Origin of the sequence: Vibrio sp. Vb1018, assembly GCF_033338775.1 — a bacterium.
GTDB classification, from domain to species: domain Bacteria; phylum Pseudomonadota; class Gammaproteobacteria; order Enterobacterales; family Vibrionaceae; genus Vibrio; species Vibrio alginolyticus.
On record NZ_JAWOTI010000020.1, the window covers coordinates 1 to 56,756 of the forward strand.

A 56,756-nucleotide genomic window follows, 5' to 3' on the forward strand; every position below is an offset into this window, starting at 1 on the left:
ATACGGGAAATCAAAGCAAACCAACAATTAGAAGACGCCTTATTGAACCACCTTCAATGAGCATTTCCATTTTTATCCGAAAAGTTATCAAGTTAAGCTTCCCCCCTCTGGCAGAATAAATGTCACACGAGATGCTCCGATTTCATAGGAAGTTAAACATTTTCAATGATAACGGACATATCGATTTTTGAACACAGTATAAGTTAATCATCGGCTGTAGTTTTTGTATTTAGAATTGGCCCCATTAAGTATTCTAAAATGGTCCTCTTTCCGGTTATTATGTCAACTGATGTTGTCATTCCTGGAATGATTGGTAGATCTTTATCACCGAGATTAGTTTTATCAGTACGTATACGTACTACATAAAAGTCGTTACCTTCTTCATCCTGGATTGTGTCTGCACTAATGTGTTCTAACTCCCCTTTTAAACCACCGTACTTACTAAAATCATAAGCGGTAAGCTTGACAATAACAGGTAACTCAGGACGTAAAAATGCAATATCTTTTGGTGCTATTTTTGCCTCTATCAGTAGAGCGTCTTCGGTTGGCACAATTTCAACGATATCCATACCTGGTTGAATAACTCCACCAACTGTATTTATGCTCAACGTTTTAATTTTTCCCGTTACTGGTGAGTAAACCACGGTTCTATTGACTTTATCTTCTAAGTTAACTGTAGACTTTACCAAAGAAGATAGTTGATCTTGGGTGCTATTAAGTTTTTCTTGTTGTTCAGATCGGAATTGTAGCGCGACCTCTATTCGTTTAAGCATGAACTCTTGAATTAATGACTCTAATACGGGAATTTTAAGCTTGCTAGATGTCATTTCACGCCTGCTATCATTGGCTTGTCGTTGTAATTTAAGTAATTCAATGCGTGGAACTATACCTTCGTCAGCTAGAGGTTTGGTAATATCCAGTTCCTTTTTTGCATATTGATAACTCCTACGTAAGTTTTCTACTCGTGCTTTTATTTCAATCAAATCCTGTTGTTTCTGTATGACTTGCTGATCAATCACTGATAGCTGGTTGCGTATATTATTTAAGTTTTCTAGATACTCAGCTTTTTGACGTAGGATTAGTTCAGGTTGAGTTTCTTCTAAAAATGATGGGAACATTAGCTGGTCATAGTTTAGTGTGACATTTTGTCGCCAATCTTTAATGTCAAAGTCATTGTTAACTTGAACGCTATTTATCGAGGCTGTCAATTGTAATACAGATGCACTCAAGTTAGCGACTTGTTGTTCATGCTCACGAAAATCTGAAAGAAAGAGCGTGTCATCGATGAGAATTAATGGTTGACCTTTTTCGACTAATTGACCTTCTTTTACTAAAATTTCTTTAATTAACCCGCCTTCCAAGTTTTGTATAACTTGAACCTGTGAGGAAGGAATGACTTTCCCTAAACCGACAATGACTTTATCTATCTCAGAAAAAGATGCCCAACCAACCATCACAATTGAAAGACTCACCATTATCCAGAGCAACAAACGAGCACTCCTAGGACTTGTTAGGAGTAAGGCTGCGACCTTGTCATTAACAAACTCTAACTCTTCATCGTTAAGTTTGTTGTAGTTCTTTTGTTTCATGTTTGCGCTCATTTATAATAATTTAGTTTTAGTATACCAACTTTAACACCTTGAAGACTGAAACGACCTAATATGAAAAAATCAGTACGATAGACCGAGTACAGAAAACGGCTTTTTAACTCATATAGGTTGCTCTATGATTATAGTAGGATGATAAGGAACAATGCTCCTCTTGGGTGTCAAAATGTTGCTTAAAGCATTCTATAGCGGCTCATATGGCGCGCTTTCGGGGTCTGTAACGTGCATTATTAGTATAAAAATAGAAAATAAAGCTATCTTTAATTTTTGAAACGTGTATAGTTGATTTTGCTCTGACGAAGAGTTGTTTGAAGATAAAAAATATAAAGTAAGTTTTCCAGTGTCATCCCTAGCAAGTTTTTCTCTGTATCTCCCTTAATTCTATATCCTTAAAATAATACTTATGTTCAGTGCACCTTAATTTTAATTTATATAAGGGGCATAATATGTCTAATCAAGTAATTGGTACAGTAAAGTGGTTTAATGAAGCTAAAGGCTTCGGTTTCATTTCTCAAAATAACGGCGACGACCTATTCGTTCACTTCCGCAACATCGTTGGGGATGGATTTAAAAAACTTATTGAAGGCGACAAGGTTTCTTTTACCGTAGGTAAAGGTCCTAAAGGGCTTCAAGCAGAAAATGTAACGACGTTGTAATAGTCTTACAAAACTTAGCTTCCTTATCGCTTGTAATCCAGTGGTAAGGAAGTAGTAGCTCTGATCAATAGTTGTTTCAGATAAAAAAGTATAAAGTCAGTTTTCCCAGCGTCATCCTTAATAAGTTTCTCTGTAAGCTCCCTTCATTCTATATCATAAAATAACGCATGTTCAGTACACCCTAATCATTAAGTAAGGGGCATTGTATGTCTAATAAAATCATTGATTTAATAAATGTATCTAATAATAAAAAAATCAGTAAAAAGAAAAAATCAAATAGTCAAAAATCAAAGCTTGACCTACTTCAAAGAATAACAAGTGGCCAAAGTGGTGTGGTTTTGGAGGTTTTATTTTGAAGAATAATGGTAGAAAGAAAATTTGGTTTAAATTAAGAAATAAAAATAAAATTTTTGAAAGCCAAACTCATAATTAATTTTTCTTAACGTATTTTATCTTATCAATAGTAACTATTGACTCTGGAGTGGTACGTTAACGAACATCGCCAGTTTTTGAGCCATTTGCTCATCAACAAGACCATTCTAATAGCTCAATCCAAACACCATTGAAAGGCGAAATAGCTCGGTGAAGTAGTCTGCTACCTCACTACATTAACCAAATGTCAGGTAACGGATTAAGCTTTACCCGTAGTGCCTTGTGGACACCGGTAAAGAACACAGTAAAACGTTGATAACTGACTCATTATCCGACTAATCCTAATCTTCTTGAGCAGTTTATTCCATTTCTTGGACGAGACTGAACTTGTCCATTACTTTCTCTAAACGCTCTGTCGAAAACCTTGCTCAGATCATCAATCTTGTCGCGCCGTTTTTTCTTGTAGGCGATGTCGCAGCCGGTAATTGGCGGGTTAGTTTCTGTTCTGTAAGAAGTGAAACTAAATTGACTAGATTCCTGACGGGGCACTATTTCAGTAACTCGGCCCAACCGAACTACTGGAATAAGTTATTTAATGTTGATACCTAATCGAACTGATATGCCTAGAACGTTGGCCAGCCCGATAAGTGACGATAAAGAAGGGTTGTCGCGCGGGTGTAAGGTGTTGTCCATACCCTTAACTTGTGAAACAACTGCTAAGGCATCGGCGATTATCGCTGGTTCACCAGTGCTTGCTGCTTCATCAATATAGGCTTGGATAGTCTGTTGATCGGTTAAGTAATCGGATGGGTTAAACTCTTTGATCGCATTAGATGGCTTGCAAAGCGAGTCTGCATTCATGTTGTCTTGAAACTTAGCCACTATTGAAAAATCATAGTCTTTCAATTATTGATCCTCCTTTTAAGCAATTACGATACGCATAAAGAAGCTACCAGCTATACGCTGATGGCAGCTGAGACTTTATGACTTTATGGGAATTATTAGGTTAGTTTGGATATTGATGAATAGGTTTGCGTACTTATCGCTATTCTTCATCAATCTGGTCTCTAGATGATGGTTAATTACATCCATCAGACGAGCGCGTTCTACTAGCTCCATTGCTACCTTGTTTTTTTTGTATAGCCAATCTGCTATGTCGCTAAGTCTCCAAAGAGGGTCTTTCTTTGAAGCCTTTCGTACTGGCACAGGGAAGCCTCCGCCGCCAAATGTACCCTTTTTGTATTTTGCTAGTGTGCTCTTCTTAACCCCGGTGAACTCCGCAGCTTCGCCCAAACTCACAAGGTCGCCCTCAATCGAGATAACTTGTAAATCGTAGCCCTCGACCGATTCTACGTCCTTAATTGCTTGTGTAACCGCTTGAACGAACGTTCCGGCCTCTCGTTCAAATTCGATATACAGCATTTCATCAACAGACATTACCACAGCGTCAGAACAAGCGCCCTCGTATAGTTTGCGTGACACATCAAGTAGATCGTTGTCGTTCGTGATATTGATGTTGCCGATGTTTAAGGTGAACTCATAAATGCTCATTGAACTCTCTCTGCACTCCATTTATGTGTACAATTGTGCCTATACTATCAATTAGGCACAAAAAAGCCACTGTGCTGGTGGCTTAATGGTTAACTGTTCTCTCTCTTCTCAACGCAGCGATAAACGGCCATAGTAATTTCCCAACCGTTTGTAATCGCACTTTCATTGACGTAATCCTTGTCTTACTTGGCGCAATGCGTGGTAAATTCGCTTAGCATGGCCTTGTAATTGGTCATTGGCGAATCATAGTTAACCTGTACATAGTCCTCATTTGCAATATCGATGTTATAAGATTGTCCCTAAACAGCGACACAACCAGACAGTAACAACAGTAGTAGACAAACAATTTTCCGCATTTCTTTTGGTACCTATTATTTTGATGTTTCTATTTTTGATGTTTGGATTGCCTAATAATGATAGCGGCATGAAATAATGGTTATCGCCTGATTATCCACGGCATAGACCAACCTGTTCGTATCATCAATACGGTGCGACCAAAATCCTGACAGGTTCTCCTTTAGTGACTCAGGCTTCCCTATCCCCTCAAAAGAGGAACGTTTAACGTCATTAATCAACTTATTGATGCGCTTTAGGGTCTTTTTGTCTTGCTTTTGCCAGTGCAAAGCACATCAGTCCAAGTAAAGCGCTTAGGTCACTTCGTAAGATCAACATTAGGTGGCGAACGTCACGAATGTCTCGAGCCAATTTTCAGTATTTTTCCTACTCTTGGACCTGGCCAGAAGCAACACCATCATCGCTTCCAAATGTGATTTTAAACGTCACGTAATACTGTGAGAGAGTAATAAAGATTCATACTAGACAGTGGCAGCGATCACATAGGTATGCTGCTATTTCTAAAATGTTTATGCCCAAGGTGTGCTGACGGGATGTGTAACACAGAAATGCCCCATTCCTTGTTAACCCAGTACTCGAATAAATGAGAATAATTTGGGAAAAATTAACTCCCCAAATTTTTCAATAACTTTCATTCATCCAAATAATGTACGCTTTCTATGCCAAAGCTTATTAGAAATGTACTTAACTCAACAAGCGCAACTGTCTGTTGAAATCTCTTCTATCCAGTAATAAGTTAAAACATTTTGGGGGTCACAATGCAGTTGGGCTACTGATTCGCACCATTTGTCAGGATCTTGATTAGGTTCTGCTTAACTTCACTTTTGAATTTCCCAAAATTACCCAAGTCTGTCAGCCAGCCAAACAATACAGCGATTGGGCCATAAACAAGAAATGCGGTAAGAACACAAACGATGAACATAATGCCAGATAGGACAATCCATCCAATTACACCTGGACCTTTAGCAAATTCATCAAACATATATGCAATGGCAGTTAACAGCCCCGCACCAAAGGCAAACGTGTATTGAAGTTTATCTTTGTTAGGTCTTAAACAAGAAGCGTATCGCTCTTTAGTAGACAAGTCTGTATATTCGTTGGAGTTATGATTCGCAATGCCCACTAGCCGTGTGTTCGCTTTACTATTGATGAATAGTAGGCTAACTCGCTGGCCTTTCAATAGGTCAATTTCAGAATTGATTGTGTACTTGAGTTCACGTCCACTATCAAAGCGTACCCAAAAAACCGTTTTAGCAGATGAGCTACTGGTAATTTCGGCAATCTCAGGCCCGTTACTGGTCATCACTCGGTTTGTGTGGATGTGAGTTTGAGTCAATACATCTGAGTCGATGACTTCGCCGCTGCTTACTGAATATTCACCTTTATATGCGCCTTTGCTGGCTGCAGACATTTTAATTGCTAGTTCCATTTTATTCTTTTCTAAGACAGTTAGATGGCGAATATTCAAACACTATTGTCAATAAAGTCAAGACGTTGGCTAAAATTTTAGAGACTGACATATAAGAGAACGATCACATTAGAAAAAATAAAACTAATTGCAGGACAAATCATTACGCATGTTGAAAAACTTAAATAGTGCATCCGCCTGTTAAAACACACCATCAATCAGGCTAAATCACACCGTGGCATAGCTACAAGATGAGCAGCAGTAAGGAGTCACTTTGTGGCAGAGAAGCAACGTTGTAAATAGACTTAGCAGGTTGTTCTGTATTGGCTCTGTCCATCTTCGAGTCAGCTTGATCTGAGCTGACTCATTTGTGCCCCATTCCTTCTCAGCGCGAAAGTTCACTCACAACCAGTGATTGTATGTTTGCCTTACCTGTAGTTATCCGAGGGAGTCTCAAAAATTATGCGTCATTTTGCAATCTAATACCCAATACCTCTCATTAACCTATTGATTATCAATTGAACTGTGATTGGAAAGGCTGCATGATAGGAGTATGAAAAGCGTCTAAAAAGGGTTATACGTTTAAACGTGAGGAATTCATGGATAAAAGATATCAAGTTTTTGTTAGCTCGACATATGTTGATCTTAAAGAAGAGCGTCAAAGTGTTTTGCAGACTTTAATGGAAATGGACTGTATACCAGCTGGTATGGAGCTATTCCCGGCTGCGGATGAAGAGCAATGGGAGTTCATCAAAAAAGTAATAGATGATTGCGACTATTACCTACTAATAATTGGTGGACGCTATGGCTCGACTGCTGAGGATGGGCTTAGCTATACCGAAAAAGAATTTGATTATGCAGTAAGTAAAGGTCTAAAAGTTATAGCCTTATTGCATAAAGAACCGGAGCAACTTCCACGAGCGAAAAGTGAAGTATCTGAGGAAATGTTTCAAAAGCTTCAAGCATTTCGTGAGAAAGTTAGTACTGGACGATTAATTCGTTTTTGGACCGATGCTGGTCAATTACCGGGAGAGGTCGCATTAAGTTTAAATAAAACGATTAAAACTTATCCCGCTACAGGTTGGGTACGTGCTAACTCAGCGGCATCTCCTGAAATACTCAACGAAATTAATGAACTGCGCAAGTATAATGAGTTACTTAAACAAGAGTTAGACGAGCTCAAAGTAAATACTCCATTGTTTCCTCTTGATGAGTTGGCTGATTGGGATAGTGAGCTGGAGTTTAAAGGGACCTATAAGATGTATGCTCGCTCGATGGGTATGGATACTCAATATAAGAACTGGTCAGCAAAAGTTACGTGGTCTCAGCTTTTTTCTACGATAGCTCCCTTTCTTGCTGACCAAGCATTTGATGCCGAAGTTAACCATTTTATAGCACAACAATTCAGTGGGGTTCGCACTGAAACACCACATGTATCCGGTTTATCTGTTGATCAGCAAGATCTTTATACTATTCGAATTCAAATGGTTGCTCTTGGGCTTGTGGCTATTAACAATGACAATCCTCAAGCTAAATGGTTGTTAACTGATTTAGGCATGCAAACCATGATAAAAATGAGAGTAGTTGAGAAATAAACGTATAACAAACTGTTTAAGAGTGATTCGCAACGCGTCGTTACTTTCCCATACGTCAGCTAATCCGTTATGTTCTAATTTAGTAATACCACTGGCACAGTTTTGTCCAAAAGTGATTTACAATCATTCTTCGTATCTAGCTTTGTGAAATAACATCTAAACAAGGTGCTTTGCTTTCATCCACTTAAATCGCGCCATAACTGCTTGATAGCGAACAGGCCACTCCATAGCCACTTGGAGATTGAGGGCGTAGAAAGTGCGTAAATCTCTAGGGGTGATAAGCTCAAACAAAGTCATATTTATTTAACTTGATCTCTTCTTTTGATATTTCTATCACCGTTGGCGTTCATCTTTAATACAACGTCGTGTATCCTGGCAAACTACGAATTAATTCGGAAATTTTCCTTAATAAATTCGTCCAATGGGTAGATCGTCAGCATCGTTAAAACTGTTCTGCATACTGCTTTGTCATCTTCAAAAGGTGGCTGATATTGCGTAGCTGTTGGTCGTGAGTTGCTTGCGTTTGATCATCATCCAAAACCAATGACTGATTGGTGACATCACAATCAATGCCCTCTTTCTCGATCAAGTAAACCGTATCAGCTAGATAAGTTAAAAATTGATATTGGGAATCAATATCTGTGTAGCTTTCTTTGGCTTTGTAAGTAATCTCATCAAAATAAGCACAGAGTGAACCCCAAAACTTAACACTGCTACTTGCTGTCGCTTTCATCTCACAAATATGACCAACACGTAGCTTGATGTCAGTGAAAAATCGCTTTATCTGGTGGGCGTATGTGCCTCTCTGCATTAGCACTATACCAGGGTTAATTAATGGGTTTACCGAAAAATTCATGAATTAAATTCATTTCTTAAACGGCTCCGATTGAGCGTAATCTAATCCCACCCCAGGATTATGGCAATCCTTTTTATTCCGAACATAAAAATTTATATCAATGTATATTTTTTGATATTAAGGGCTAAATTAGTTATTGCATATATTATTTTTGATATGGTAGTCTCACCAACCCATTCCGAACACACTTAATTCTTTGTAGAAAATGACCGTAAAAACGTTCAATGCCAGCAAAGGCACTATTGTCCTGTCTAACCACGGAGCAACGGTGTCGATGGCCATTAACCGCGCCGCTGTCGCGGTAGCGAACGTGTGTGTGAGTTAGGTGTTAGGGAGTGTAGATGAGGAGAAAGCCTTTATTGAGGACGCAGACGAAAAAGCGATACGAAATGAAATGCCTCGCTTTTCCATGTGTGCAGATGTGGTTAGACAACTAGACAAGGCACTGACCAATGGCAATTCCAAAAACCAATTGAGCCTAATCATAGAGCTAATGGAAGCGCTACCACTAGATGGAACGGTCTACGAAATGCCACTACAAGTAGAGTTTATCCCGCACGATGAAATCTACATCGGCTATTTCGATACGACCGTCATTGACCGCATGCAAGGGCTAGGAATTATCACGTTACTTGGGGTGCATGATGATGAGCGACAAGCTATCAAACTCAATGAGCGTGACGATTTTCTAGCAAGCTGGTCGGCGGGAGTGAGTGAGGCTCGCAACGGCTCAGATCTGCATTATGCAGACTACAACAACAACCAATATGCGTTTACTGCCGGATACGAGCACTGGCACAACCGCAACAAAAAGGCGTTAAAGGGAAGACTTACGCATTACTCAACAAGTAGAGAGTATCTATGTCATGGATTTATTGACGAGGATACGGGTGAAATTTGGCATCAATAACAAAAGGTAACTAACTATGACTTTAGGTAATCTACTTCTAGCAATTCTTGAACAGAGAACACAAACAGGCTATGACCTAACAAACCGAACAATGCCTGAATCTGGCGCATGGCAAGCTAGCCACCAGCAAGTTTACCGCGAACTCGGTCGCATGACCGAAAAGGGTTTAGTGTCACACGAAATTGAAGCGCAAGACGGTAAACCAGACCGCAAGAATTACAGCTTAACTCAAGATGGCGAGCGTGTTCTTAACCTTTTACGCAACGAATCTACATGCGATGACCTGTCTATCATTCGTAGTCCTGCATCGGTGATGCTGGAAATCGGCAGCGAGACTTACTTCAAGTCATACATTGAAAAACTCAATCAAGAAATCACTCAACTTAAAGAGAAGCTGAACGCGCACCAGAAAGAGAAAGGCGTGTTCTGTGACAACTTCACACTGCATGTAGAGCGCGATATTGATATGCGCAAAGCAGAGCTTAAGTTTGCCGAACGTTCACTGTCTATGATCACTTCCTCAAACATTGCTACGGAGAATGCTGCGTGAAACCTCGCAAAGCCGTTTATCTTTTAGTTGACTCGCCAGCGCTTAAACGAGCCAAAGAGTGTTTAACTCGAAATCAGCCTTGGGACTACGAGGGTAAGCTCATGAAGATCGTCAGCTGGGGTAACGGATGCGTAACGATGAAGGCAAGCCATGCCATCGGGTTTTGATTGAGATTTACTTTTGATAGGTACAAAAAAACCGCGAATAAACGCGGTTTTTTTGCGGCTGGCCTTAGCAAACAGTTCGAATCAGCAAATTCGAGTTACCAGCCTTTTCATGTTCCACCAGCAAATGTGAAACAAGAGCAAGCAAATAGTAGGTGTTTTTAATGGCTTTGACAATAGCAGAGAAACTTCAAAGACAACGAGAGAAGCAAAAACAATCAATGGAACGTCGCATGCGTATGTATTATCCTTGTGTTATTATTACCACGATATTCCGAGCATTAATTAATATAAATACTATTAATAGGGCTAAAAAGCTTGGTTGATGGTGTTAAAATGACCAAGACTCCTCATCTTAAAAAGCGCACTTAGAGGTCACAACATGGCACGAATGCGCATAGCTGTACTTACTCTATCATCTGGCCAGCCACGACTTATGCTTGCTGGTGTGAATGATGGTCAACTCCATATCATCGAATGCCAGCAATTAGAGCGTTCATTGATGAGTCTTAAGCTGACTTTGCCCGAGAAGTTAGAAAAGCTCAAAAAAAACGGTTTTATTGTGCTGGTGGACGAGGTTACTCCCTACTTTTCGAAGTATGGGCGCGCCGTTCGCTTGTTCGAACTGGACGCAAAAGGCAGACCGATCATTGTGTCGGCAATGGAAGCCTATAACTATCTCACATCCCTAAATGCTATCACCTACCCTCCTAACGCTGGTGGTCGCTTCGAAGTGTCGCCGTCCATCGTAGAAGAAGTGCGGGGAACGGATGGTAAACCCACGTACAACATTGACTGGTCAGAACTACGTCCTGATACCTACGCGCTCATGTTTGTGGTCTATGCAGCTACACAAGACAGTATTGGCGACACGGTAACACTTAAGAGCTTGTTTGGCTTGTTACGCAAGCCTAAGAAAGAGTCAGAAATGGCCTCGCGCGCAATGGGATTATTCAAGGCCAAAACGGGGCTAATCGCAGACGGTAATTATCGAATGGGAGGTGATAATGAGTAAGTTATCCCGCCTCTCAGCAGAGAACATCGAGGACGACATTCTACGGGCGCATTTCTTTGCGAAAGTCATGGAATACGTCAACCGTTCGGGCAATACCGAGCTGTTTGAGTACACCATTCGACTTGATGAAACCTACCGTGCCGATCTGGCCTCTTATCGTGCCTATGGCACGGTTGAGCTTGATTGGCTAGTGAGTCTGGTTTGTGACGTAGATGACCCAATGAATCCGCTACCCGTTGGCCAAACTATCAAGCTGCCACCAGCAGCGTGGGTACGCCGCTCTATGCGTCAATTCATGGACGAAATGGGGCTGTAACCTATGCCGAAGAAGTTTGTAGCGGAAAAACGGGATAACGGCTCATTTGCCAGCCTTGGCCTCAATGAAAAGCAGTTCAACCAGCTATTCAACAAAATTGAACAGGCGCAAAAGAGGAACCGCCGCAATGCTAAGCGAACACTGACCGCCTCAACGCTAGCCAAGCCAACTAATACAGCATTAAAGGCGCTAGGCGAAAAGGCTAAAGGGCAACGGTTTACCAAAGAAGACCTAATCAAGTTCGACAAGGCTCGCCGGCGACACAAAAAGGTCTATGACAGCAAGACAGCGGGTATTACCTATGCCTTTTTGGTGAAGAACTCGCGTCAAATGGACGTAGACCGTGCTAACAACCGTGTCGATGACGGTACGGGCATTCACAAGGCCACGTTGATCGGTATTAAGAACAATGTCGCGCTTATTCGTGTCCGAGCCTCAAGCGTGTCTAGGCATGAAGAACACCGAGTAAAGGTGCGTTTTGAGCAGTGGGATGAACTACTACACGAATCGCCTAATGGGGATTACAACCAAGCGGTGCAACTGGCGTGTGCTGGCCGTATTTCCTTTGATTGCGACTGCGGACGTCACCAGTATTGGTATCGATACTTGGCCACTATGGGTAACTACTGTATAGCACCGCCTAAAGAGTTTGCATTCCCGAAAATCCGAAACCCTGAATTGTCTGGTGTGGCATGTAAACACGTCCTTAAGGCAACAACCATGCTGCAATCACTGGCATGGCAACGCATCTTGGCCAACCAAATGAAACAGCAAGCGCGCCGTGTTGGTTTTGGCTCAGATAACAAAACGTACTTGCTCAACGAGAAAGAGAAGAAAGCCGCCGCTCGCAACCGTAAAACAATGGTGGATAAAGCCGCAGCTACGCGCGAACACGCGAAATATCTACGTGCTCAGAACGCAATGGAAAAACAGATCGCCAAACAGAAACGGGAAAGCGAAACTATTAAGCGCCAAGCGCGCAAACTGCGTAAGGAGTCCAACGAGAAGAAAGGTTATATCGATATGATTAAGGTCGGCTTCCAGAACTTCCATGACGGCTACAAGCTGCAAGGAAAGACTAAGAGTGAAGCTCTGACCAACTTCGCAAAATTGATGAACGTAACACCAAGCAGATTAGAGAGAATCATCAAATGAGTGACGCAGTTAAACCTGTAGTAAGAAAGGCTCGATACCAAGGCCATGTGCCCTTTAACCGTGTTTTAAGGGATGATTGGATTAAGGCCATCAAACTATCACCTGATCACTTTGAAGCGTCCCTGTATCGTCCTATTGAGCCAGAACTGGAACCAACGGATGATAATTACCAAAGCGAGTCAGTGCTAGAGCTAGAAACCAACCAAGACACGCTTACTTATCGTGAGCCAGAGCTGGTGGCTTTATTAGCTTGTCCAGATGAGCAAGAGAACTTTTTCATGATGGACGATGGCGACGAAAACCTTGGCGAGTCCTTAGAGCCGCTAATGCTGCGTATTGCTTCGCACCATGTTCCTGTTGGTAGTGTACTGGAATGGGATGAAGAAAACGCCGAGGGATTACGAACCGTGTGGTGGTACGTACATAAAGCCGTTGGCTATGGCACAGCGAATGTGGGCGTGATTTATATCTGCATACCAATGCGTGATTTTAACAAATTACTTAAGTAGAAAATTCACCACATAATGCAGCACCATCTTTAATGGCTAGGGTGCTCCCTGCGAAAGAGCAGAGAGGGGAATACAACATCTTAATACATAACATTTGCGATGTTATTTAATTTTCTATCCAATAAAGCAATGGGGATTGGACGACTTAAATAGAACCCTTGAACTAGCTCACAATCTAACTCTTCTAGAACACACAACTGTTCAAGGGTCTCTACCCCTTCAGCAACGACTTGAATACCAAATCCCTTTGCGATGTTGACTATGCCGGAAGTGATCGCTCTTGAGCGATAATCAATAGCGATGTTTTTAATGAAGCTTCGATCTATTTTTATTTCATCGACATCCAACTTATTGAATATTGCAAATGAGGTATAGCCAACACCGAAGTCATCAATAGAGAACCTCACACCAGATTTCTTGAGTTCCTTGACTAAACTTGCGCATTGTTCAACATCGTTTAACGTTGCTGTCTCTGTTATTTCTAAGCAGAGGTATTGTGCAAAATCAAGGTCTTTTTTTAAGTAATTTTCGATACGATGCATATCTTCAATGCTATTTAGCTCAGTAGCAGAAAGGTTCACTGATACCTCTTGAATGGCTCGTCCTAGAAGCTGCGTTTCTCTAAGTTGCTTTGATGCTTGCTTGAGGACTAGTTCTGTTAGAGCACTGCAGAGATTGTTCTCTTCTGCCAGTGTGATAAATACTGCAGGAGATATATCTCCATATTCGGGGTGTTTCCATCGAGAGAGCACTTCAACTCCAGCGACTCTCTTATCTTTAAGGCAATACTTTGGTTGAAATACAATCTGTATTTGGCCTTCTCGTATTGCGTTACGTAAGTCTGAAGTCATCTGTTGTCTCTGGAGCTCATGTTTAGCGAGCTCTTTGTCGTGGTAGCGGATAGTGTTTTTCGTGATCTTTGCTTGAGCAAGTGCATATTTAGCTGACGACATGAGCTGCTTTACACTTTCCCCATCAAATGGATAAAGCGCAACACCGATGGAGCATGTCAAATCAATACCATGACGTTTTGAGTTCTGCTTAAACTGCCTTTGAATAAGTGCTAAGTGCATATCAACTTGACTTTCGCTTTCCATACGAATCAAACAAGCAAATCCATCAGAATGCACCCTTGAAGAGAAAAGTGGAGAAACGGTAGAAGAGTTAATCGATTGTGCGATATCTTTTAGAAACAGATTACTCTTTACAAAACCGATTCGGTCGGAAACGGGCTTAAAATTGTCTATATCGAGAAGAAATAAAACATAATGTTCATCCTTTTTTGTATTACGAAACTTTTGTTCCAAATAGCGAAAAAAGACGTAGGGGCTATGTAAACCGGTTACATAGTCAATGTCATTGGCTCGTTCAATATACCTGTTGTTCTTTTTTATCAGTCCCCATAGCAAGAAAGAGGTGATCACAACAAATAGCATTCCTTTTAGTGACTGAACCGAGGTGTATACTTGTTGATTGTTAGATAGGAGCTCTACCGCTTTGTCTGAGAACAATACCCACATTGACGCGAATGCAAAGTAGGACAAAACGAGCTTAGCGGAGCTGAGAAAGTTTTTTTTCATATAAACCACAAAATACTCGTGTACTGCCCAAGGTTAAGAGCATACTTAAATAAGTAAACTATCACCACATTGCATATCAAGCTAGCAATATATCAATTAGATTTTCAAAACAACATATTAAACACATGCTTTTACGGATTAAGTTGACGTTTCGTCGTAACAAGAACCTCTAATTGCCCCCATCCTAATATTGTTCAGGTCTAGAGCTTAGTTGCTGTATGTTTACCATCTATGTTGCTTATATGAGTTTCAAGAAATATATAAGCTAATAAGGAAGTTGCATATCAAACATGGCTGAACTGTCAAATCTGTTCAAACTGGATTTAATCGATTTACAGTTACGAGTAGAATCACTTTTAATAGACCAATGGATGACTTAATTTATGGAATACCTGGGTGAATCAAAGCGGCTGAGAGATAAGTTAAATTTAAGACAACTGATACTATTTTTAAGCATCTTTAGTATGATGGTCACCCTTCTAAACGCTTTTTACTCCATATATCATGTTCAACGTGAACTAACTATCACTAACACCATTGAATCCAATCGTGTTTATGCTGAAAAAATGGCCAGAATGACGGACACTTTCATTGAATCAGCACTATCACAATTGGAGTACAGCGCACTTATGCTTAGAAGCAAGGTGCGAGATACAGATGAGTTGCAACAAGAAGTGGATCGGTTGAGGCTCCAAACCAATGCCTTTAACTCTGTAGTCATCGTCAATGCGAAGGGAATTATTGTTGCCGTTTCACCTGAAGCAATACAAGTGAAAGGTGTCCAATTAACAAGTGAAAGTTCGCTACAATCATTGAAAGCTAAGTCTCCAATCGTGACTGATCCCTTCGTATCTCCTGCAGGTAATTATCTGATAAGTATTTCCCACCCTATTTTCTCCGAACAAAAAGAGTATTTAGGATATGTCAGTGGCTCTATTTATCTCGATAAGAAGAACATGTTAATGAGCATACTTGGGCAACATAGCTATAGAGATGGGTCATACCTCTACGTTGTGGATAAGAATCAGACATTGATCTATCACCCTGATCGGCAAAGAGTGGGAGAAGTCATTGTTAATAATGACGCGATAAATGATGTTATTCAGGGAAATAAAGGTGGTAAAGCCATCATTAACTCCAAGGGTATTGATATGCTTACTGGGTACGCACCAGTTAATGCTTCAGGTTGGGGGATAGTTGCACAGAAATCAGAAGGCTTAACTTTTTCTGTACTTAACGACCAAATGTGGGATGTGCTTGTAGAAACTTTTCCAATTGGAGCCATCACGCTTTTAGTTATTTGGATATCTGCGGCTTTTATCTCAAAACCGTTGTGGCAGCTAGCTAATGTAGTCAAAAGCTTTGAAAACCGTACTTCTGCTATACGAGACTTAAATGAAGTTAAACCTTGGTATTTTGAAGCCTCACATCTAAAGTGTTCATTTCTCAGCGCATTCAACATTGTATCCAACACCATTGACCAACTGCATATCGATACTTTAACGGATTCAATGACTGGGCTGTTAAACCGTCGAGGTTTAGATAAAGCCATTGATAACTTGCGTATACAAAACACTCCATTTTCTGTGCTCGCTCTGGATGTTGACTATTTCAAAAAAGTCAATGATACCTTTGGCCATGATGCCGGTGATGCCTTACTTGTCAGTGTGGCAAATATTATCAAGGCTCAGGCGAGAGAGATGGATATTGTCTGCCGCTCTGGCGGAGAGGAGTTTATGGTCTTTTTAGTTAAAACTGACATACGTCAAGCTGAATACGTTGCTGAGAGAATCCGAAAAGCCATTGATTCAAACGAGTTTGATGTTGTAGGTCACGTGACTATTTCTATCGGCATGTCTCAATGGTTTGCAGAAAGAGAACCGATCAACGCTACTCTTAAAGGTGCTGATGATGCGCTTTACCAGGCAAAACATAACGGTAGAAATAGAACTGAGGTGCATAAGGTCAACTGACTCGATCAATTTAATGTGTCATTTACTTTAGGTTCGTTGTAACTTAATTCAGACTTAGCGAACATATAAAGTTCACAACTTCAAGATACCTTTACTCTTAAAATTCAAGTGTATTAGGTTGAGCTGTCTCATAATAATTTTTTTGTCAAGTCAAGCAAGCGAAACTTGTTACCAAGCTTCGTCTATCTCGTAATCCAGCATGTAAGTAGTCTCGATGTAAAAAACATAATCTTTTACAGGTTAGCTCATTTCTTGTTCCTCAAGTTGCGAGTAGTAAGAAATGCTATCTGCTTCTAAAGCTTTATTTTACTGGATTGAGCTCGAACCCAATTTTAAGAGTAAGTAACGTAATATTGCAGCACCTTAATTATAAACACCAAACGCATAATGAAATTGCCGCGTGAGCCGAATCATTCTTGAGCGATTGATTTTACGAATAAAACAAACCTTAGCAATATGATTTATATGAATTTATCTCGCTCATCCAAACATTCATCTGAAGCCATTTCAAACTCGCGACATATCCAAGGACGATTTTCATAAATTTTGCACATTAAACTGTCTCTATCTAAAGCAGCACACCAACCATCACTTAGACGCAGCATTGACTCACTACCATACTGATCACGTTTTATATACTGTTCTGGGACTCCCGTATCAGAAATGATCATTACCTCCAGTCGGCAACAGCATGCTTTACAGTTAGAGCAAGATATTTTTGAGGGATAAGTCGGTGTAGAAAAGGTGGGTATGTTCATAAGTAGCTACATTTTGGTTAATTACACATAATACCGTAATTTAGTACAAACTACTTACTTCTGATGTTCGCTATCTTGTGGATCATAATGCCCTGTTAAGGTATCAACGACGCTAATACCTTAGTTAAACAATTGTGCCATAAACACTAAACTGGCTTGGGGTGAAAGCGCCAAGCGTTACGAAGCCATCTCGAACAGTTTGTTAGCAGACTTGGATTCAAGTACGAAGTGCGACACCTCTGAACATAAAAACAGTGAGATGCGATAATCATGAAGTTTGCTCCCGCCAAGAAGTAAAAAACATGAAATACACGCACCTCACTGAGAACGAAAGGTATATGATTTCTGCGCTCAGAAAGCAAGGAATTAGTACCGCTAAAATAGCTAAACAACTGGGGCGTCACAAAGCCACTATCTATCGAGAAATTGAACGCAACTCCCGATACAACAGACACTTTAAAAGGTACTCCTATCAGGCATGGAGAGCCCAACAGATGGCTCGCAGCCGGCTAAGCCGATCGCGCAGAAATAAGCGCTACAGCGAAATCGACTTCAGGTTACCTGAAGCCTTGCTGCGACTGGATTGGAGTCCTGACCAAATCGTCGGATACCTGAGGGTAAGAGGCTATCCAACAATGAGCCACGAGCTCATTTATCAGCATATTTGGAACGACAAAACTCTCGGTGGAACCCTATGGAAACATCTACGCCAATCCACTAAGAAAAGGCGTAAAAGGTATAACTCAAAAGACAGCCGAGGTCGGCTGGCAGCAAAGCGTCATATTACCGAAAGACCTGCAAAAGCTGAGCACCGAAAAGAGCCTGGTCACTGGGAAATTGATACCGTCGTTGGCCGCGGAACCAAGCACTGTATCGTGACTTTAGTCGACAGAATGACTGGCTACACTTTTATTGGGCAAATGGACGATAGAACAAGCGAGTCGCTAAACGTAAGAATGAGCAAAATCATGACCCGCTCTGACTTACCTTTTAAGACGATAACTGCGGATAACGGCACTGAATTTCATGGTTATGCACAATTAGAAAAACATCATAACTGCCTGTTTTACTTTGCAAATCCATACCATTCATGGGAGCGAGGCACTAATGAAAACACCAATGGCTTGATACGACAATACTTACCAAAACGAACTTCTATGTCACACGTGACACAGAAGCTCTGCAATGAAATTGCACACAAATTAAATACGCGCCCACGCAAAAGGCTTGGGTATAGAGCACCAACGGAGTATATTCATGCGCATCTGTAGAAAGTGTCGCACTTCAAACTTGATACTAAGAGATTTATCAAAGCGATCCTATTTATTGTTTCCACCTTGCTTACCAAAAGCAGGCTTCAAATCATATGATATTGCATCTTCAATGAGCTGAAGGATCTCTATTGGAACATCATATTCAAGAATTCGAACCTCATAATTACCATCGAACCATTTATACATGTGTAATGAGTACGTTTTGTCAGGACAATAAATCAGATGTTGTCTTAACCTTTTTCGTAAACCAGTAGTTGAGGAACCGACATATAGAACATGTGATGGGGTATTTACTTTGCTACATGCTTTAAGCTTTTTCCGCTTAAAATCTACGAATGATTCAAACGTACTATCTGCGCATCCGCCAACCTCTTTGATGATATAAATCCCTTTATCAAGGTCTGGAATTTCATTAAAGCTAGAAACCTTAAAATCAGATTTAGGTTTGGCTGCTTTAGCAGTTTCACAGGTTCTAATTAATCTATCCAAGTATTCCATTACTGTCGTTTCTATCCTATTCTGCTAACGCCCTGTTGAGATGCACGTACACCACCTTAAACACTAATTGCAACGCCACGCGTTGCGAATTTCTCTTAAATAGTTGTTATGTGCGTACTGTTTGTAGCAATTGCTCTGATAGTTCAGAAAATTGTTCAATTAACCAAGTTGAGCCATCATTCATATTGCACTCAAACTCATCTATAAGTGTTAACTCTCGGGAATTTAGGTCTTGCTTAGCTACATTTTCAATTGGGTAATGCTCTATATCCCAGCCCCTTTTTTGAGCATTAGCTAACACAAGGTGAACGTATCGGTATTTCAAGTTACCTTGTGATTGAAGAGAGCCATCTCTTTTTAACACTGGTCGTCGAGACTTTCCTTCGAGAATCTTTACCACGTTAGATTTGTACTCATTCAGTCTCGCTTTATTCGAAGCTTTACCAATATAACGAAACTCCTTTTGTTCAGCAGAGATCTTAATGAAATACAGATATGGTTGAGTGAGATCGATTTGCTTAGGATTTGTCCAATTAAACATTAAATCAGTCCTTGATAGTTTATTGTTGCCGACACCAAGATTAACAGACATGCTCATCTAAAGTTTGAGACTTTCGCCAAAACACATAACGCCTTGTTAAGGTGTGAGGCACGCAATACCTAAGCTTCCCATACCACCTTAACCACTGAAACAAACGCATAGTTAAAATGCCATGCGTTGCGAATCCCTCTTGAGCAGTTAGCCGCTCATTCCCAAAGGTTATTGCTTGCTCAATAGGAACTTACGTAAGTCTCTCTCAGCACGCATAACAAACAGAATAAATACTTTATCGCCGTCTTGTTTATAGAAAATACGGCATGGATTAACTACAACTTCACGATAACTTAGATGTGCTAGTTCAGGCGGAATGCGACCCGATTCAGGGAAAGCTTCTAAGCGCTCGACTTTAGAAAAGATCGCTTGAACCAATTGTTTTGCAGCTACGATATTTTCAAGTGCGATATATTCAGCGATATCATTGAGGTCGGATAACGCTGGCTCAGTCCAGATTATTTCAGCCATTTTGACATTTTGTCCTTGGCGTCATCGTGACTCACCACTTTACCGTCAGCTAATGCACGTTCACCTCGTGCAATCCCCTCCAGAATCGCCAAGCGATTTTGCATAAACTCGTAATCATCAACATCAACCAGATATGCCGATGGCTTACCATGTTCAGTAATTAACACTGGTTCTTTGGTGTCGTGGAGATCGGCGAGGATTTTAGTTGCTTGACGTTTAAGTGATGTAACTAGTTCTACTTTCATGAGAGCGGCTCCAAAGGAATACTAAAGTGATACTATTCTATCACTTTTAGTATAGCAAGCTCCATGACGGCTAACGCCGCGTTAAGTAGTGAGCAACGTAATACCGAAGCTTCCGCAAGCCACCTTAATCACTAAACTCAACGCATAGTGAAAATGCCACGCGTGCCGAATCACTCTTAAATGTTTGTTAGATGCCAGATCGCTAAACCTGATTTAGTAGTGGTAACGACACGAAATTATCGTTATCGCTTGATCATCGACTGCGTAAACAAGCCTATTAGTGTCATCAATACGGCGAGACCAAAAACCAGATAAGTTCTCTTTTAACGGCTCTGGTTTGCCGATGCCCTCAAATGGAGAGCGTTTAACATCATTGATGAGTTTATTGATGCGCTTGAGTGTTTTCTTGTCTTGAGTTTGCCAATACAGGTAGTCATCCCAAGCGTCATCAGTCCACGACAGTAAACGTTGACTACTACTCATCAATTAACTCTTGTGCTGTTGTTTTACCGGCACGGTACTGTGCAATCGAACGATTTAGGTGTTCAGCGTTTTGAGGAGAGCGTAGTAAGTGAACTGTCTCCATAAGGCTATTGTAGTAGTCTAAAGACATAACCACTGCATCTTCAGAATCACGGCGTGTAATAACTGTTGTATCAGCATCATTAACTACACCGTCTAAAACAGCTTTAAGACTATTTCTAGCTTCAGTAAAAGATACGATTCTCATAAGAACCTCCACATGTACGTTTTATGGAACAAGTATAGTCTTCACCACTCTACTTGTACAGTAAATTGAACATGCGATATTGATAAGGAAACTAACGCCGCATTAAGGTGTGAGCGGCGCTTGGTTATACTTGAGCGAAGCGAAACTGGCAAGCGTTGCGAATCACTCTTGAATGCTTTGTTATGTGAATTTTTACTCGTACGTCTTACCTTTGTGCTTTAACCAACCGTGCGGGTGTCTATTGTTTGGGTCATGGTGTGTCCAGTGCATAACACCACCTTTTTTATTCCATTCATATTCACCGTAAAACTGAACTCGATCGCCCACTTTTAGGTTTGGAATTCTAGGAGCCAAATCAATATTGTGAGCAACAAGTAAGGTCTGTTTACTGTCCAACTTTAAAATAAACTTTTGATGCCTACTTCCTTCGTTGTCATCACGTAGCAAGCGACTTACTGTGCCTGAGCCTTGAACTTGAACATCACTTTGATGATTATCATATGCTGTTTTTAACTGATGATCATTAGCTTGAGCACCAATCGAGGCTAGACAAAAGAGAGTTATAAATATAGCGATAAACTTCTTCATATAGTCAATTTCTCCAATTCACATAACGCCCTGTTAAGGTGTGAGCAACGCAATACCGATGCTACCGCATAACATCTTAAACACTAAAACCAACGCATAGTAAAAATGCCACGCGTTGCGAATCACTCTTAAATGCTTGTTAGCACGCTGCCTCTAAATCCTTTGGCACACGCCAAGATATTGAAATATAGCACGAAACTGATGGCTTAAACACTGAAACCAAACGGACAACTGCCAAACTGAAAACTAACTTTAAGCGCAAGTTGGCAAGAAGAAAAACATGCGAAAATACACTATTTTCGCAGTAATAAAATTTGCAGAGGATTCTTTCTTCGGACTTGAACAACCACGACAAAGATCTAAATTTAAGGCAAAAAATCAACCGCATCCAAGAAACCGCGCCCCAGAAATAGCTCGAAAGTTAAAAACCGTAAACGGTGAAATCAAAGCGAAAACTTTACATCTAGTGCCACCGGAAAGAACGTGAGAGGCAAATTTGAACAGGTGTAAATCTGGGAAAAGAAACCAATAAACACAGAAACTTTTGACCTTTGATGCCAACCCAGTGCTAACGCCGCATTAAGGTGTGAGCGGCGCTTGGCTATACTTGAGCGAAGCGAAAACGCCAAGCGTTGCGAATCACTCTTAAATGCTTTGTTATAGCGCATTTACCAGCTTTCGTTGAACCCTTTCATCAATAAACGAGCAGAAAGGTCTTGCTTTGATAAGTTCAACTCAATTGTTTTCAGCAGTGCTCTACTAACAATGAGTCTCAATTCATGTACGTCAGTGATAGTAATCGTGCTTACATCCCCGGTATGTACAAGTTTCGAACGTTTACCATAAAAGTCCTTCACTTGCTTAAAGAGTTTCTGCGCGTCTGTTTCATTGTCAGTCAGCAATACTGCACAACCTCTTGAGACTCTTAAGGTCAACTCTGACTTTGCGTCATTAAATATAGCCTCAAGCGCCATCATAAGAGCTAAAAAATCAAACTCACTATGATTTGTAAAATATGATTTTTCAAAGTTACTTAAGGCAAATTTAAGGTATTTTGGTAGCGAGTCTATAGGGTGCTCACGAAGAAAAGTATTTATACCATTGTAGTCATAGTGGAACAGACTAAACGTCATATCACGACTCGAATCACCACACTCTCGCCCGCTCATCGGTTCAATCTCACCATCATGTACTTGATAGTAAGACTCAAATACACACTTTATATCTCCGTCATTAAAAAGGCGCAAAAGGTTTAACTTGTGATTTATATAATCCGAAACTGATTTTTCGAACGCAGATTCTTTTGAAAAATTATTGACCCTTTCATTCAGGTCTCCCCAACAGCCATCATAAGTAGGGTAATTTTCGAAGTGCTTCCTAATTACAAATACTTTAGTTGATTGGCGTTCTGAATAATCTGGCAAGCAACTCCATGGGTAACGAATTTTATTTTCGACATCACTGAAAAGAAAGTTTTCCTCACAAAATTGAATAAACTCATCAACATTGATGGATGCAACTCGAAAACCTTCGCCGAAATCGATCTTTAAGATAGAGCGATCAACGTTTCCTAATAAAGCCATGTATTCCAATAATGTATCCTCTTGCTCTTGCGCTATAACGCCTTGTTAAGGTGTGAGGCACGCAATACTTAAGCTTCCGCATGCCACCTTAACCACTAAAACCAACGCATAGTAAAAATGCCACGCGTGCCGAATCACTCTTGAACAATTTGTTATAGCTCTTGGATTCAAGTACGAAGTGCGACACCTCTGAACATAAAAACAGTGAGATGCGATAATCATGAAGTTTGCTCCCGCCAAGAAGTAAAAAACATGAAATACACGCACCTCACTGAGAACGAAAGGTATATGATTTCTGCGCTCAGAAAGCAAGGAATTAGTACCGCTAAAATAGCTAAACAACTGGGGCGTCACAAAGCCACTATCTATCGAGAAATTGAACGCAACTCCCGATACAACAGACACTTTAAAAGGTACTCCTATCAGGCATGGAGAGCCCAACAGATGGCTCGCAGCCGGCTAAGCCGATCGCGCAGAAATAAGCGCTACAGCGAAATCGACTTCAGGTTACCTGAAGCCTTGCTGCGACTGGATTGGAGTCCTGACCAAATCGTCGGATACCTGAGGGTAAGAGGCTATCCAACAATGAGCCACGAGCTCATTTATCAGCATATTTGGAACGACAAAACTCTCGGTGGAACCCTATGGAAACATCTACGCCAATCCACTAAGAAAAGGCGTAAAAGGTATAACTCAAAAGACAGCCGAGGTCGGCTGGCAGCAAAGCGTCATATTACCGAAAGACCTGCAAAAGCTGAGCACCGAAAAGAGCCTGGTCACTGGGAAATTGATACCGTCGTTGGCCGCGGAACCAAGCACTGTATCGTGACTTTAGTCGACAGAATGACTGGCTACACTTTTATTGGGCAAATGGACGATAGAACAAGCGAGTCGCTAAACGTAAGAATGAGCAAAATCATGACCCGCTCTGACTTACCTTTTAAGACGATAACTGCGGATAACGGCACTGAATTTCATGGTTATGCACAATTAGAAAAACATCATAACTGCCTGTTTTACTTTGCAAATCCATACCATTCATGGGAGCGAGGCACTAATGAAAACACCAATGGCTTGATACGACAATACTTACCAAAACGAACTTCTATGTCACACGTGACACAGAAGCTCTGCAATGAAATTGCACACAAATTAAATACGCGCCCACGCAAAAGGCTTGGGTATAGAGCACCAACGGAGTATATTCATGCGCATCTGTAGAAAGTGTCGCACTTCAAACTTGATACTAAGGCTTTTCTAACTTGGCAAATGAACTTGCAAGCAACTTAATCTCTCCGGTTTCATGAAGCCAAATATAAACTTCGGGCTTGAATTGGTTTGACTCTTTTAATAAAACCATTTGATCACCAAGACCATTACTAGCAATTGCCAATGCATGATGAGGAAAGTTGCCAAAACCGAAACACAACTTGGTCTCTGTAATAATATGATTACAAGTACGAGCTAACCTTTTTCGATCAGAGTTGTCCTTGATTGGGTAAAGTTCCCAATCAGCTTCTTCGGTCGTTGCTTCACCACCATTGGAAATTTTCATTGATTCACGGTAATCATGAGGGAGCCTTGCACCAAGCTCCATCTCAGTATTAACTAATTGTTCTTCTGTTAAGTTGAATGCCACTTTTTACTCCAAAGCTATAACGCTTTCTATACGGGTTTTAGCTGTCTTTCATACTCCTATCATGCAATCTTTCCAATTACAGTTCAATTGTTAATCAATAGGTTAATGAGAGGCGCTGGGTATTAGATTGCAAAATAACGGATAGCTATATAGGTAAGGAAAACTCTTATCTAAATGAAGTTAATTAGCTCTAGTGCTAACCAACAATAGAGCATAAATGTTTTGGAAAAGGCAGCGTATCGACATGAACGCTGCCTTTTTGGTGTGATATTCTAATCGTTATGAGTCCTTATTACTTAGTAACGAAACTTTATTCTACTCACACCATTGGTAACTCAAGAAACTCTGCAAGCTCTTGGGCCATCTTGCTATCAATCAAGTCGTTCCAGTAAGTCAGCTCGTTATATTCCATAGAAAAGCGATGCAGTTCGCCAAAATGACTCCTTACCTCAAAGTTAACCATAGCTTCCTCTGGAATGGTGATCGTGCCATTGCCGTACAGATTAAATAGCCAAGCTTGCGTCATAGAGTTTGGCTTAGCCAGTAGGGCAGTTTGACCACCAACAAAGAACAACGTGATGCGCTCGATACCAGATTCTTTTGCCTGTTCGTCGGCTTCCTTGGCGGCTGCTCTCGCCTTAACCAGTTCAAAATCTTCAAAGGTTTTCTCTAGCTTTTCCGGGCTCATTCTCTTCATGGTATTTAAGATTCGGTCTAAGTCGATGCCTTTATTCATGATATGTCCTTGCTGGTGGTGTTCTGCTAAATAAACATATGCTTTGGTACGCCGAAACGTTCCGATAGCGCTTTAATGTGTCCAACGGTTAGTTGGCGTTTACCGCTTAGGATTAGCGATACTAGCGACTTGCCACCAATCTCAGGTAAATCACTTAGAGTTAGGCGGTATTGGTCGATGAGAACGCGAAGAGTGGCGATACCAGTATCTAGGCTATCAATGTGCGCGTTAAACTCTTGGAAGTGTTCTGATTCTTCCTCGTAGCGTTCAAGTACAGGGAATAGCAAGTCAATCAAGACATGGTTTTCCTCGTAGTCTTCTACTAGCGTATCCATGAGTTCCATAAGCTCTAGATATTGCTCATGGTCACGGATGCCTTGTAACCAAGGCATCGCTGTGTGAATTTCATTTGATAGGTTTTTTAGAGCTTGAATGTTCATGCTTACCCCTTTACCCCTTTGTTCTGTGTTGGTCTGCTATCTTGTCGTATTCTGCGTGGGTAACGATGTATTTAACGAAGCATTTCCCACCTGTAAATTCGATAAAGGCGATTAACCTTAATGAACCTCCGCCAATGTCGATGACATACCACTTGTCTACGTATTTAAAGTTATCCAATGACGGAAAAAGTTGTTTTAGTTGTTCTGGTGTTTTTGCTTTTGTTGCTTTTAGCGTTTTGAAAGTTGAGTCTAGTGCCTCGGCACATTGCGGATATAGTCGCTTTGCCGTTTCAAAAGGCTCTCGTTTAATTACGTGCATTTCCTAACTCTTGTTTACATCATGTAAACACTATAGGATACTCACACCAAGTTTACAATATGTAAACGAAAAGGTCTGATTAATTGGGCCTTTATGGAGTGAGCAGTCCGAAATGCTTGTTATATGCTTGTGTGTGCGCCTATAATTTATGCGCACACACAATACGCACAGGTTACTATTATGAGAAATGCATATAGTACGCAAGCACCAAAGAAAGCTACAAACTTAAGCTTAAACAGTGAGTTACTTGCGGAGGCTAAACGGTTAAATATAAACCTTTCGGCAACAATGGAAAAGGCACTTGAAAAAGAAGTACGTCAACGCCTTAAGACTGAATGGTTAAAGCAAAATGCTGAGGGCATTAATGCTTGTAACGAGCTAACTGAAAATCATGGACTATTTTCTGATTCTTACCGAGTATTCTAATGTCACAATTCTCGCTATACAAAAACAACGATAAAAACACAGCAACCGCATACCCATACTTTGTTGACGTTCAAAGTGGATTGCTGGATACATTGAACACTCGGTTAGTTATTCCGTTGACGCCTACTGAGTTGTTAGAGAAAAAAGCACCTAGTCATCTATGTCCCGTAATCCATATTGATGAAGGTGACTTCGTAATTCTGACGCATCAAATGGCAAGTGTACCAACCAAAATTCTAAGAGAGCCTGTAAGCAATCTAAGCACTTTTAGAGACGAGATCATCTCTGCTATCGATTTTCTTATTACGGGCATATAACGCCGCGCTAAGTGGTGAGCCACGCAACCACGACACTTAACTTGGACGCAGTAAACACTAAACTTGATCCAAACTAAAAATGCCAAGCGTTGGGAATCACTCATAAATGCTTTGTTAAAACGCAGTTTTACACATCATATTCCGACAGCATTTGACGACAATTACGAACTGTTAGTACGCGGATTTCATGACTTAAGCTGTGGATAATACGATAGTGACCAAAGATAATTTCACGATAATTCGTATGAGACATTTCAGGAACAAAGCGCCCCACTTCAGGCATACTGCCAAGTAGTTCACTTTTATCAAAACTTCGTTGACCCACTTTTCTGCTGCAGATGGGTTATCCAAAGAAATGAACTCCGCTGTATCGCCTAACTTTTGAAGCGCTAATGGAGACCAAATTACTTTCATTTTTTAATGCGCCCCAAAACTTGAGCACGCGCATCATCATTGGAAACGCCAAGACCTGAAGCTAACTGAGCTTCCGCTGTACGCATTTCTTCCAGCAATTCGATTTTCTCTTGCATTGCTTCATACTCTGCAACATCAAGAACAACAGCAACACCTTTGCCACGTTGTGTAATTACCAATGGACGGCGAGTCTCATTGATTTGTTTGATGTAAGAAGCTACACCGGCGCGAAACTCAGACAACGGTTGAATGTCTTGATCGAAATGAATACGACTCATACTGAACTCCATCTGGTACAAAATAATGTACAAATAGTAGTTCAACTAACCGTTATGAGAAAGAAGTCGATTCTGCGTTATAACACCCTTAGATACCTCATCAACCTTCAAGGCAATAACATGAAGTAGTAGATAAATAAAACTTAACTAACTTTACCCATTCACTAACGTAATGAAATTCAGGCACAATCTTATAAGCATTATTGAGATTTCTCTACGAAGAAAAAGGTAACACGCTTCAAATTTAAACATGAAGAGGGTTTGTTATTTAAGGTTAAGCAATCAGTTCTTGTGCTTCCACAGAGGCTTCCGACTCTGCTTGCGAAGCTGCCTTACCTTTCAGTTCCATCATGAGTTGTTTAACCAAAATTCCGTAGATAAACATCATCGGTAGTCCCGCGACCACGCACAAGGATTTAATGGTATTGATACCACCACCCGTGAGGAATACGCTAAAGCTGATAAGTGCGATCGCCCCTGCCCACATCAATTTGACCTTGTTATCTGGGTCTCCGTTTAGGGACAGCTGATTCGTCGTCAGCATCGAGGTGGCCACGCTAGCGCTCGACATCGTAGTCAACATCAAGAAGAACTGAATCACCAAAAAGACCGCAAGAACCACATTGTTCGCTGGCAAGGTTTTGATCAACGAGACGACGGCAAACGTCAATCCACCATTGCTCATCCACTCTTGAACGGGATAACCACCTAATAACTGCGCCCAAACCGCATAGCCCCCAAAGATTGAGATAAAGAATGCGCATCCCAGAGCGCCCATAGAGATGGTATACAAGATGACTTCACGGATAGTGCGGCCTCTCGATATGCGCGTAATAAACAACCCCATCATGATTAGGTACGCGTAGTACCAGAACCAATAATATTGAGTCCATGCTTGAGGGAAACCACTCTTTTGCACCGGGTCTGTCCAAAGAGACATGCGGAAGAAACTATCGAGCATGACACCGAGTGAATCCGTCACGTTGTTCAGCACAAATTGTGCATTTGATGAAAACAGCACAAATAAGGCAAAGATAATCGCAGTGATGACCGTGTAATCGGATACATTACTGATGCCTTTGTTGAAGTCCACCAGCGTCACTGCGAATAAAACCAATACGAACAAGAAAATGATGCAGCCTTGAAGCAACAAATTATTATCTATCCCAAATAACTCTGCTGCTCCTGTACTAAGCAGAGTAACGGTTAACGCTAATGAACTAGCAAAGGCCGCGAGTGTTCCGAAGATGGCCAAAAGGTCGACGCATTTGCCCACGATTGGATTCTTACCCAATACGGGTTCACACAGTGTGGAGAGCTTCAATGTACGGCGTTTTTGTACATAGAAAGCGTAAGCAAAAGGAATCGCAGGGAAACAGTAGATCGCCCACCCTGTAATTCCCCAGTGGAACATTGAATAAGTGACTGACCACGCCGCTGCAGTGTAGCTGTTCGCTTCGGCAAATAGCGGTGGAGATTGCAGGTAGTACATCGGTTCTCCAATCCCCCAATAAATGAGCGATGCACCAACACCAGCCGTAAAGATCATACCGCCAAAAGAGAAGTTCGAATACTCAGGCTTTCCTTCCCCTAATCGAATGTCACCGTACTTGGAAAACGCTAACCACAGTAGAAAGCCAACAAGAGTAAGACTGCAGATTTGCACCAACCAGCCAAACCAATCAGTCACAAACGTCATTGCGTTGTTCGCCATAGCTTGAGACTGCTCAGGGAACATCGAAGATACAAGTAAAATGAGCAGGACAGTGCCAATCGCAGGAATGGTGAGTCCGAGATTAAGATTCTTCAAGGCTGTCTCTCCATGCTGTGAGTTCTTCAATATGACTAGGCTCAATGCCACAACAGCCACCAATGATACTCGCCCCTAAACGATACCACTTTTTAGCGTATTCTAGATATTCTGTTGGAGAGAAGTTTCTAAGCCCTTGGTATGACTCATTCGCTTGGTGATTCGCTTTAATTGGTGCAAAGCTGTTTGCGTAGACACCAATAGTTAACGTTTTCCCTGTTCGTCTCAGCACTTGATTCACATCTTTGATCGCTTGTTCAATCACTTCAGGAATTGAGCAATTGAAAAAAATACCGGTCGCATTAGTATCAAGAAGCGCCTCAACGGCGTCAGTGACAAGCTCACCAGAGCGCAGATGCGAGACTTCGCTGACTTCATCTTCTAACGTGAACGAGATGTAAACTGGCTTGTCGCTTTTAGACAGAACTTTGCTGATCACTCGCGCTTCACCAAGGCTTGCAACGGTTTCCGCCAACCAAATGTCTACATGTGGCTCTTGCGCTTCAAATAGAGTCACATTGATGTCGTAAGCACGCTTTTCTTCAAATAAATCAGGTCTATAAGAACCAAAGGCAGGAGGTATCGCGCCGGCAACAAGCACTTCTTTTTGTGACACGGTCACGACATCACGAGCAATTTTCGCGGCTTTCTCTGCCAGCTCGCGTCCCTGCTCGGCATACAAATCTTCACCTAGATGAAACGGAACACAGGCATAGCTGTTGACGGTAATGATTTGTGCTCCTGCATCAATAAAACCCTGATGCGCTTGCGTAACATGTTGTGGGGATTCGATAAGTGCTTGGGCACTCCAGTGAGGTTGAGAAAACGGTGCGCCTATGCGTTTTAGCTCGCGCCCCATGCCCCCATCCAATATTGTAAGATTCATCATTTAGACTTCCATACTGCTAAAATCCATATGGCAATTCAATCACAATATGATGTAAGTGAAAGTTATATTTTCTCACTCTTAATATGAAGAAAATTCATATTAGTAGAAGAATTGCTGTGCAGATGTCTTAATGACAAAGACTACGTATGAGTTTCCGCCATCAGCACAACGCACCACTCTGTAATGAGTTGGGAAAGGAAATAAGTAGACGCAGTCCTATTTAGTTCATAGGGCAAGAAAATAAGCCGTGAGTTTAACCGCCATAAAAGAGTCCATCACCAAGGATAAAACCAAGCGGTTACATCGCTCCTGTGTCAATACCGCAACAGCCTTCAGTCCTGGTCACAAAGGCGTTAAGATCAAGTCTTATTGTTGTTATGCTAAAAGATAACTCGAGATGCCATAAGACTTATACATTGGTACACCTTCGGCTATGAGATACTTTTATAATTTTATGTTATTAAATATCCTCATATGGCTATCTTCAAAATCTGGTCAAGAGATATCCATTAGGATTGATTATTTTTATGGATACTAAAGCCTTGAGAGCATCAAAGTATACGAGCCTAAAGCTCAGAAAAAAGGCCTCTAGGAGCACCTGAGGCCATTTGAAAATGTAAGGTTAAGAAACAACAGAGTAAAAATAAAAACGACTAACTAAAAAAATCAGCTAAGTCCAATTTCAGTTACTTGACTCGTCTCCTTTCTGCTATGTCAGCATATTCCATATGCTTTTGAGCGAGCATACAAATAAGATGAACAGCCCTGTAGCTTATTTTCCTTTAAGGACTCCAGCGCCATCGGTTGCTCTACAGACGTATATATCCTCCTTAAGGCCAGTTGCAGATTCGTATTTATTTTTAACGGCGAGTTTTAGATTTTCGACTAAATGCATAGGAACCAGAGCAACAACACAACCACCAAAACCACCGCCAGTCATTCGCACACCACCTTGGTCACCAATCGTATCTTTCACAATTTCAACTAAAGTATCGATTTCTTTAACTGTGATTTCAAAGTCATCACGCATTGACGCATGTGACTCCGCCATGAGTTCGCCCATACGCTTTATGTCGTGCGCACGAAGTGCTTGCGCCGCTTTAACAGTGCGGTCATTTTCTGTGATCACGTGGCGAGCTCGCTTCGCAACCATGTCATCCAGCTCAGACACTTTTTCGTCAAACTGCTCAATGGTAACATCACGTAACGCTGCCACACCAAAGGTGCGTGCCGCTTCTTCACACTGCTTACGGCGCGTGTTGTATTCGCTGTCTACCAAGCCACGTTTTTTGTTCGAGTTGATTATCACAACCGCGATGTCCTCTGGCATCGGGACCGCCTCGGTTTCTAAACTACGACAATCCAATAATATGGCGTGGTTTTCACGACCTTCTGCCGAAATCATTTGGTCCATGATACCGCAGTTACAGCCAACGAATTCGTTCTCTGCTTGCTGACCATTTAGGGCTATTTCTGCTTGGCTGATTTCCAGATTAAACAGTACTTTAAACGTTTGCCCTATCACCACTTCCAATGCAGCCGATGAGCTTAAACCTGCTCCTTGCGGAACATTACCACTAACCGCAATATCCGCTCCAGTAAATTGGTAACCGCGAGAAAGAAGACTTTTGACCACCCCGCGAATATAGTTCGCCCACATTTGGTTAGATTGGAATACAATCTCTTGACTGATATCGAACTCATCAATTGCATTACCATAATCCACGGATACCACACGTACTAGAGTGTCTTCACGTTTCGCAGCAGCGACTATCGTTTGGTAATTGATTGCGCATGGCAGCACAAAACCATCGTTGTAGTCAGTATGCTCACCAATGAGGTTTACACGGCCAGGAGCTTGAATAATATGGCTCGGTGCATAGCCCAGCAATTCTTCAAAAGAGCTTTCAACATTTTGGATTAAATCAGACATAAGTGGCGTTCTCTTAAGATATAAATTTGGTGTTGGGGAAGTACTTTGAGCCTCATGTTTCATCGCAAGGTGGTACTCCCCATTTTGTTCGCTATCAATAGTTCTCGAGAGTTTATGACTCTTTATAATGCACATCACTTAAATCGCGTAAACGTTGTGCAGCCTGCTCCGCTGTTAGGTCTCGTTGATTTTCTGCGAGCATTTCATAACCCACCATGAACTTGCGAACCGTGGCACTACGAAGTAATGGTGGGTAGAACAGCGCATGTAATTGCCAATGGTTGATATCGGTGCCTTCTTCAAAGAATGGTGCATAGTGCCAACCCATCGAGTAAGGAAAAGAACATTGGAATAAATTGTCGTAGCGACTCGTCAGCTTTTTGATAGCAACGGCAAGGTCATCACGTTGTTCATCGGTTAGCTCACTCATGCGGCGTATGTGTACTTTCGGAAGAAGCATGGTTTCGAACGGCCATGCAGCCCAGTACGGTACAACGGCAATCCAATATTCAGTTTCAACCACTGTACGTGAACCGTCTTTAAGTTCAGCTTGCACGTAGTCCACCAGCAAGTTGCTGCCATGTTCTTGGTAATACGCTTTTAAGTTGCGCTCTTTGCGCTCAATTTCGTTTGGTAAGAAGCTGTTCGCCCAGATTTGACCGTGTGGGTGAGGCTGAGAACAACCCATGGTTTCGCCTTTATTTTCGAATGCTTGAACCCAAATGTAGTCTTTGCCTAACTCTTCGATTTGATCATTCCATGTATCAATCACGCCGCGAATTTTATCAACTGGCAATTCCGGTAAGGTTTTGCTGTGATCAGGCGAGAAACAGATGACGCGGCTCAAACCACGCACACCCTGAGATTTGAATAGCGGATTATCTGACTTAGGTGCATCTGGTGAGTCCACCACCAATGCTGCAAAATCATTTTGGAATACGTATGTACCTTGGTAATCTGGGTTAACATCCCCTGAAATACGCGCATTAGTTGGACAAAGGAAGCACTTCTCATCGTAGCTTGGTTGTTCGTTAATCTCTGGTTTCTCATCAGCCCCACTCCAAGGACGTTTAGCACGATGAGGAGAGACCAAAACCCACTGCCCGGTTAATGGATTGTAACGGCGATGTGGGTGATCTATTGGATTGAATTCAACATTTGACATATTACTTGCTCATCTTTTTTAGTCTGTCTTCGATTTGGCACACACCAAACTCATCAATTTGTTTAAAAGAAGTTTCGAGTACATTAATACCCGTCAGGATTACTCGATTGCCAATTCCACGTATCTGCCGTCATTTCAGCAATGCTGCGGGTAGCTTTCCAACCGAGCTCTCTTTGTGCTTTTTCCGTACTGGCCCAACATTCTGCAATGTCTCCAGGGCGACGAGGACAAAGCTCGTAAGGGATTGGGTGACCACATGCCGTTGAGAACGCTTCGACCATTTCAAGTACGCTCGAACCTTTGCCCGTGCCTAAGTTGTACACGTGCAAGCCGGCCTTTTCGCCGACCGATTTCAGGGCTGCGATATGGCCGTCAGCCAAATCCATTACGTGGATGTAGTCACGAACACCAGTGCCATCCGGTGTGGAGTAGTCGCTACCGAATACCGACAATTTTTCTCGACGACCAACCGCGACTTGAGCGATGAACGGCATTAAATTGTTTGGGATCCCCTGTGGATCTTCGCCCATGGTGCCCGACGGGTGTGCACCAACGGGGTTGAAGTAACGTAACAAAGTCACACTCCAATCCTGTTCAGCTTGAAACAGGTCACTCAAACACTCTTCCACCATGTATTTACTGCGACCATAAGGGTTAGTGGTTGCACCTGTTGGTGACTCTTCCGTAATAGGCACAACCTTAGGATCACCATAAACCGTTGCAGATGAGCTAAATACAATGCTTTTTACACCCGCTTTGCGCATACTGTGCACCAACACCAATGAACCATTAACGTTATTATCGTAATACTCCAATGGTTTTATAACGGATTCGCCAACGGCTTTTAGACCTGCAAAATGAATCACAGCTTGAATATCATGTTTATTAAATACTGAGTCTAAAAAGTCTTCATCTCGAATGTCGCCTTGATAGAAAGCTGGTTGCTGCCCTGTTAGTGCCTCTATACGATTTAATACCTCTATTTTGGAATTACATAGGTTGTCTACGATGATTGGTTCCATACCAGCTTTGATCATCTGCACACATGTGTGACTACCGATATACCCCATTCCGCCTGTGACAAGAACTGCCATAAATACTTTTCCACCTTTCAACGTAAAAATCTCTAGATCAGGTATACCCGCATCATGCGCATATTCGGGCATACCGATCTATCTACTTGCTGTCCGTTTTTAATGATTAAATAATTAGTGTGGTTTGATTACGGCATGTACATATCATTCAGCTTGGTTACCTGTTTGCTTTTCCTACGTTTCAATAAATAGTTAAAGGTCACACCAAGCATTAAGATAACACCGCAAAAACCATACACTTGCATGACCGTTGGGTCGTTTGAAACAAAACCTACGTCCGAAAACATTACATATGCACCCAACACCATATAGAGAATGACTGCGGACGCCTCAAAGCGGAAAGACCATGGCGTCACATCGATGCTTTCATTAACTGGCATCACATAATCCGTATCACGTGGCACAAAAAAACCAATCGCAAACATCAGTAAAGTACAAACTACAAATAAAATCGCTAATTGATGTAAGAAGTGGATTGGGGTGTCAAAGATCAATTGCATCGCAGCATAGGAGCTCACAAAAATCGTTAGTGCAACTTTGGCTGCAATAGCTGGTACACGTTTTGAAATGTAACCAACGAACACAATGGTGAAGATAGGCACACTGAAAAAGCCAGCAACCATTTGTAAATATTGGAATAAACCTTCTGGTGCATATAGGATAAACGGTGCAATACAAACAGAGATAATGGCAATGATGACTCCGAATAGGCGCCCCTTACCGACTAACTCTTCATCGGACTTATCTTTACCAAATAATGGCTTATAAACGTTCAATGCAAATAGTGTCGTAGAACTGTTTAACACACCATTAAACGTACTTAATATGGCACCAAACATAACCGCAACAAAGAAGCCAACAAGAGGCTTGGGTAACACTTCATTCACTAAGCGCGTATACATTGTGTCGGGATTACCTGCATCAGAGCCAAACATGTGGAAGGCAATGATGCCGGGAATGATAAGGAATAATGGAGAGATAACCTTAATTGCACCTGCGAGAATGACACCCTTTTGACCTTCTTTCAGGTTCTTTGCGCCAAGCGCACGCTGAATGATGGATTGGTCGGTGCCCCAATAATACAAGTTCACCAATAATAGGCCCGTGAACAGAGTAGAAAATGGCAGTGGATCCGTTTCTTTACCTACGGATTGCAGCTTCTCTGGTGCGGCAGTGAGCAACACGTCCAAACCTTCTATAAAGTTACCGCCGCCTAATGCCATCAGGCCAAATACAGGGATCATTAGGCCACCAAGAATCAATCCTACACCATTGAAGGTATCAGCAATAACGACAGCTTTTAGACCACCATAAATAGCGTAAAAGAAACCTAACAAACCTATCGTGGCAGAGATCAGTGCGATGGAGCTAAATTCAGAAATACCCAATAAACCTTGTACATCGAAGATTTCGCCTAGTACCACTGCGCCAGCGTAAAGAGTAGTAGGAAGAATGTTGATGACGTATTGACACAAGAACAACAAAGTAACGAACTTCTTCACCGACATGTCATAACGGCTTTCTAAGAAATCTGGAATGGTGGTGATACCTTGCTTGAGGTAACGCGGTACAAGCAGCAGCGCAATGACAACCAGAGTAACGCCAGAGGCAACTTCCCACCCCATCACACTCATATTGTGGGTGTAGGCTTGAGCACTCATACCGACAAAACTGGTTGCACTCAAATTGGTAAGAATTAGCGAGCTGGCAATCAGTCCGCCCGTCAAACTTCGTCCTCCAAGGAAGAAACCATCTTGAGAGGTGTGTTTATCATTTTTAACTTTGCTGTAAGTGAACACCACAACAAAGCCCGTAAACAGCAAAAACGAAAGTAATACTGTAATAGACATTTTGTTTCCTTAACAAGTTAAGCAATTCAACTTGCTTGTTGGTTGTAGGGTGCCCCTCTAGCGAGTATAGGAGTGTTTTATCAGGAACAACGTAAGTTGAAACTGGTCGCTAGAGGAGGCAGGTAGAGGTTTAACGTTTTGTAAGATGAACAATAAGCGCTGATTCGGGATCGAGGATCGGGAGTGTCACCCCTATTTCTTTTAAGTTATCACCACTTAGAGTCAGAGTTTTGTCTAGCCATTTCGGACGTTGTTTCATCAATTGAAAACTGGTCTGTGGCATTTCCACAATCTTGATTTCGTAACTGGCCTTTTCATCCGCACAACTCACCCGAAGTGGAGATGGTAGCGCGTGATTTGGCATGGCCAACTGGCAGACCGTAATCAGCATTTCTTTCCCGTTTTCAACACCATAGATGTTCTGGCTATGATCTGCTGGGTCAATACGGAAAGCACGCCCAGAGTGAAGCAAGTCGCGATACTGTTTGTGCAATTGAATATAATGGGCGAAGGCTTGTTTTTCTTCAGCACTCTCTTTTACTGGATCGAGTTCAACGCCCATGTGACCACTTAACGCCGTCACTCCACGCATATTGATGGCATGGCGACGGTTAGTTGAATGACATTCCGCAGGGCCAATGTGTGCACCCATTACTTCAGGCGGAAAGAAATAACTCATACCGCGCTGAATAGCTTGACGTTCTAGCGCATCGTTACAATCAGAAGCCCAGAAGCGATGAGTGCGTTTAAGGATTTCAAAATCAATACGACCACCACCTGAAGAACAAGACTCAATCTCGACCTCAGGATGTGCCGCATAAAGTTCATCTAACAGACGATAAAGCGCTTTAGTTTGACCATGTACAGCTGGCTTACCTTGATGACCTGGCTGCACCAGTTCACGGTTCATATCCCACTTTAGGTAGCCAATGTTGTAGCGAGTTAGTAAGTCATTCAAACGATCAAACAGGTAGTTGAAGCAATCTTTGTTTTGCAAATCCAACACGTATTGCCAACGACCTGAAGGCTGATGGTAGCCTTGCAGACTCAACACCCAATCGGGGTGTTGGCGATATAGATTTGAGTCTTGGCTGACCATCTCGGGTTCAACCCAAAGACCAAATTCCATACCTTTGTTGTTTACGTGCTCAATCACTGGTTCAAGACCATTTGGGTACTTCGTTTCATCCAAATACCAGTCACCAAGCGCGGCACGTTCGCCATCACGACCAACGAACCAACCATCATCAATAATGAAGCGCTCGACCCCCATCTCAGCGGCTTCGGTTGCCATCTGCATGATGTACTCAGGGTTATGATCAAAATAGATACCTTCCCATGTGTTTAAGTGAACCGGGCGGGGTTTACTGCTTGGAAACTGGATAATATTGGTGCGAACAAACTCATGGAATCGTTGTGAAATACCGTTCAAACCCGAGTTGCTGTATGTTGCGTAAAGCCACGGGGACTGGTATGTCTCACCACTTTTTAAACGCTTTTCACCAGAGAGTAACAACTCGCCGGCTTGAACAAAGCGGCGACCATCACTACGAACATCAGCGCGCAGTTGATGATTACCACTCCAACCAAGATGAAAGCCCCATACGTGACCCAATTGCTCGCCAAAGCCATTCGTGCCAGCGAACAGACCAGGGAAATTTTCATGAGAGGTTCGGCCACGGCGGTTTTCTTGCATAAAGCCACCATGTTCAAAGCGCAAGCGTTGAGTTTGAAATTCATGACACCAACGTCCGTGAAATGTCATTAATTCGTTGGCATGATTAGGTAATGGTAAAGTGGAAGAAAGCTTATCTAAACAATACTCGCTTGACGCGATGTTCTTTATTGAGATGCGTTTTTGCACCACGTCGCTATTGAAATCAAGGTGCAGCTCAATGACCAACTCAAGCCCAGCGATGTCGTCTTGAAGTATAAATGTTGCACTACCATCATTTTGCTCAATAGATTTGGTTATGAACACGGGCGCCCAATTATCGCCATTTCGGTGTCCTTCAATACCAGGCGCATTAAAGTGACCACTACCAAGCTCTGGGCATAGTGATAACGGCACGTCGACATCAAGACGAGCCTGAGAAATAGGCCGCTCGGTCGAGAGGATTAAATCAGGGTCAATCTGAGCTATTTTCGCTCCCCAATGAAGGATTTCAGGAACACGATCCACTTTAATGATCATGCTGTGATTCTTAGACTTTAAGTGAACAAATTTTTGCATTCTGCTTCTCTGTTTTCGCAAACATTTAATCTATAAATAATGATGCGCACATTCAGCTTTATTACGACAAAAAAGCCTAACAAATGTGACTCAAATCATGTTAAAGAGGTATTTTTTGTGTGGTCGATCTTGTGTTTTCGCAAACATTTTTTCATGTTTTTACGACATTAATCACGAGGAAATTTGAATGAATATGGTAGAATGAATAGCAAATCTGGATAGGAGAATGCAGTGGCAGTCACGTTTAAAGATGTTGCGCGGTTAGCTGGGGTCTCAACTCAAACCGTATCCCGCGTAACCAATGGCGCAGATAACGTCGCGGAAGCAACGCGAAAACGAGTCAACGATGCGATAAAAAAGCTTGGCTATGTACCAAACAAAGGTGCACAAATGCTGAGTCGAGCTAAGTCTCGGATCATCGGTATTGTTTCCTTGGATATCTCTCTGCACGGTGTGGCTCTGATTGCCAACGGAATTCGTAACCAAGCGCATGAGATGGGCTACGGGACAGCGTTAACCGTGCTAGCAAACAACTCTATTGATGAATTTCGCGATGCGATTCGAGAGCTTATTGCACAACAAGTCGATGCTATTATTATCAACGCCCCCGTAAATCAAGACATCGCACAGTGTCTGATTGAGCAGTTCAGTCAACTAACATTGGTATTCATTGATGTTCCTGAAGGGACCCCTGTCAATCATGTTAGGTGTGATCATCATACAGGAGCAAACTTAGCGGTATTACATTTGATTGAACAAAAACGCGATTCCTTCGTGTGTATTTCTGGCCCATCTGAATCGACCGCCTCTAAAATTCGTTACGACGCGTGGCAAACACAACTCCAAAAACATGGAGCCAAAGAAGTTGCTTGTTATGAAGGTGATTGGCAAGCAGCCAGTGGCCACAAAGCGATTAAAGACCTTGTTCTAAAAGGTATAGACTTTGATGCGGTGCTAGTCGCCAATGATCAAATGGCACTCGGTGTTTTATGCGCTCTGTCTGAAGCAGGCATCAATGTGCCAAAGACGGTTTCTGTCATTGGGTTTGATGGTATTCAGGACAGTCAATATTTTTCACCGCCTTTAACCACGATCAAACAAGACTTCGACAAGTTGGGCCGTAAAGCCGTTAAATTAATGCTCAGTCAAATGGAAAAACCAGAGGGAACAATCTCTGAGGTGCTGCCCGTCAATTTAGTCGTCAGACAAAGTACAAGTGAAAAAGCAGATACTTCATATGATAAGCAAGAGGTGCTCGCTTGCCTTGAAAATATTCGTCACCTACTGCCATAATTAGTAGAACTATTTAGCCATCTTTTTTATGTTGCTATTAAGCCGATAGTATAAGAAATGTTAGAAAAGTCTCACTTTTTCTTATCTCAAAGAAGTAGCACTGAAAAAATGCTATATTGAAAGCCTCATATCATCATTCCTCCACAGAAGGAATAACACTATGCCACCCTACCTGGTTACTTACTTCAACGAGAAACATACCGTGATAGATAAAGAAACGATATTTATGAAAAACCTAACCAACGCTAAACGCTCGGCAGAGCATCATGCGCCAAAGGGGACTGACCAAATTGAAATCAAAGATTTAATGGATCAAGTCCTAACTCGATTAACGTTAGATGAAAGCTGGCTTGATAACATTGAAAACTGATATTGCCTAACAATCAAAGTTCGTTTGAGATGTATCAATAAATACACAGGCTTGATTAGTTTTTCGTATTAGCCTTTGACACAGTTTAATTTGTTTGTCTGTCAAAGCCTGTTTACGGTTAAGTTGATCGAGTAAACCTGAAAGCATATCTCTGTCCAAGTTACTCAGTTTTTCAGAATGTATGAGGAGTGTCGTATTTATAAGTTCAGAAAGGTTTCTTGAACTCACAATCACCATTCCTTATCCCACTTCTTTTGTTCCTTAGCCCTTTTTCCTTTCGGATTAAGAACAGGTTTTTTCTGCTTTTGTATCGGTTTGGATAGCTTACTCATATATAATCCTATTTTGATGGTTAACTAAATTTCGCACCTTATCCATGCTGACTATGAAAGAGACGATGATACTACATAGGTCAGCATAAAATAGACAAAAGTGAGTAACGGCACTAGTTAAATTAGCACATTATTAATTATTGTAAGTATCGCAAGACTTTGTTATTTAAATTGATGGATCTCAATCAAGAAGCTACGCTGTGATCGACTACACTCATTAACCTCCGGTTATTAAATAACTAACTGGAAGCAAGACAAACGTGGTAGACCCCGCCGATTAAGTAACCTGCACTGATGAGGCAACAACCCTTCTTTATAAATTAGTAACAAAGCCAACTCTATGTTCAACACAATGTAACACTGAAGACACGATACCAAATGAGGTAAGATAGATCGTAATTATTATTAGAAAAAGTTTGGGTAAATTTGATATAGAGTAAAAGAAACTATTTCAAATGGTTAGTTTTTATTAATGTATCGTTCAGCATTTGAAAATAATTTATCGCATAACTTATTTTGAACCATATATTCTTTTGAACCTTCTTCCATAGATTCTAGCGTTTCTTTAGCTTCTTGGTATTCTTTTACCATCATAGAAAATCGTTCTTCGAAGTTGTTTTTCTGCGTTTTTTTGATCGATTTCTTTCTTACTGGTTTTCTCATATAACTACTTACCTTATAAATCCCAAAGTTTTTTTTCTTCTCGTTCTAACAATATATCTTCAATTTTTTTTCTAATTTTATGAATACTATTATAATTATCATTTGTACTAGAGCTTTTATTTTTCATCACTCTTGAGTTACTCTTAATCGATGTTTTTTTCAAAGGATACCCTCCTTCTTTGATATGAGTACGAAAATGCCTCCAAAACCTCACGTATGAATCTTTGATTTTCAAGTTCAAAAAATGAAAATAGAGGTCAAAGAAGCTGGTATTTAACCTAGTAAGAACATGGATTTTTAGTACATCATTGTTTACCTATTTTCTGGTAGCAGACCAAGCAAATACCAATATTATTTTAGATTAGTTTTTAGAGTCATCGGGCTGATTATTAAAATTAAACAAAAAAGACCTCGACTAACGAAGAGATCTTTTAAATAACTCTTATACTAAAGTAACGTTGTCAGCTTGTGGGCCTTTGTTACCTTGTTCAACATTAAAAGAAACCTTTTGGCCTTCAGATAATGTTTTGAAACCTTCGTCAGAAATTGATCTGAAATGAACAAAAAGGTCAGCACCACCGTTATCTGGAGTGATGAATCCAAAACCTTTAGTTTCATTAAACCATTTTACTGATCCAGTTGTTTTATTTGACATAATATATCTCGATACATTGAATTAATAAAAAAGAAAGCTACTAAATAAGGAATGAAGAAAAAGGTATCGCAGGATAGATATGACGAACTTAATCGAATAAAAACTGAGAAGATCTTGAACTAAATGTATTATCAATAGCTCACTGTTTGAGCTTCAGATACTATACACTATGTGTACATAATAGATATGCATTTCTTGATTAAAATTTCATTGTCTATTAAATCAATCACTTAACAGAAAAATCATAGTAAAAAATGGTACGTCAGATTAAAATCTATGATATCATTAGAGTAATTATTGCAAACAGATATTCGATACAACAATAAAGCCTGTTTTTAACTTTGAAAGAGGCATAAACAAGTCAACACGAACCTTATTGACTTAAAGGCAAAGAATGAATTGCAGAAGTCAATAGAGCTAGTAATTGGTGTACCATCATGCGCTACTTAGCGATAGTCTATCCAACATATGAGCACAATAATCGAGTATTAAACTAGACTTTATTTGTCTGATTTTAAAGGAAATTATAGCAGTTCAACCGATGAGTGGACGACCATACATTCTTAGTTGGTTAAGTTTCTACTATTATCACACCTGTTAATAGGAATTTGGACAGTTTGTATGTGGATCAATAATGAAAACGTTGAGTTCCCCTACCCCTGTGTATATTTGTTGAAAAGAAGAGCGCTGCGATTTGTTTAGCCGTAAATCACCTCTCAAGTAGACCCTAGATCTAACTTAGTAAAGTGTCTACTAAACGTGGAGCATTCGGGTTTATAACGCCGTATTAAGTGGTGAGTAATGCAGACCACTAGCCTAAAATACTGTGCCGTACACACTACAGCCAAAGCAAACGAAAAATGCTACACATTGCGAATCGCTCTTAAACAAGTTTGTTAGCATGTTGTTTCCGCAACAAACTCACTCACTTGAGAGCGTGTAATGAAGCGTACTTTAGTACCGTGAAAATCCTGAACAATTGTTGATGGAACTATCGTGAACTTTTGGATTCTCGCACCGAGTATTCAAAAAACCATTTCAATCATTCACGAAAACTCTTCTCCCCCAGTTCTTCATTAAATTGCTTAAAGCTCTCCGCACCATGAGCATAAAGAGAACTTTCATACTCAGACTATTCCAAATTCCAAATAACAACATCTCAGCAGAAAAAACAAGCTGTTCAGCTAATGTTGAGAGTTTCTTCCATTCGATCAAAGTTGAAGCGATCCAATACGAACCGCTCAGATATGAGACAAGGTAAACGGCCTTTGAGTACATTACGGTTGATTATAATCTGACGAAAAGACAGAGTGCTTAAACCCAGTTGACACTGAACAGCAAAATATCGCTTGATGAAGTGCCCAGTCTGACTGTAGCAGTTCAGGGGTAAAGTAGGCCATCAATATTAACGCGATACTTATAAGATAAGAAAAAATTATATTCTTCCAATTGTGAGTTACCACTTTGGGTAACAGGACTAAAGTTGTAAACCGAGATAACATGATTTCCTTTATTTGCTTCCAGGTAGACACCGACCGCAAGCCCTACTCCATCCATGCTTACTTGTTTTTTCTTACTGTAATCGGGATGTGTCACATCTGTGATCTGATAATCCCCCTTGAGCTTTAAATACCCAAGTCCCAATCCTGTTCCTAACTTTACATTCCATTCATTACGGTTGTGCCGGTTAAAGTGGTAAAAGAGGACCGGTACACCCGATAGGGCGTAGCCCGATATGGATGTTCCCAAATCAATGCCAGTGTCATTCCCGCCGACTTCTTGCTTATCAACTTTGAATATACTCCAATCAAATTGTAATTGAACACCAACGTTAGAATCTTTGCTAAAATAGTATTCGTCCGACAGGAGTGATACCGTCGGATAATACTTTATGTCGCTGGTCATGCGGGCAATTGTTTTTTCGTTATCCTTGGACTCTTGAATATCGATACTATTCATTGTGGCTTGTATGCCTATAGCGACTTCAGCGGCCAAGAGTTCGGATGAAAATAAGGAAGTGACAAAGGCAATAATTGACAGAATTGTTTTCAACAAAAAAACCATAATCAGGAATAATAGAAGGAAAGTAACAGCTAGCACTGTAGTGATCAACTAAACTGTAATAGTTCAGACATGATCTGACATTCAGTACCTGTCAAATTACGTCTGGACTAAATTCTTTTTAGCCCAGATTGATTTCCCATCCTCTAATGTTTCTATTGGCATTCTGCCACAGCACATTTTTCCTTGATAAGTACGATGATTGTTGTAGTCCATCCATTCGTCCAGATCTTTTTGTAACTCCTCCATCGAACCATACAGTTTTTTCTGAACGTTATTTGGACAAAAGCACGTTAGAGTATGGGTTCTAACGTTCGAGATTTGGATTAGAAAAAGTATTTTGAAACCTTAAACGCTTTGTTAGCCAACTTTGCATTGTTTAATTATTTCTTTTGGAACAAAGCAGTATTTAGACGCCTCATCGACTATTTCAGGGTATAAATACAATGGTGAGTTTGAACCATATTCCCGCGCTGAACAATCGATATCATCTTGCTCATCTATAGAGAAATATGAATTCTTCCATACCAATGCATCTCGGCAGTAACTTTCTTGATCAGCAAAAACTTTTTCTAAATAGCCATCCTCGATTTCCGAAGCATTCTCTGTGCGTAATAGATTTGAGTCCATAGAAATCAGTTCGTTGCATAAATTGTAAGAATACAGATCATATCGACAAAAACGCCTAATCTCGTTTACTGCACGATCTAGTAGAAGTAATTCTTTATGTCCTTTACTCCACCAAGAAACCTCAAAGTAGCGATACCTTGCACCATATTCTTCGAGATCAGATAGAAAAGAAGCTACTTCTCTAGATAATTTTAACTCTTCTTTTTTGGGAAGTAGATTAATCGACTTTATTACTTCATGTTGGATTCTGCCTTGGTTAGACTTCGGAACACGCTGGAGAATGAGTAAACACTTAGCATATTTCTCTAATGCATGCAGAGCACTCCACCTAAACTGTGGCAACAGCTCAGCACGAAAAGCCATCCGAGCATTAATATAATCTCTATCTGCCGTATCTCTAAACGAGCGAATTGCAAAATAATTTATTTTGTCTGCTATTTCAGACATCAACTGATTCCTCTTGATTTATCTGGTAACTCGAGATGTTGGCTAACGCCCGCTTAATTGGTGAGCAACGCAATACGATGTTTCCGCACACCACCTAAATCACTAAAGTTACCGCAAACCCCAAATGCCACGCGTCGCGAATCCGTCTTGAAGCGTTTGTTATGTTTCTAGCTGCTTGAACGCATGTTGCACAAGTTTTTTACCAACATAAAACCTATGCCCCGTCTCTGTCGTAACAATAACACGGCCAATATGTCGACTATCATAATTCGGCTGTGACAACTCAAATTGCTCTAACGTAATAGTAAACCTGAACTTTTCACCGGGCTCTATAGGTCGCCGAACGAATGCCTGACCACTACTGCCATCAACAAGCATATTAGCTAATACTTTTTCTTTGCCTCGGTAGTACTCTACCTGAATGTGGCCTATAAAAACTTTAACTATTGAATGGTTTACAATATCCAAAGCGACCGCTTTAACTGTCGGTTCATAAGTTGAACAAACTAATATATTTCTCAATGCTAGCTTAACCGTTGGCTTTCCAAGCCTATCATTTATAAAATTAAGTCCTGCAAAAGTTATTAAAAGAGTGATAGTACTCAGGACGGATTCATAGTGAATAGAATCCGACACACTGTTCATTTCGAAGCACCAGTAAGCTGAAATCACGATAGCAATTACGTTAGAAATAAATGCAATAACATACCTAATATTAATAACCTAGCCCCCTTTAACAAACACTAGTCGTAAGTGAAACATAACGCCGCCAAGCGTAGCGAATCCGTCTTAAATGCTTTGTTATACGTTGTTAGCTCCGCACTCAAGACTTAAAAGCCTGCCTAACTCAACTATGTTGTTTCTTATATTGAGTCCATATTGCAAAACATCTACAGCCCATTTTGGGTCATAAGTATCACCACAATATGAAAACGACTTTATCCGTATCGAAGCGCGGTTTTCTATAAAGTCTAGCTGCCTTCCACATTGGACTAAGTTACGGTGTTTTATAGTATTTACAAACCCACTAACATAAGAATAGTCATAACCATTCAAGGTAGCCTCAAGTTGACTTTTTAAAGCCCCATCAGGTAACAACTTGAACACTTTACTAATATCGCACCGATGAATTTCTATAGGCTCTTTAGCCAACAAAGAATTCAGCAATTGTGCGAAAATGTCATACATTGCTCTCGAACTTTGAAGAGCTGCATGTATGTGAGCTTGAGCAACCAATGTCGAATATTCATGCTCAGCACGTTGGTCTCCAGTAGATAGAACAAATTTCAATCCGAACTTAAGATCTGACGAATCAAACTTCTCAATTACTGAGTACGCTTCTTCTTTGTGATAGTCAAAAATTTCAATACAACGAGATAGAGAATCGAGGTAATCGGCATTCTTTTCGGATATTTCACTATTCGTCTCTAGATGCAACTTTAATTGTTTGATATTCCACATATTCCACCAACGTATAACGCTTTCTATGCGGCTTTTAGCCGCCTATCATGTAACCTTTTTAATACCACATCAACGTGTAATCAATAGGTTAATGAAAGTTAACAGAGATTAGATTTTATGATGCCTTATGATTTAAGAAAAATGCTGTTACCCAAACTCCTTCGGATAACTTTTGATAGGGGCAAATTACTAGATTCGAAGTGAGCAAGATCTTTTGCTCTGAATTGTTTGGGGGCATTTTCGTGCCAGCTAAGAGCAAGCTGACACGTTGATGGACATAAACGCGTTAGATATCTAGCTCTAATGCGCTCACCTCTGATGAAAAAAAGTATCTTGAAGTCTTATTCGTTATGCAAATTAAACATCAGGTATTAAGGTATCAAGTGCGACAATTTTACTTATGAGTACACTAATGCTCGCTCTACCTTCACTTAAAAATTCTTCTGCTATAAATTCAGCCAATTCAGGTATCTCGCTTTCGCATTTTACAAAAATATACTGAATATCACTTAACTCGAAGCTCAGTTTATGCTCTAGCATCATTTCATTAGCATGACCACGCTTTTGTTCAAATTGGCTACTCGGTATTGCATTACGAGATTTGGGGACAAAACGCCACTCATTTTCTTGGTAAAAATCCCGTGACTCATTTTTACCATCTATCAACATCGTACCTGATACTGGTTTGAGTAAAGATAATAAATTTTTTGCATCCTCTTCAGCTTGTTCACTCTGTGGTTCAAGAATTAGCATCCTATGAGCTAAGGAGCTAGCTAGCTCAACAATTTGGCTTTTAGGAGAAGCGTATATAACGGGAGATAAACCACACTCATTACCCCAGTTACGTTTTAAACCAATGCCGTATGAGCCATAAAAGTCGGTATGCTCACTAATTTTTGATAACGGTATGTCGCAAAAGCAAACCATTGGGAAAGCAAGATAATCTTGAGCATACCAATCCATTAATCGACTGTCTTCTAGACAAAACCGAGGATAAAAGCCATTTTTTAATATGCTAATTAGATATTCCATCTTGGGAGTAAAATGGAATAAGCTAGCTGATTTCGATTTCATTGAGCCTCCTTTTTGCGTAGTGCCTTGCTTCTCACCGAAATTGCGTTGTTGGAAATCGGAGTATTTATGCGCCCTACCTTGGAACTTCAAACATGAGCAATATCGTCCCGTGGGTTCATGGGGCGTTCGCGTTACGCTTAGGAAAGGGGAGGCGATTAAACTTGTCCTCAGTAGTTGATCAATTTCACACTGTTCGTACTTTCATTATTTCATTGATAAGCTCTGTTTCATCGTATCCTTTCCGGACTTCGATTAATACCACTCCATTTTCTTTAGAGAGTTTACGCTTTCGTGCATCGCGCTCTTGGTTCTTCTTAAATGCCTCTTCACCGCCAAAGAAATCTACAGGACGATCGTGTTGCTCACCTTGGAACTCAATGGCTACGCTCCAACGAGGTAGCCATACATCATAATGTTGTCGTCCTAAGAACGATGGGGAACCATGTTGGATACACTCAGTTCCTACTCTATCTTTTACTAAAAAGAACAATTGAGTTTCACTTACCCAGCCTTCGCCGATTCGGGGGATTTTAAGGATATCACGAAGTACATTCTCTGCATTTCGTGCAATTTGTTTGATTGTCTCATTATTGTAAAGAGCATTAGACCACTCATAAGCTACCCACGGTGCTTGGTAACCACTTGGTAGAGTTGTACGTTGAAATGATGACTTCTTTACACCGAAATCTTCAAAGAGAATCCTCTTCCAACCTCCATTTTCTTCACCATACTCTTTCATTAATCTCAATGCGATATCAGTAAATGCACCTTCATTACCTTGAATGACATCGTTTTTACGTAAACATGAGCCACGGATAATTTCCTTGATACAAAAATCGAGACCAATGTGATTAATTATATCCAAACGTTGGTCAATTGCATGAGCGCCATAAGATAAGATTGTAGCAGGTTCATTAACCTCTACCCATTCCTTGAATTTGTGTTCAACTAGCAGTAATGAATTCAAGTCACCGTTGAAATAACCAGTTACCTTGTCATGAAGGTAATGATCTGTGATGAATAAAAAATGCTTACGAATCTCAGCACGCCCTTCTTCTGTGTGACACGACTCATCAAATTTAAATTCTCGGTATCGATGCAGATATGAGATATTACCCTCAATATCAACATAGTTTCCCTTTTCAATCTGCTGAACCATATAGAAATAAAAACGGTTAATCGACCTATCTTCTTTATTACTATCTTCCAGCTCTAGGGTTGGTGCATATGTGTCGAACTCAGGTACTTTGCCATCAACGAGTGGTGGCTTATCGTCTTCAAACTCTTCTATCGTGAAGCCTAACCAACAGGTATTTTTTTCAATGAATGTCTCACACTTCTTACTGAGTTTTTCAGTTACATTGGTTTCTTCAAGAACAGAAGAATGGTATTTATTGAAAAAAGTGTCCAGCTCTTCCTGTTTAACATCTAAATTTAGCAGTGCCTCGAAGAATGCTTCATTGATAAATTTAGAAATAATGTTTATATAACCCTTCTCAGCTTTAAAATCGTATTTATAGTTTCTTGGGTCAAAGTAACGGATTTCATAGTTAAACTCTTTTATAAGGTCGCACTTATTAATTTTACTCAAAGTATGTCTCTCACGGGATTAGCAGCAGATTAAACTTTTACGAGTAGCAGCCTGACCTAGAACAATCACTTTTACATCACTTTGCTTAACTCCTTTGCGAATTTGAGGCATACAATCCAAACAACACCTTAAATCGCGGGAAGTATAAATATTATAATGATGTCGGTTTCAGACAATTTAGCGTTATTAATACTTGCTAACATGGCGCTTACTCGTAAAAACCTAGTATAAAGTAAAGTCAATATAAATCCGAGTGCACATGAAATGCGTTTAGAAACAAAATCCCAACAAAAATTCGGCCAAGGTAGCATCAAACAGATGACTAAGTTCCCCAGAAGAATTAGATAAGTTTTTCTTAGGAAAAACTCATGAACAAGATGTGAATGAGTAAAAGGTTTAAGCGATTTTTGGGGCAAAAACGGTTTGGGGCGCTAGGTATAAGTTATTGTTATTGAATAATAATTTAGATGTTCAGCTCTCAAGCCTTAAACCGTTTAACTACAGTGTCTGATGATTTTGTTTAGGTCGTCAATCAATAATTGCTGATTTTCGTGACTCTTATCTCTTAGATGCAATGCTAATAGAACATCCTCAATATCACATCTCGTTTGTGGATTCTCGAAGGCACATAGTTTTCTGAAGCCATTTACAGTGGTGTGTAAGGATTTCAAGCCCTTGAGTACCTTTATTTGAGGGGCGTTATCAGTAGCCGTAACCACCAAGACACTGTTCTCAGTTTTCTCTCCCATATCAGAACCATAGTGCCAAATTTCCTGCTGAAGATATGAGCATGAGTTTGCAAATTTTAGGTCGCTTTTTTTCTCACCATCTTTGATAAACTCAAGTGCATTTTCTGCTATTGCGCGCATTTTATCTTTGAAATCCATAACCTCTAGAGTTACCGGATTAAAGTCGCCTAATTTAGCATTTGGAAACAAATAAAAATGAATCCTCCTAGCATTGATAGAGTTCAGTGGTTCATAAAGATGAGCGACATACTTCTCAAACTCCTCTATGTGCTTATAATAGTTAGAAAAATTATTTTGATTTTGAGCAACTAAAATCTGTGCATTAGCTAATTCAATCTGTTGCTTAGTCTGTTCCGATCTGTGATTGACGGCAATAAAACCCACAATTGGGAGAATAGATGTGATGATTGTGATAGGTACTGAAAAAGCTCTTACAAAGAAGTTAAAGCCTTCATAACTTAAGTTCCAAACAAGGTTAGAATTCAAAGCAATTACAATGGCACTTATGATGCCAAGTAAAAGTAAAGTTGCAGTAACCCACCTAACAGACGGTAACTCAATCAAACGTTTGTTATTCACTGCCGTTTCCATACTACCAAACCCTAATCACTGGACTTTGTGCTGCATACCATCTAACTAATGTAGTGGCACACTGAATTTAGCCATATCAATAAGCGTGTGACCTGACTTTACTTCCCCATTATTGGAATTACTAAATGTAAGTCAAATTAAGCTTTTACACATTGAGTTAGCCAATCGGTTCAAATACGGAATGGGGCATGAACCTGCTGTCTAAGAGCACATCCTTCAATAAAGATTAATTAGAACAATAACAGACCATCAATTAAGTAGTTTGAAATGTGACTAAGTGAGTAAAGTCTATTCCTTTATTCTCTAATGAAGAGATAAACTCATTGGCAGCAACCTCTTCCAAATCATCCAATTGATTCAACATCTTATCAAAACCAATCACCTTCACTCCAAACTCCACATCATTTGTTAGGTCATTTGAGCAAAATGAATTATCGAATGATTTGATTGATGAAAGTATAGTGGCGGTAGTTTTGACAGTTGCAGCCATGAACTGTAGCCAAGTTTGGCTCTCATCTCGCAGCCCTTCTGCACTGAATTGCAAACTCAAGAAGTCCTCCAACATTCTTAAATCACTATCAATCGCAGCAAAAAATTTTTCTGCGTTGCTGACGTCTTGGTCACACCTACTCAATTCAACCAAGTCTGAACAGTGTTTTATGATGTCTGAGCAAGACAGGAGAGCATCATTTACTACTCTGGTGTCACCTTTGCTTACTCCTGCTATCAGGCCATTATGTGGGTATAGGTTTTGGTAGAGTACCTTTCTATCAATTGATATTGTCCATGGTTTTTCTCCTGATGAATCGTATGACTTTGTGAATAAAACTTGCGTATTAAAGTGATCGACGAAGTGTTGATAGTGTGCGAGATACAACTTCGTTCGGTTATCTTTTTCTGCATTGTTTATCTGTTTTTGTGTATTCAAAAGCTGTTCTGCCGCTTGTTTCGCTCCATGTAGTTTACCAATTAGTACTGCCAATGGGATTGCTAATGATGTAATACCAAGTGGTAGCTTACTTATTTCAAGAAATGTCGAATAAGCTGCCGCAGTGAAAGCCAGATCGTAGTCAACCCAAACAGGTGTACCTAACCCCAATGCAAAGGCTATGGGCATAAAAATACATATCCAAAACAAAGGCTGTCGCTCCAAGCCTGTTTTAGGGTTAAGAGCTAGCCAACCGAACATTCTCTTTAACATTGTTTTCTCTTCTTTGTTAGTCGTTGTGATGGTACTTTTTGTGCGGTGTGGTTGGCAAGTAATTGCATAATCTTCATATATATCAGAGCACTATAAGGAATCAAAGGAGGCAGCTCTTGCTTGTTACTTTACCCATTACTTTTTGTATTGAAAAATCAGCTGATTATTTTGGTTCACACTTCAATATGTAACGCATTTTGGGGCAGGAGTTTGTTAGCTAGGATTACGCTGAGAAGCCCCTAAACCGTTTGAGTTGTAACGTGGCAGGTATATTTATGTGTCTAGTTCTTAACTTGCCCCGGAAGTTCTTCATAGCTAGGCAGATTATCTAAATTCCTAGACCAGTTTGCACTACTACCAACAAAGATTTTAGCGGTAGGCTCAATTGAAATTATGCTATCTAGACTACCCGCAGGAACCACTACACTGTTAATACTTTCAGCTATTGTGGGAAGTGCAGACCCACATATTTGGCAAAAGCTTTTTGCATGCATTGAGTTTGGATGCTGGTAGGTTGTAACGTCACTTTCACCTTTCAACCAAGTTAACGTGCTCGCTTTAGCAAATAGATTAGCAGCATGAGCAGAACCGGTATCCTTTTGACAACGAATACAGTGACACAAAAAGAAAGACTGGAAATCACCAGAAAGCTCATATTTCACTCTACCACAAAGACATGATCCTTGATGTTTATTGGTCATAAAAGCCCCCTTACTTTCGTTTACAAATTAGCTCCATTAAGTAGTGTGTACTGCCACAAAGCCAGTGATGACATCCCAACTCACTTCAATATTCAACCATAATTACATTGAATCATTAAAGAAATTTGGTCAAATAGTGAGTTAAAAATCTGAGGAAAGTGCTCGTTCTAAATGAGAATGGGGCAGTAATGAGTTAACCAAATTGTGCCCCCTAATTACCTTGAATTGTACAGATAAACATTACCATAAAGTTCGCCTGAGCTAGAATCCAAAGAAACGTTACAAGACAGTGACGTAATCGAGCTTTAACGTTAATATTAGCCCTACTCCACCCCATCCTTAAAGCGCCGCTCCAATCATGGAGTGGGCATGACATTACAGACTAGCCGAAAGCAAGTTCCAGTGAGTGCAAAGCGCCTGAGAAAACTTGCACCTAACTGGTCATACGCGAACAACATTCTTAACTTTGGTTGCGGTAAGTTTCCAGACCTAACAGAAGAATACCTTACTAACTACCACAAGCAGAGCATGACGGTCACTCACTTTGACCCGAACTCAAAAACCAAAGGCGTAGTGAACAATATTGCCGAAATTGACAGCTCAAAGCGCCGTTTTTGCGTCATGTTGTGTGCGAACGTACTTAACATGTACAAAGATCTTGATGCAGCGATCGCAGACATGGCCAAGATTGATTTTGATTGCGCGGTCATCCAAATCTATGAGGGCAACCGTTCCGGTAAAGGCCGTAAAACGCGAGACGGCTACCAACGCAATGAGCCTGTATCGGCTTACCTACCTATCCTAACGAGCAACTTCCACAAGTTCGATGTGACCTTACACCGAAGCGATAAGTGCATCACTATCGTTAAAGGCCGTAAGTATTACGAGCTGGACGATTTGGAGGACTAATCATGCAACTGGATGAGACGTTCTTTGAAATCCCATGCGATGTAGTGACATTCGATGGCAAGGTGGAACACACAGAGTTAACCGACATTGACCGTGCGGTGGCTGCCTTTTTCCAGAACGTGCTTGATTCTTTACTTGTGACTGACACTAAACGGCGAGAGAACAGTGAGTTTTCTCGCTTTGTTGGCCGTGATAAGTCGAGAAAGATTTATTATGGCAACTTTACCGATCCAGTGTCATTCCTATCTAAGTTAACAGCCAAATTAGGCGGCAAGGTGAAAGCAAACCGTAATGAGCTTTTGCCTGTTTGCTATATCACGCGCGATCCGGTGATTGGGTTTGTTGATGGCGCGGAGTACGTCGATATTGCTGACTATGGCGAACTGGCCAATGAACAAGGCCAGCCTTATGCCGTGATTAATAAGTCCTTTGTCGCGCTTACCTACCGCATTAATGCCCTAGCTTGGAACCAGTCTACCCTTAGCCGCCTAGCGCTAGGTTTAATGGTTTGGCTACGTCATACCAAGGGCAAGCGTAAGCATGTATTCAGAGCGAAAACCATGCTCGCGGGTACTGAAATGGAAATCAGCATCGAGATACGTGGCCGTAAAGATGCGATGACCGAACCCGCCGAAGTAGACCATGAAAATACTCGCCTGTTTGCTTCCTCAATCTCTTTTGAAGTGATTGCAGAGGTTTATGAGGCCGAGTCGATCACTGTCCGTCAGGGCGCGATTGCTATGGGAGGCCGAGTCATTGAGTAATAAAGAATACTTTCTCGCCCAAAAAGTTGTCACCAACGAAAATGACATCCCTATCGAGCACATTCATTCGTTTACCTACATTGAGTGTGCTTCGATGGACGGCAACAAGCTAGTTATGGAAATCATGGATCAGGCTGCCGTTTATCGGGATGACTACGGGATTAAGCGCGGTTCAGAGATCGAGGTCACGATGGCCGATGTGAACGAGCGAGGCGATCAGGTTTGGATTGAAAAATTCATTGTGGCCAAGTCCACCAGCGCTGACGGTATGCTTACCGTTCAAGCATTCCAAAAGGATGCGCACCTACTTAAAGAGCCAGTCACAACGCCTCGATTCTTTGTTGAAATGCAGCCTAAAGACATTCTGGCCGAGCTGTTACCCGAGCTAAAAATCGAATGTGACAGCTTTGAGCGTGGCGCTACGTACCATTTAAATGCTGGTGGTACTAAGTCTCGCTTAATTCGAACAATGGCCAGAGATTACGGCTCAGTGGCGTTTATCTGCCGTGGTGTTATGCACTTTAAGTCGCTCAAGAACATGGATATGAGCGAGCAATTCAAGCTGGAACAGTCGAATCCAGAGGAAGCAGAGCACAGCATTGCGAACTACTCCATTATCGGAGAGGAAGCCCTGTTTGAGCGCGTTCTTAACCGTAACTATGCCTCGTGGGATACCGTCGAGGGCTTCCAAGGTGGCCAACGTTCGGGCGCTATGGTCATGGTCAGCGTTCCACAAGCCAAGGCGCTGAATAATCAACACATGGCCATCATCCCTATTTTGGATGTGGAGCTCACCGGAAATACCGCCTTTACGCCTCTTTCAGTGTGCTCAGTGTTATTCCATAAACGGCTACCCGCTACCGAGCTGGATGAGTCCATGCCAGAGAAACAAATTATGAACCGTGTCGCCCATTGCCAACGTGGGAACCGGTATCAGTGTCGTATCGAGTTGGGAGTACGCAACCTATGAGCGATTCGTCAGAGAACAGAACACGCACCAACGTCACTAACCGCTTGTTTGGTAGCTATCAGGCCGAAGTGGTAAATACCGTCCATCCGAAAGGCTTGTACATGGTATCCGTTCGCTTGCTTGGTTATTGGGATGCAATCCCCGATAAGGATTTACCTTTTGCCGAGTTTCTACTGCCATTGGGCGCAAAACCGAGTGGTGGCCATGCAGTGCCAGTGGAAAAAGGGGATCTGGTTTGGGTGGATTTTCCTCGTAATGGCGATACCCGTTATCCCCGTATTACCGGATCGCTTTACTACGCGCCTAACTATGAGTCGTACCTACCAAGCGAGGTGAACGGAGAAGCCTATCAGCCTAAACGAGCCGAGGGTGAACCCGAGCCACCAGCCTATGACCGCAAAGATGCGCTCTTTGTGCGATTTGGTTTGCGCGAGCTCATCACGCATCAAGGCGGCTACTCAATAACGCATACCCAAAGCGGCACGGCCATTGAAATCACACCAGATGGCCAATGTGTTATCCACGTCGAGGGCAATGCGTTTCGCAGCTCAACAGGGAACACATTGGAGCAAATCGGAGGCGCACTAACTATCAAAGTGAAAGGCGATGCGAACATCGAAGCGGGTGGTAATGCAACCGTAAAAGCCTCCGGTAAAGCCACCCTAGAGGGCAATGAAGTGACCATTAAAGCGAGTGGTAACGTCAATATCGATGCTGGTGGTCAGTTCGCTGTTAAGGCTGCCGCAGCTCCATTTACATTAGGGTAATGCACTATGCCAGCCGTAGGAATTGTAGGGAGTGTGGATAGTGGTCATGGTGGCTTTAGTCCAGGTGTTTTTGTTTCTGGCCAGCCACTACTGACCGTGAATGGAATCAATGTATTAGGTACGGGTGATATATCCGTCATGCACGTAAAACCAGATAACCCGCCGCACGTAGGCGTTATTACTGGTAGTTCAAAACTTACTGTTAATGGCGTTCCGGTCGCCGTGGTAGGCGATGCCCTTGGGTGTGGCGCTACGCTGGTAAACGGTAACGACTTGTTGACGATTGATTGAGGCAATTTGATGTTAGACACACAAGAGCAAATCGAACAGTTTCGCCAGTTTTTAGACGTAGGCGGCCTTAAGGAAGCGGAGAACCTTACCCGAGGCAAATCCCTTAAGGTGAAGTGTGAAAGCTTGTCAGGGAAGCTATCAGACTGCGTGAGCGAGGATATTGAAGACTACCAAGGCGCATCGCAGTTAGTGGTAACGCTTAAGGGTTTGAATGACTCAGTGAGCGCAACGGTGGCCACGTTAACGCAATGGAATGAGCACCTAGTGTTGATCACCGATCCAACCGACCTCGAACAAGTGTCTATTGGTGTGAACATCAAACACAAGGTTGATGGTACAGAGGACAACGTACCCGCTCCGAGTATCTTGCCAATTACCAGCAA

63 protein-coding genes and 3 pseudogenes (1 of these 66 running past the window's edge) are annotated in these 56,756 nt (G+C 41.3%); 24 read left to right on the top strand and 42 right to left on the bottom strand.

Annotation, left to right across the window (positions count from 1 at the left end):
* Nucleotides 1-203: 203 nt before the first annotated feature.
* Entirely contained in the window at nt 204-1,589 is a 1,386-nt protein-coding gene (locus tag R7Z10_RS18360; protein ID WP_234499467.1) for an HlyD family type I secretion periplasmic adaptor subunit, read from the bottom strand.
* Between the two features lie 464 nt (nt 1,590-2,053).
* On the opposite strand from R7Z10_RS18360, the gene R7Z10_RS18365 reads away from it, so the two are divergent.
* Both R7Z10_RS18365 and R7Z10_RS18370 read left to right on the top strand, forming a co-directional pair.
* Nucleotides 2,054-2,263 carry a cold-shock protein gene (locus R7Z10_RS18365; protein WP_017634094.1) on the top strand — a complete coding sequence of 70 codons (210 nt, stop codon included), beginning with the start codon at nt 2,054-2,056 and terminating at the stop codon, nt 2,261-2,263.
* A gap of 206 nt (nt 2,264-2,469) precedes the next feature.
* A complete protein-coding gene (locus R7Z10_RS18370) occupies nt 2,470-2,619 on the top strand; it encodes a hypothetical protein (RefSeq protein WP_165615990.1) in 150 nt (49 codons plus the stop codon).
* Between the two features lie 604 nt (nt 2,620-3,223).
* On the opposite strand, the gene R7Z10_RS18375 is transcribed toward R7Z10_RS18370, so the two are convergent.
* From R7Z10_RS18375 to R7Z10_RS18390, 4 genes are all read right to left on the bottom strand, one after another.
* Nucleotides 3,224-3,541, bottom strand: coding sequence for a DNA-binding protein (locus R7Z10_RS18375; protein WP_053307329.1), 318 nt, complete (start codon nt 3,539-3,541; stop codon nt 3,224-3,226).
* A gap of 75 nt (nt 3,542-3,616) precedes the next feature.
* Nucleotides 3,617-4,186, bottom strand: coding sequence for an AlpA family transcriptional regulator (locus R7Z10_RS18380; protein WP_017634097.1), 570 nt, complete (start codon nt 4,184-4,186; stop codon nt 3,617-3,619).
* Nucleotides 4,187-4,593: 407 nt separating this feature from the next.
* Complete coding sequence (locus R7Z10_RS18385; RefSeq protein WP_080996187.1) at nt 4,594-4,809, bottom strand: Txe/YoeB family addiction module toxin; 216 nt, start codon at nt 4,807-4,809, stop codon at nt 4,594-4,596.
* Between the two features lie 500 nt (nt 4,810-5,309).
* Complete coding sequence (locus R7Z10_RS18390) at nt 5,310-5,969, bottom strand: hypothetical protein (protein WP_258460410.1); 660 nt, start codon at nt 5,967-5,969, stop codon at nt 5,310-5,312.
* Nucleotides 5,970-6,547: 578 nt separating this feature from the next.
* On the opposite strand from R7Z10_RS18390, the gene R7Z10_RS18395 reads away from it, so the two are divergent.
* Nucleotides 6,548-7,543 carry a DUF4062 domain-containing protein gene (locus R7Z10_RS18395; protein ID WP_318105539.1) on the top strand — a complete coding sequence of 332 codons (996 nt, stop codon included), beginning with the start codon at nt 6,548-6,550 and terminating at the stop codon, nt 7,541-7,543.
* A 442-nt stretch (nt 7,544-7,985) separates the two neighbouring features.
* Here R7Z10_RS18395 and R7Z10_RS18400 read toward each other — a convergent pair whose 3' ends face one another.
* A complete protein-coding gene (locus R7Z10_RS18400; protein WP_258482344.1) occupies nt 7,986-8,399 on the bottom strand; it encodes a hypothetical protein in 414 nt (137 codons plus the stop codon).
* 325 nt (nt 8,400-8,724) lie between these two features.
* Between R7Z10_RS18400 and R7Z10_RS18405 the strand changes: the two genes are divergently transcribed.
* From R7Z10_RS18405 to R7Z10_RS18435, 7 genes are all read left to right on the top strand, one after another.
* Nucleotides 8,725-9,309, top strand: a complete 585-nt coding sequence (locus tag R7Z10_RS18405) for a hypothetical protein (RefSeq protein ID WP_258482343.1) — start codon at nt 8,725-8,727, stop codon at nt 9,307-9,309.
* Nucleotides 9,310-9,325: 16 nt separating this feature from the next.
* The gene (locus R7Z10_RS18410; protein ID WP_054866672.1) at nt 9,326-9,859 is read left to right on the top strand and encodes a PadR family transcriptional regulator; all 534 of its coding nucleotides are present in this window, start codon (nt 9,326-9,328) and stop codon (nt 9,857-9,859) included.
* The gene (locus R7Z10_RS18415; RefSeq protein ID WP_155486354.1) at nt 9,856-10,026 is read left to right on the top strand and encodes a hypothetical protein; all 171 of its coding nucleotides are present in this window, start codon (nt 9,856-9,858) and stop codon (nt 10,024-10,026) included. Before R7Z10_RS18410 ends, R7Z10_RS18415 begins: the two co-directional genes overlap by 4 nt.
* Nucleotides 10,027-10,405: 379 nt before the next feature.
* Entirely contained in the window at nt 10,406-11,038 is a 633-nt protein-coding gene (locus R7Z10_RS18420; RefSeq protein ID WP_318105550.1) for a hypothetical protein, read from the top strand.
* Complete coding sequence (locus R7Z10_RS18425) at nt 11,031-11,354, top strand: hypothetical protein (protein WP_017634108.1); 324 nt, start codon at nt 11,031-11,033, stop codon at nt 11,352-11,354. Before R7Z10_RS18420 ends, R7Z10_RS18425 begins: the two co-directional genes overlap by 8 nt.
* 3 nt (nt 11,355-11,357) lie before the next feature.
* Nucleotides 11,358-12,509 carry a hypothetical protein gene (locus tag R7Z10_RS18430; RefSeq protein WP_258482342.1) on the top strand — a complete coding sequence of 384 codons (1,152 nt, stop codon included), beginning with the start codon at nt 11,358-11,360 and terminating at the stop codon, nt 12,507-12,509.
* On the top strand, nt 12,506-13,018 hold the full coding sequence (locus R7Z10_RS18435; RefSeq protein WP_017634110.1) for a hypothetical protein: 513 nt from the start codon (nt 12,506-12,508) through the stop codon (nt 13,016-13,018). Before R7Z10_RS18430 ends, R7Z10_RS18435 begins: the two co-directional genes overlap by 4 nt.
* Nucleotides 13,019-13,098: 80 nt before the next feature.
* On the opposite strand, the gene R7Z10_RS18440 is transcribed toward R7Z10_RS18435, so the two are convergent.
* The gene (locus R7Z10_RS18440) at nt 13,099-14,598 is read right to left on the bottom strand and encodes a bifunctional diguanylate cyclase/phosphodiesterase (RefSeq protein WP_017634111.1); all 1,500 of its coding nucleotides are present in this window, start codon (nt 14,596-14,598) and stop codon (nt 13,099-13,101) included.
* A 383-nt stretch (nt 14,599-14,981) separates the two neighbouring features.
* Between R7Z10_RS18440 and R7Z10_RS18445 the strand changes: the two genes are divergently transcribed.
* The gene (locus R7Z10_RS18445; protein WP_318105556.1) at nt 14,982-16,571 is read left to right on the top strand and encodes a sensor domain-containing diguanylate cyclase; all 1,590 of its coding nucleotides are present in this window, start codon (nt 14,982-14,984) and stop codon (nt 16,569-16,571) included.
* A 461-nt stretch (nt 16,572-17,032) separates the two neighbouring features.
* On the opposite strand, the gene R7Z10_RS18450 is transcribed toward R7Z10_RS18445, so the two are convergent.
* The gene (locus tag R7Z10_RS18450) at nt 17,033-17,329 is read right to left on the bottom strand and encodes a YkgJ family cysteine cluster protein (protein ID WP_031812801.1); all 297 of its coding nucleotides are present in this window, start codon (nt 17,327-17,329) and stop codon (nt 17,033-17,035) included.
* A gap of 302 nt (nt 17,330-17,631) precedes the next feature.
* Between R7Z10_RS18450 and R7Z10_RS18455 the strand changes: the two genes are divergently transcribed.
* Nucleotides 17,632-18,600 (top strand): IS30-like element ISVa6 family transposase, encoded by a 969-nt coding sequence (locus R7Z10_RS18455; RefSeq protein ID WP_318105559.1) that lies wholly within the window; start codon nt 17,632-17,634, stop codon nt 18,598-18,600.
* 48 nt (nt 18,601-18,648) lie between these two features.
* On the opposite strand, the gene R7Z10_RS18460 is transcribed toward R7Z10_RS18455, so the two are convergent.
* The 8 genes from R7Z10_RS18460 to R7Z10_RS18495 form a co-directional block, all read right to left on the bottom strand.
* Entirely contained in the window at nt 18,649-19,101 is a 453-nt protein-coding gene (locus R7Z10_RS18460; RefSeq protein WP_017634114.1) for a GIY-YIG nuclease family protein, read from the bottom strand.
* A 106-nt stretch (nt 19,102-19,207) separates the two neighbouring features.
* Nucleotides 19,208-19,642, bottom strand: coding sequence for a hypothetical protein (locus tag R7Z10_RS18465; RefSeq protein WP_017634115.1), 435 nt, complete (start codon nt 19,640-19,642; stop codon nt 19,208-19,210).
* 219 nt (nt 19,643-19,861) lie between these two features.
* Nucleotides 19,862-20,164, bottom strand: coding sequence for a type II toxin-antitoxin system RelE/ParE family toxin (locus R7Z10_RS18470; protein WP_136976192.1), 303 nt, complete (start codon nt 20,162-20,164; stop codon nt 19,862-19,864).
* The gene (locus R7Z10_RS18475; RefSeq protein ID WP_017634117.1) at nt 20,152-20,409 is read right to left on the bottom strand and encodes a type II toxin-antitoxin system Phd/YefM family antitoxin; all 258 of its coding nucleotides are present in this window, start codon (nt 20,407-20,409) and stop codon (nt 20,152-20,154) included. Before R7Z10_RS18475 ends, R7Z10_RS18470 begins: the two co-directional genes overlap by 13 nt.
* A gap of 213 nt (nt 20,410-20,622) precedes the next feature.
* A complete protein-coding gene (locus tag R7Z10_RS18480; protein ID WP_005464459.1) occupies nt 20,623-20,892 on the bottom strand; it encodes a Txe/YoeB family addiction module toxin in 270 nt (89 codons plus the stop codon).
* Nucleotides 20,885-21,139, bottom strand: coding sequence for a type II toxin-antitoxin system Phd/YefM family antitoxin (locus R7Z10_RS18485; protein ID WP_017634119.1), 255 nt, complete (start codon nt 21,137-21,139; stop codon nt 20,885-20,887). Before R7Z10_RS18485 ends, R7Z10_RS18480 begins: the two co-directional genes overlap by 8 nt.
* Nucleotides 21,140-21,331: 192 nt before the next feature.
* Nucleotides 21,332-21,727, bottom strand: coding sequence for a DUF3465 domain-containing protein (locus tag R7Z10_RS18490; protein ID WP_318105567.1), 396 nt, complete (start codon nt 21,725-21,727; stop codon nt 21,332-21,334).
* A gap of 668 nt (nt 21,728-22,395) precedes the next feature.
* Nucleotides 22,396-23,319 carry a hypothetical protein gene (locus R7Z10_RS18495; RefSeq protein WP_336624135.1) on the bottom strand — a complete coding sequence of 308 codons (924 nt, stop codon included), beginning with the start codon at nt 23,317-23,319 and terminating at the stop codon, nt 22,396-22,398.
* A gap of 243 nt (nt 23,320-23,562) precedes the next feature.
* Between R7Z10_RS18495 and R7Z10_RS18500 the strand changes: the two genes are divergently transcribed.
* On the top strand, nt 23,563-24,531 hold the full coding sequence (locus R7Z10_RS18500; RefSeq protein ID WP_318105559.1) for an IS30-like element ISVa6 family transposase: 969 nt from the start codon (nt 23,563-23,565) through the stop codon (nt 24,529-24,531).
* Nucleotides 24,532-24,556: 25 nt separating this feature from the next.
* Here the strand turns inward: R7Z10_RS18500 and R7Z10_RS18505 are convergent, their stop codons facing one another.
* From R7Z10_RS18505 to R7Z10_RS18520, 4 genes are all read right to left on the bottom strand, one after another.
* A complete protein-coding gene (locus R7Z10_RS18505) occupies nt 24,557-24,949 on the bottom strand; it encodes an SMI1/KNR4 family protein (protein ID WP_318105569.1) in 393 nt (130 codons plus the stop codon).
* Nucleotides 24,950-25,268: 319 nt separating this feature from the next.
* Entirely contained in the window at nt 25,269-25,685 is a 417-nt protein-coding gene (locus tag R7Z10_RS18510; RefSeq protein ID WP_136976189.1) for a hypothetical protein, read from the bottom strand.
* Nucleotides 25,686-25,711: 26 nt separating this feature from the next.
* Nucleotides 25,712-26,125, bottom strand: a complete 414-nt coding sequence (locus R7Z10_RS18515; protein WP_258457785.1) for a type II toxin-antitoxin system HigA family antitoxin — start codon at nt 26,123-26,125, stop codon at nt 25,712-25,714.
* A gap of 10 nt (nt 26,126-26,135) precedes the next feature.
* Nucleotides 26,136-26,444 (bottom strand): type II toxin-antitoxin system HigB family toxin, encoded by a 309-nt coding sequence (locus tag R7Z10_RS18520; protein WP_136976188.1) that lies wholly within the window; start codon nt 26,442-26,444, stop codon nt 26,136-26,138.
* Nucleotides 26,445-26,624: 180 nt separating this feature from the next.
* Here R7Z10_RS18520 and R7Z10_RS18525 point away from each other — a divergent pair, with 180 nt between their 5' ends.
* Together R7Z10_RS18525 and R7Z10_RS18530 are read left to right on the top strand one after the other, a co-directional pair.
* The gene (locus tag R7Z10_RS18525; protein ID WP_054579197.1) at nt 26,625-26,870 is read left to right on the top strand and encodes a type II toxin-antitoxin system CcdA family antitoxin; all 246 of its coding nucleotides are present in this window, start codon (nt 26,625-26,627) and stop codon (nt 26,868-26,870) included.
* Nucleotides 26,870-27,187 (top strand): CcdB family protein, encoded by a 318-nt coding sequence (locus tag R7Z10_RS18530; RefSeq protein ID WP_017634137.1) that lies wholly within the window; start codon nt 26,870-26,872, stop codon nt 27,185-27,187. Before R7Z10_RS18525 ends, R7Z10_RS18530 begins: the two co-directional genes overlap by 1 nt.
* 127 nt (nt 27,188-27,314) lie before the next feature.
* Here R7Z10_RS18530 and R7Z10_RS18535 read toward each other — a convergent pair.
* The 9 genes and pseudogenes from R7Z10_RS18535 to R7Z10_RS18575 form a co-directional block, all read right to left on the bottom strand.
* Nucleotides 27,315-27,601, bottom strand: a pseudogene (locus tag R7Z10_RS18535) (type II toxin-antitoxin system RelE/ParE family toxin).
* Entirely contained in the window at nt 27,598-27,879 is a 282-nt protein-coding gene (locus tag R7Z10_RS18540) for a type II toxin-antitoxin system Phd/YefM family antitoxin (RefSeq protein WP_000086647.1), read from the bottom strand. The pseudogene R7Z10_RS18535 and the gene R7Z10_RS18540 overlap by 4 nt, the downstream one beginning before the upstream one ends.
* 274 nt (nt 27,880-28,153) lie before the next feature.
* Nucleotides 28,154-29,689: a BCCT family transporter gene (locus R7Z10_RS18545; RefSeq protein ID WP_054579162.1), complete on the bottom strand. Its 1,536-nt coding sequence runs from the start codon at nt 29,687-29,689 to the stop codon at nt 28,154-28,156.
* Nucleotides 29,676-30,578, bottom strand: coding sequence for a homocysteine S-methyltransferase family protein (locus R7Z10_RS18550; protein WP_053307308.1), 903 nt, complete (start codon nt 30,576-30,578; stop codon nt 29,676-29,678). The genes R7Z10_RS18545 and R7Z10_RS18550 overlap by 14 nt, the downstream gene beginning before the upstream one ends.
* 772 nt (nt 30,579-31,350) lie before the next feature.
* A complete protein-coding gene (galK, locus tag R7Z10_RS18555; protein ID WP_017634140.1) occupies nt 31,351-32,511 on the bottom strand; it encodes a galactokinase in 1,161 nt (386 codons plus the stop codon).
* A gap of 112 nt (nt 32,512-32,623) precedes the next feature.
* Entirely contained in the window at nt 32,624-33,676 is a 1,053-nt protein-coding gene (locus R7Z10_RS18560) for a UDP-glucose--hexose-1-phosphate uridylyltransferase (protein ID WP_017634141.1), read from the bottom strand.
* 83 nt (nt 33,677-33,759) lie between these two features.
* Nucleotides 33,760-34,770, bottom strand: coding sequence for a UDP-glucose 4-epimerase GalE (galE, locus tag R7Z10_RS18565; RefSeq protein WP_053307373.1), 1,011 nt, complete (start codon nt 34,768-34,770; stop codon nt 33,760-33,762).
* A 128-nt stretch (nt 34,771-34,898) separates the two neighbouring features.
* Entirely contained in the window at nt 34,899-36,620 is a 1,722-nt protein-coding gene (locus R7Z10_RS18570) for a solute:sodium symporter family transporter (RefSeq protein WP_054579160.1), read from the bottom strand.
* A gap of 130 nt (nt 36,621-36,750) precedes the next feature.
* On the bottom strand, nt 36,751-38,853 hold the full coding sequence (locus tag R7Z10_RS18575) for an alpha-galactosidase (RefSeq protein WP_234499459.1): 2,103 nt from the start codon (nt 38,851-38,853) through the stop codon (nt 36,751-36,753).
* Nucleotides 38,854-39,084: 231 nt separating this feature from the next.
* Here R7Z10_RS18575 and R7Z10_RS18580 point away from each other — a divergent pair, with 231 nt between their 5' ends.
* Nucleotides 39,085-40,146 (top strand): LacI family DNA-binding transcriptional regulator, encoded by a 1,062-nt coding sequence (locus tag R7Z10_RS18580; RefSeq protein ID WP_017634145.1) that lies wholly within the window; start codon nt 39,085-39,087, stop codon nt 40,144-40,146.
* A gap of 160 nt (nt 40,147-40,306) precedes the next feature.
* Nucleotides 40,307-40,516 carry a hypothetical protein gene (locus tag R7Z10_RS18585; protein ID WP_017634146.1) on the top strand — a complete coding sequence of 70 codons (210 nt, stop codon included), beginning with the start codon at nt 40,307-40,309 and terminating at the stop codon, nt 40,514-40,516.
* A gap of 791 nt (nt 40,517-41,307) precedes the next feature.
* Here the strand turns inward: R7Z10_RS18585 and R7Z10_RS18590 are convergent.
* From R7Z10_RS18590 to R7Z10_RS18600, 3 genes are all read right to left on the bottom strand, one after another.
* The gene (locus R7Z10_RS18590) at nt 41,308-41,511 is read right to left on the bottom strand and encodes a hypothetical protein (RefSeq protein WP_054579159.1); all 204 of its coding nucleotides are present in this window, start codon (nt 41,509-41,511) and stop codon (nt 41,308-41,310) included.
* Between the two features lie 13 nt (nt 41,512-41,524).
* Nucleotides 41,525-41,674 carry a hypothetical protein gene (locus tag R7Z10_RS18595; RefSeq protein ID WP_262658561.1) on the bottom strand — a complete coding sequence of 50 codons (150 nt, stop codon included), beginning with the start codon at nt 41,672-41,674 and terminating at the stop codon, nt 41,525-41,527.
* Nucleotides 41,675-41,953: 279 nt separating this feature from the next.
* Nucleotides 41,954-42,166: a cold-shock protein gene (locus R7Z10_RS18600; protein ID WP_053307303.1), complete on the bottom strand. Its 213-nt coding sequence runs from the start codon at nt 42,164-42,166 to the stop codon at nt 41,954-41,956.
* Nucleotides 42,167-43,328: 1,162 nt separating this feature from the next.
* On the opposite strand from R7Z10_RS18600, the pseudogene R7Z10_RS18605 reads away from it, so the two are divergent.
* Nucleotides 43,329-43,519: pseudogene (locus R7Z10_RS18605) on the top strand (IS3 family transposase); the annotation flags it as partial.
* Nucleotides 43,520-43,546: 27 nt separating this feature from the next.
* Here R7Z10_RS18605 and R7Z10_RS18610 read toward each other — a convergent pair.
* The 10 genes and pseudogenes from R7Z10_RS18610 to R7Z10_RS18655 all read right to left on the bottom strand — a co-directional run bounded on the left by R7Z10_RS18610 (nt 43,547) and on the right by R7Z10_RS18655 (nt 52,672).
* Nucleotides 43,547-44,218 carry a hypothetical protein gene (locus R7Z10_RS18610; RefSeq protein ID WP_258614210.1) on the bottom strand — a complete coding sequence of 224 codons (672 nt, stop codon included), beginning with the start codon at nt 44,216-44,218 and terminating at the stop codon, nt 43,547-43,549.
* 108 nt (nt 44,219-44,326) lie between these two features.
* Nucleotides 44,327-44,497 (bottom strand): annotated as a pseudogene (locus R7Z10_RS18615) (IS481 family transposase); the annotation flags it as partial.
* A 90-nt stretch (nt 44,498-44,587) separates the two neighbouring features.
* Nucleotides 44,588-45,304, bottom strand: coding sequence for a hypothetical protein (locus R7Z10_RS18620; protein ID WP_140150431.1), 717 nt, complete (start codon nt 45,302-45,304; stop codon nt 44,588-44,590).
* A gap of 159 nt (nt 45,305-45,463) precedes the next feature.
* Complete coding sequence (locus tag R7Z10_RS18625; protein WP_140150534.1) at nt 45,464-45,949, bottom strand: hypothetical protein; 486 nt, start codon at nt 45,947-45,949, stop codon at nt 45,464-45,466.
* A 156-nt stretch (nt 45,950-46,105) separates the two neighbouring features.
* Entirely contained in the window at nt 46,106-46,765 is a 660-nt protein-coding gene (locus tag R7Z10_RS18630) for a hypothetical protein (RefSeq protein ID WP_140150500.1), read from the bottom strand.
* Between the two features lie 357 nt (nt 46,766-47,122).
* On the bottom strand, nt 47,123-47,839 hold the full coding sequence (locus tag R7Z10_RS18635; RefSeq protein WP_318105591.1) for an abortive infection system antitoxin AbiGi family protein: 717 nt from the start codon (nt 47,837-47,839) through the stop codon (nt 47,123-47,125).
* A 184-nt stretch (nt 47,840-48,023) separates the two neighbouring features.
* A complete protein-coding gene (locus tag R7Z10_RS18640) occupies nt 48,024-49,430 on the bottom strand; it encodes a hypothetical protein (protein WP_318105593.1) in 1,407 nt (468 codons plus the stop codon).
* A gap of 494 nt (nt 49,431-49,924) precedes the next feature.
* On the bottom strand, nt 49,925-50,770 hold the full coding sequence (locus R7Z10_RS18645) for a hypothetical protein (RefSeq protein ID WP_318105595.1): 846 nt from the start codon (nt 50,768-50,770) through the stop codon (nt 49,925-49,927).
* 253 nt (nt 50,771-51,023) lie between these two features.
* Nucleotides 51,024-51,971, bottom strand: coding sequence for a hypothetical protein (locus tag R7Z10_RS18650; RefSeq protein ID WP_318105597.1), 948 nt, complete (start codon nt 51,969-51,971; stop codon nt 51,024-51,026).
* Nucleotides 51,972-52,252: 281 nt separating this feature from the next.
* Nucleotides 52,253-52,672, bottom strand: coding sequence for a GFA family protein (locus tag R7Z10_RS18655; protein WP_258614212.1), 420 nt, complete (start codon nt 52,670-52,672; stop codon nt 52,253-52,255).
* Between the two features lie 369 nt (nt 52,673-53,041).
* Here R7Z10_RS18655 and R7Z10_RS18660 point away from each other — a divergent pair, with 369 nt between their 5' ends.
* The 6 genes in view from R7Z10_RS18660 to R7Z10_RS18685 are tightly spaced (at most 9 nt apart) and all read left to right on the top strand, a layout consistent with a single transcriptional unit that may run on beyond the window.
* The gene (locus tag R7Z10_RS18660; RefSeq protein ID WP_054579153.1) at nt 53,042-53,581 is read left to right on the top strand and encodes a hypothetical protein; all 540 of its coding nucleotides are present in this window, start codon (nt 53,042-53,044) and stop codon (nt 53,579-53,581) included.
* Nucleotides 53,582-53,583: 2 nt separating this feature from the next.
* Nucleotides 53,584-54,345 (top strand): hypothetical protein, encoded by a 762-nt coding sequence (locus R7Z10_RS18665; RefSeq protein WP_213867188.1) that lies wholly within the window; start codon nt 53,584-53,586, stop codon nt 54,343-54,345.
* The gene (locus R7Z10_RS18670; protein ID WP_054579151.1) at nt 54,338-55,315 is read left to right on the top strand and encodes a hypothetical protein; all 978 of its coding nucleotides are present in this window, start codon (nt 54,338-54,340) and stop codon (nt 55,313-55,315) included. The genes R7Z10_RS18665 and R7Z10_RS18670 overlap by 8 nt, the downstream gene beginning before the upstream one ends.
* Nucleotides 55,312-56,082 carry a hypothetical protein gene (locus R7Z10_RS18675; protein ID WP_170890811.1) on the top strand — a complete coding sequence of 257 codons (771 nt, stop codon included), beginning with the start codon at nt 55,312-55,314 and terminating at the stop codon, nt 56,080-56,082. Before R7Z10_RS18670 ends, R7Z10_RS18675 begins: the two co-directional genes overlap by 4 nt.
* A gap of 6 nt (nt 56,083-56,088) precedes the next feature.
* Nucleotides 56,089-56,373: a PAAR domain-containing protein gene (locus R7Z10_RS18680; protein ID WP_054579149.1), complete on the top strand. Its 285-nt coding sequence runs from the start codon at nt 56,089-56,091 to the stop codon at nt 56,371-56,373.
* Between the two features lie 9 nt (nt 56,374-56,382).
* Nucleotides 56,383-56,756: the 5' portion of a hypothetical protein gene (locus R7Z10_RS18685; protein WP_213867187.1), read on the top strand. Its footprint extends 382 nt past the window's final position; only the first 374 of its 756 coding nucleotides appear in the window; the start codon lies at nt 56,383-56,385; its stop codon lies beyond the right edge, outside the window.

What these genes read in the sequence shown, in the direction of transcription:
- R7Z10_RS18455 (WP_318105559.1), top strand. Translation starts at nt 17,632, where the DNA reads ATGAAATACACGCACCTCACTGAGAACGAAAGGTATATGATTTCTGCG.
- R7Z10_RS18560 (WP_017634141.1), bottom strand. Translation starts at nt 33,676, where the DNA reads ATGTCAAATGTTGAATTCAATCCAATAGATCACCCACATCGCCGTTAC.
- R7Z10_RS18480 (WP_005464459.1), bottom strand. Translation starts at nt 20,892, where the DNA reads ATGAGTAGTAGTCAACGTTTACTGTCGTGGACTGATGACGCTTGGGAT.
- R7Z10_RS18680 (WP_054579149.1), top strand. Translation starts at nt 56,089, where the DNA reads ATGCCAGCCGTAGGAATTGTAGGGAGTGTGGATAGTGGTCATGGTGGC.
- R7Z10_RS18585 (WP_017634146.1), top strand. Translation starts at nt 40,307, where the DNA reads ATGCCACCCTACCTGGTTACTTACTTCAACGAGAAACATACCGTGATA.
- R7Z10_RS18485 (WP_017634119.1), bottom strand. Translation starts at nt 21,139, where the DNA reads ATGAGAATCGTATCTTTTACTGAAGCTAGAAATAGTCTTAAAGCTGTT.
- R7Z10_RS18490 (WP_318105567.1), bottom strand. Translation starts at nt 21,727, where the DNA reads ATGAAGAAGTTTATCGCTATATTTATAACTCTCTTTTGTCTAGCCTCG.
- R7Z10_RS18630 (WP_140150500.1), bottom strand. Translation starts at nt 46,765, where the DNA reads ATGTGGAATATCAAACAATTAAAGTTGCATCTAGAGACGAATAGTGAA.
- galE (WP_053307373.1), bottom strand. Translation starts at nt 34,770, where the DNA reads ATGGCAGTTCTTGTCACAGGCGGAATGGGGTATATCGGTAGTCACACA.
- R7Z10_RS18390 (WP_258460410.1), bottom strand. Translation starts at nt 5,969, where the DNA reads ATGGAACTAGCAATTAAAATGTCTGCAGCCAGCAAAGGCGCATATAAA.
- R7Z10_RS18530 (WP_017634137.1), top strand. Translation starts at nt 26,870, where the DNA reads ATGTCACAATTCTCGCTATACAAAAACAACGATAAAAACACAGCAACC.
- R7Z10_RS18440 (WP_017634111.1), bottom strand. Translation starts at nt 14,598, where the DNA reads ATGAAAAAAAACTTTCTCAGCTCCGCTAAGCTCGTTTTGTCCTACTTT.
- R7Z10_RS18660 (WP_054579153.1), top strand. Translation starts at nt 53,042, where the DNA reads ATGACATTACAGACTAGCCGAAAGCAAGTTCCAGTGAGTGCAAAGCGC.
- R7Z10_RS18380 (WP_017634097.1), bottom strand. Translation starts at nt 4,186, where the DNA reads ATGAGCATTTATGAGTTCACCTTAAACATCGGCAACATCAATATCACG.
- R7Z10_RS18430 (WP_258482342.1), top strand. Translation starts at nt 11,358, where the DNA reads ATGCCGAAGAAGTTTGTAGCGGAAAAACGGGATAACGGCTCATTTGCC.
- R7Z10_RS18575 (WP_234499459.1), bottom strand. Translation starts at nt 38,853, where the DNA reads ATGCAAAAATTTGTTCACTTAAAGTCTAAGAATCACAGCATGATCATT.
- R7Z10_RS18520 (WP_136976188.1), bottom strand. Translation starts at nt 26,444, where the DNA reads ATGCACGTAATTAAACGAGAGCCTTTTGAAACGGCAAAGCGACTATAT.
- R7Z10_RS18550 (WP_053307308.1), bottom strand. Translation starts at nt 30,578, where the DNA reads ATGATGAATCTTACAATATTGGATGGGGGCATGGGGCGCGAGCTAAAA.
- R7Z10_RS18665 (WP_213867188.1), top strand. Translation starts at nt 53,584, where the DNA reads ATGCAACTGGATGAGACGTTCTTTGAAATCCCATGCGATGTAGTGACA.
- R7Z10_RS18570 (WP_054579160.1), bottom strand. Translation starts at nt 36,620, where the DNA reads ATGTCTATTACAGTATTACTTTCGTTTTTGCTGTTTACGGGCTTTGTT.
- R7Z10_RS18425 (WP_017634108.1), top strand. Translation starts at nt 11,031, where the DNA reads ATGAGTAAGTTATCCCGCCTCTCAGCAGAGAACATCGAGGACGACATT.
- R7Z10_RS18420 (WP_318105550.1), top strand. Translation starts at nt 10,406, where the DNA reads ATGGCACGAATGCGCATAGCTGTACTTACTCTATCATCTGGCCAGCCA.
- R7Z10_RS18650 (WP_318105597.1), bottom strand. Translation starts at nt 51,971, where the DNA reads ATGTTAAAGAGAATGTTCGGTTGGCTAGCTCTTAACCCTAAAACAGGC.
- R7Z10_RS18395 (WP_318105539.1), top strand. Translation starts at nt 6,548, where the DNA reads ATGGATAAAAGATATCAAGTTTTTGTTAGCTCGACATATGTTGATCTT.
- R7Z10_RS18515 (WP_258457785.1), bottom strand. Translation starts at nt 26,125, where the DNA reads ATGAACATTCAAGCTCTAAAAAACCTATCAAATGAAATTCACACAGCG.
- R7Z10_RS18365 (WP_017634094.1), top strand. Translation starts at nt 2,054, where the DNA reads ATGTCTAATCAAGTAATTGGTACAGTAAAGTGGTTTAATGAAGCTAAA.
- R7Z10_RS18600 (WP_053307303.1), bottom strand. Translation starts at nt 42,166, where the DNA reads ATGTCAAATAAAACAACTGGATCAGTAAAATGGTTTAATGAAACTAAA.
- R7Z10_RS18400 (WP_258482344.1), bottom strand. Translation starts at nt 8,399, where the DNA reads ATGAATTTTTCGGTAAACCCATTAATTAACCCTGGTATAGTGCTAATG.
- R7Z10_RS18475 (WP_017634117.1), bottom strand. Translation starts at nt 20,409, where the DNA reads ATGAAAGTAGAACTAGTTACATCACTTAAACGTCAAGCAACTAAAATC.
- R7Z10_RS18510 (WP_136976189.1), bottom strand. Translation starts at nt 25,685, where the DNA reads ATGAATAAAGGCATCGACTTAGACCGAATCTTAAATACCATGAAGAGA.
- R7Z10_RS18460 (WP_017634114.1), bottom strand. Translation starts at nt 19,101, where the DNA reads ATGGAATACTTGGATAGATTAATTAGAACCTGTGAAACTGCTAAAGCA.
- R7Z10_RS18410 (WP_054866672.1), top strand. Translation starts at nt 9,326, where the DNA reads ATGACTTTAGGTAATCTACTTCTAGCAATTCTTGAACAGAGAACACAA.
- R7Z10_RS18635 (WP_318105591.1), bottom strand. Translation starts at nt 47,839, where the DNA reads ATGAAATCGAAATCAGCTAGCTTATTCCATTTTACTCCCAAGATGGAA.
- galK (WP_017634140.1), bottom strand. Translation starts at nt 32,511, where the DNA reads ATGTCTGATTTAATCCAAAATGTTGAAAGCTCTTTTGAAGAATTGCTG.
- R7Z10_RS18360 (WP_234499467.1), bottom strand. Translation starts at nt 1,589, where the DNA reads ATGAAACAAAAGAACTACAACAAACTTAACGATGAAGAGTTAGAGTTT.
- R7Z10_RS18470 (WP_136976192.1), bottom strand. Translation starts at nt 20,164, where the DNA reads ATGGCTGAAATAATCTGGACTGAGCCAGCGTTATCCGACCTCAATGAT.
- R7Z10_RS18620 (WP_140150431.1), bottom strand. Translation starts at nt 45,304, where the DNA reads ATGTCTGAAATAGCAGACAAAATAAATTATTTTGCAATTCGCTCGTTT.
- R7Z10_RS18645 (WP_318105595.1), bottom strand. Translation starts at nt 50,770, where the DNA reads ATGGAAACGGCAGTGAATAACAAACGTTTGATTGAGTTACCGTCTGTT.
- R7Z10_RS18625 (WP_140150534.1), bottom strand. Translation starts at nt 45,949, where the DNA reads ATGAACAGTGTGTCGGATTCTATTCACTATGAATCCGTCCTGAGTACT.
- R7Z10_RS18675 (WP_170890811.1), top strand. Translation starts at nt 55,312, where the DNA reads ATGAGCGATTCGTCAGAGAACAGAACACGCACCAACGTCACTAACCGC.
- R7Z10_RS18450 (WP_031812801.1), bottom strand. Translation starts at nt 17,329, where the DNA reads ATGAACATACCCACCTTTTCTACACCGACTTATCCCTCAAAAATATCT.
- R7Z10_RS18590 (WP_054579159.1), bottom strand. Translation starts at nt 41,511, where the DNA reads ATGAGAAAACCAGTAAGAAAGAAATCGATCAAAAAAACGCAGAAAAAC.
- R7Z10_RS18370 (WP_165615990.1), top strand. Translation starts at nt 2,470, where the DNA reads ATGTCTAATAAAATCATTGATTTAATAAATGTATCTAATAATAAAAAA.
- R7Z10_RS18525 (WP_054579197.1), top strand. Translation starts at nt 26,625, where the DNA reads ATGAGAAATGCATATAGTACGCAAGCACCAAAGAAAGCTACAAACTTA.
- R7Z10_RS18465 (WP_017634115.1), bottom strand. Translation starts at nt 19,642, where the DNA reads ATGTTTAATTGGACAAATCCTAAGCAAATCGATCTCACTCAACCATAT.
- R7Z10_RS18500 (WP_318105559.1), top strand. Translation starts at nt 23,563, where the DNA reads ATGAAATACACGCACCTCACTGAGAACGAAAGGTATATGATTTCTGCG.
- R7Z10_RS18655 (WP_258614212.1), bottom strand. Translation starts at nt 52,672, where the DNA reads ATGACCAATAAACATCAAGGATCATGTCTTTGTGGTAGAGTGAAATAT.
- R7Z10_RS18435 (WP_017634110.1), top strand. Translation starts at nt 12,506, where the DNA reads ATGAGTGACGCAGTTAAACCTGTAGTAAGAAAGGCTCGATACCAAGGC.
- R7Z10_RS18445 (WP_318105556.1), top strand. Translation starts at nt 14,982, where the DNA reads ATGGAATACCTGGGTGAATCAAAGCGGCTGAGAGATAAGTTAAATTTA.
- R7Z10_RS18540 (WP_000086647.1), bottom strand. Translation starts at nt 27,879, where the DNA reads ATGAGTCGTATTCATTTCGATCAAGACATTCAACCGTTGTCTGAGTTT.